Genomic DNA, 45361 nt, shown 5'->3' with positions numbered 1-45361 from the left:
CACCGGCAGTCCCTTTAGAGTGCCCAACTGAATGATGGCAACTAAAGGCAAGGGTTGCGCTCGTTGCGGGACTTAACCCAACATCTCACGACACGAGCTGACGACAGCCATGCAGCACCTGTCTCCGAGTTCCCCGAAAGGCACCCCTCTGTTTCCAGAGGGTTCTCGGGATGTCAAGCCCAGGTAAGGTTCTTCGCGTTGCATCGAATTAAACCACATGCTCCACCGCTTGTGCGGGCCCCCGTCAATTCCTTTGAGTTTTAAACTTGCGTCCGTACTCCCCAGGCGGTTCACTTAATGCGTTAGCTTCGGCACTGAGGGGGTCAATACCCCCAACACCTAGTGAACATCGTTTACAGCGTGGACTACCAGGGTATCTAATCCTGTTTGCTCCCCACGCTTTCGCGTCTCAGCGTCAGTATTGGGCCAGAAAGCCGCCTTCGCCACCGGTGTTCCTCCTGATATCTACGAATTTCACCTCTACACCAGGAATTCCGCTTTCCTCTCCCGTACTCAAGCAAGGCAGTTTCAAGTGCACTTCCTGGGTTGAGCCCAGGGCTTTCACACCTGACTTACCAAGCCGCCTACACGCGCTTTACGCCCAATGATTCCGAACAACGCTTGCACCCCCCGTATTACCGCGGCTGCTGGCACGGAGTTAGCCGGTGCTTCCTCTGATGGTACCGTCAAGGATGAAGGCTATTAACCCGCACCCATTTCTTTCCATCCGACAGAGCTTTACGACCCGAAGGCCTTCCTCACTCACGCGGCGTTGCTGCGTCAGGGTTGCCCCCATTGCGCAAGATTCCTCACTGCTGCCTCCCGTAGGAGTCTGGACCGTGTCTCAGTTCCAGTGTGGCTGATCATCCTCTCAGACCAGCTACCCATCGTCGCCTTGGTAGGCCATTACCCTACCAACCAGCTAATGGGACGCGGGCTCATCCTTCAGCGAAAGCTTGCAAGCAGAGGCTATCTTTGACGACCGGACCACAGCCCGGCCGTATTATTCGGTATTAGCCCACCTTTCGATGAGTTATTCCCAACTGAAGGGTAGATTACCCACGCGTTACTCACCCGTGCGCCACTCTACTCAGGTCCCGAAGGACCCTTTCTCGTTCGACTTGCATGTGTTAGGCACGCCGCCAGCGTTAGTTCTGAGCCAGGATCAAACTCTCCAGTTTGAATCCTTATAGGGAGATTGCTCTCCCCTGTTGTTTCTCAAAGCAGAGAACCCGCAAATCAATTACCCCACTATTCAATTGTGAAAGAACGAACTGGAAACGAGCCACGCTATTTACTTCAGAGACCGTTTCCTGTCAAGAACTTTTTAAAAATTTTTTCAGCCACTGAAACAGCCGAAATCGCAGAGTACATCTGGAATTTGAAGAACGGGTCCAACGATCGCTTCTTGAGTCCGAATGTCAGTGGACGCTTGAAAAAACCCGGAAGTCCTTCAACAACCTTTCCCGCGAACAGGAACGGGATAATACGCCCTCCCTCCTGCAGAGTCAAGAGAAAAGTTGTCTAGGCAGAAAGAATTCGTATGATCGCGTAACTCTTCTTCCCTCTTCTCAGCCTGATTTCGCCTCGTTCGTTGGCATCGCCGAGCCCGATCTTTTCGTCGGGGGAGCGAACAGGCCGGTCGTTTACATATCCGCCTCCCTGGGACAGGATGCGCTTGGCCTCACCCTTGGAGGCGCATAGTCCTGCGTCGTGAAAGAGGTCGAAGGCGCTGATACCGGCTTCCAGAGCTGTATGGTCCATTACGATCGTCGGAATGGCCGCCAGATCCTCCGCCGGCGCCGTCCGTGGGATCCCGCTGGACGGGAAGAGTACCGCGTCCACCGGCTTGAGCCGGAATGCCGCGGCGGAAGAGCTCCAGGCCGCAACCGCCTCTTCCGAACCATGTGTGATCTTCGTGGCCTCAAAAGCCAGCACAGCCTTTGCCATATTGAGTTGTGCGTCTGTCAGAGTCTCGGCTTGCCGAACCTCCTCCATGGGCAGGAACGTAAAGAGCGCGAGAAAGCGCGCTACATCGGCATCGTCCGCGTTCATCCAGTACTGAAAATACTCGTAGGGAGACGTCAGGGCACCATCCAGCCACACGGTTCCCTTCTCCGTCTTTCCCATCTTGTGCCCATGCGCCGTCGTCAGCAGCGGAAACGTGAGGCTTTGGGCCTGACGGCTATCCACGCGACGGATCAAATCCACGCCGGCCAGCATGTTTCCCCACTGGTCGTTGCCCCCGAATTGCATTTCGCAGCCGTAATGCTGGAAAAGATACAGGAAATCGTAGGCCTGGAGGAGCATATAGTTAAATTCTATAAAGTTCAGCCCCTTCTCCAGACGGAGCCGGTAGCTTTCCGCGGCCAGCATCTTGTTGACGCTGAAATGACGGCCGATGTCACGGAGGAACTCGATATAGTTCAGCTCCGTCAGCCAGTCCGCATTGTTGACCAGGAGGGCCTTCCCTTCTCCAAAATCGAGGTAACGGGACAGTTGAGCCCGCAGGCAGCCGGCGTTGAAATCGATCTCCTTCCGCGTGAGGACCTTGCGCATCTCCGTCTTGCCGCTGGGATCCCCGATCAGGCCCGTTCCTCCACCTACCAGGGCAATGGGCCGGTGACCGTGTCGCTGCAGATGCACCAGGGCCATAATGGGCACGAGGCTTCCCACGTGAAGGCTCGTCGCCGTAGGATCAAATCCGATATAGCCCGTGACGGGACCGCTCCCCAGGAGTTCCCGCACCTGTCCTTCGTCCGTCACCTGCTCCAGGAAGCCCCGCTCCAGGAAAACGTCATACACGTTCTTCATAATCTCTGACTCCCGACCGTCTCAGCCATCCAGGGGAAGGCTGATCCTCTCTATCTTCAGGGCCCGACCGCTCGACTCGTCGGCCTCTATGAGCACCCCCTGCAGCCGGACATCCCCCCTGGCCACGTCGAACCGGTTCGGAAGCTGCCGGAGAAATCGCTCCAGGATGGCCTCCTTCCGGGTGCCGATGACGGAATCGAAAGGCCCGGTCATTCCGGCATCGGTAAGGTAGGCAGCACCGCCTGGCCGGATTGTCTCGTCCGCCGTCTGTACGTGAGTATGCGTTCCGATCACCGCCGTGACCCTGCCGTCGAGGAACCAGCTCAGGGCCTGTTTCTCCGACGTGGCCTCGGCATGGAAATCCACAATGACGATCGGCGTTTTGTGCTTAATTTTCTCGATCTCCCGTTCCGCCGTACGGAATGGACAATCAACGGCAGGCATGAAAACCCTGCCCACGAGGTTCAGGACGCCGACGTATATCCCTCCGGAGACGGGCATGACAACGGATCCGCGACCGGGAACCCCTTCGGGATAATTGGCCGGACGAAGGAGGGTCTCATAATCATCGATGAACTCTTCCACTTCCCGCTTGTCCCAGACATGGTTCCCGGAGGTGAGGACATCGATCCGGCAGCCGTACAGTTCTTCCACGACCTCCCGCGTAACACCGAAACCGGCGGCAGCGTTTTCGCAGTTGGCGATAACGAAATCCACCGACCGTTCGGCCAGGAGCGCCGGGAGAAGATCCCGGACTGCCCGGCGACCCGGCTTGCCGACGATATCCCCGATAAACAGGATTTTCATGGCCCTCTTTTACCTTGCGTAATCCGAGACCCGGGTCTCCCGGATGACCGTCACCTTGATCTGCCCCGGATAGGTCAGATCCTTCTCGATTTTCTTGATGATGTCCCGGCAAAGCATCACAGCGTCATTATCGGAGATCTTGTCGTTCTCAACCAGGATGCGGATCTCACGGCCCGCCTGGATGGCAAAGCACCGGTCCACGCCGCTGAAGGAATTGGCAATGCCCTCCAACTCCTCCAGGCGCTTGACGTAGGTCTCCAGCATCTCCCGCCGGGCGCCGGGCCGGGCCGCCGACAGGGAGTCCGCCACCTGCACCAGGGCTCCCAGAAGGGTTGTCGTCCGGCTGTCGTCGTGATGCGTGGCAATGGCCTGGACAATGCTCGCCGATTCGCCGAACCTCCGGGCGTAATCGGCTCCGATGGCGGCATGGGTACCCTCAATCTTGTGGTCGATGGCTTTCCCTATGTCATGAAGGAGCCCCGCCCGTTTGGCCTCCTTGACATTCATTTTCAGCTCCGAGGCCATGATGCCCGTCAGGTAAGCCACTTCGACGGAGTGCTGCAGGACGTTCTGCGAGAAACTGGTGCGGTACTTCAGGCTCCCCAGGAGGGTGATGATCTCGGGATGCAGGTCGTGAACTCCCACATCGAAGGAAACGCGCTCTCCCGTTTCCTGTACGACCTTGTCTACCTCCTGTGTCGCTTTCTTTACAATCTCTTCGATCCGCCCCGGATGGATCCGGCCGTCAGTGATCAGACGTTCCAGGGAGATACGGGCCACTTCGCGACGGATCGGGTCGAAACTCGAAAGAACGACCGCCTCCGGGGTGTCGTCGACAATCAAGTCGATCCCGGTGGCGGCCTCGATGGCCCGGATATTCCGCCCCTCCCGGCCGATGATGCGACCCTTCATTTCATCATTGGGGAGATTGACTACCGAAACCGTGCTCTCAGCAACGAAATCGCTTGCATAGCGCTGCATGGCGTACGTCATGATCTCCCGGGAGGCTTTCTCGGCATTCCGCCGCGCTTCTTCCTCCACTTTCCGGATCAGGAGCGCCGCATCACGCTTGGCCTCCGATTCCATGGCCTGGACAAGTTGTTCCTTCGCCTCATCCGACGAAATCCCGGCGATCCGCTCGAGTTTCTGCCGCTCTTCCTCGATCATCCGGTCCAGTTTGTCCACTCTCTCCTGGATCTGGTTCTCTTTCGTCACCAGTGATTTTTCTCGATTTTCTATTTGGCCCTCTTTCTGGGCCAGCGCATCGGAACGCTTGTCGACGTGATCCTCCTTGGCGCGGATCTTCCGCTCGATGGCGTCCAGTTCCTGCCTGCGCTCCTTTCCCTCCCGTTCGGACTCGGCCTTTGACTTGACAAGGGTTTCCCGGGCTTGCAGGATCCCTTCCTTCTTTATGGTATCCGCCTCTTTCTTTGCCTCTTCCACGATTCGCGTGGCAAGACTCTCGGACGCTCTCAACCGCTTCCTGGAGAGGGCAGAGGTCACCGCAAAGCCGACTACTCCTCCCAGAACAATCGATGCAATGATGATGAATATGGTCATGCCGTTCACGACAACTTCACCTCCTGTATATGGATACTCCGGCGATGAAGACGAGGGTCCTCCCCGCCGGGGGCAACGCAGAAAACAAAAATGGAATGGGAATCTGGAGAAAATTCCGGGCTTGGGGAAGGCGCCATCCCCGGGGACAGCCGGGATGAACGCCATCCCTCCCCGAAAAAGAGGCAGGAACCAAAGGGTGCATGCCCGGGGTCAGGAAACCCGGGAATGAAAGACGGACCGGCTCGCCGTCCGCTGTCTCAGCACGAAAAAGGGGATATCCGTTTCTTGCTTCTAAGCAACCTCGTCGATCAGTGAAATCAGTTTTTCCGACCGCTCCTTCAGCCTTATCGATAAATCCTTACTGCTTTCTTCCAGTTTCACGTATTCGTCGGCAATATTCAGCGCGGCCAGGATGGCGATGTGGAGGGCCGGCATTTTGGGCGACCGGTTGCCGATTTGGCCGATCCGGTCGTTTACCAATGCGACCACATGCGTGACATGATCCTCCCCATCATCGCTGGTAACTGAAAATTCTTGACCCAGTATCTTGATTTGAAATCGGTTTTTCAAATCCTGCCCCTTGAGTGACTACTGGCGGGCCGGAATGTCCCGGAGCAGTTCAAGAAGCGAATCCACCTTCGTGCGTATGAAATCCCTCTCTTCCGTGAGCCCCCTGATATGGTTCTGTGCTTCCTCCAAGTCCAGCGACTTTTTTTTGAGCAGTTCCTCCAGTTCCCCGTATTGCTTTTTTAACAGCGCATAATCGCTGATAACAATCCGGATCTTCTTGTCCAGTTCCTCGAAACTGGTCAGTTCCACCGGTCCCCCCTATTCCTCATCATCCATCGGTTTTCACGAATGGATGACGTGGTCGATTTTGGCGGCGAGTATGTCAACAAACCCCTGAAATGTCAAGGCGGACTTTCCCTTTCCAGGCCGTAGAACGACCGGAGAAGCTCCAGTAGTTCGCGTTTTTCCGAGAGCCGGCCGGCGACGTTCCGGATCTGCGCTCCCCCCCGGTCCCCTTTGGTGTACCAGAGCGCATGCTTCCGGAAGGAACGGATCCCGGCCTGCTCCCCCATGGCCGAGATTTCGAGGTCCAGGTGGCGGATGATGACCCGCATCTTTTCCTCCGGCTCCGGAGGGTCGGGACACCGTCCTTCCGTCCGTAAAACGTTGATTCTATCGAATATCCAGGGATTTCCGAGGCAGGCCCGGCCGATCATGACGGCGTCGCACCCCGTCCGGCGCATCATGTTCAGGGCGTCGGCGGGATGCCGGACATCCCCATTGCCGATCACGGGAACCGCCACCGCTTCCCTGACCCTGGCAATCAGCGTCCAGTCGGCGGAACCGCCGTATCCCTGAACAGCCGTACGGGGATGGACCGTGATGCCATCGACGCCGCAACGCTCCGCTATTTCGGCGATTTCCACCGCATTAATGGACTGACTGTTCCAGCCGGCCCGGATCTTCACCGTCAGGGGCAGCGGCGTCGCTTTTCTCACCTCCCTGAGGATGGCCTCCGCTCGGGCCGGGTCCTTCATCAGGGCCGCTCCGGATCCGGTCTTGACGACCTTCTTCACGGGACAGCCCATGTTGACGTCCACCATGTCCGCACCGGCATCGGTAACAATCCGAGTCGCCCAGGCCATGACCTGCGGGTCCGAACCGAAGATCTGAACCCCCAGGGGCCGATCCTTCGGCGCCATGTCGAGATAATGCAGCGTCTTCCGGGTTGCCCGGATCAGGCCGTTGGCGCTCACCATCTCCGTGAAGGCCATCCCGCAGCCGCAGGACCGGGCGATCAGCCGGAAGGGCAGGTTTGTGACCCCGGCCATCGGGGCCATCCATTCCCGGCTGCCCACGGCCAGGGATCCGATCTTCAGGGGACCCGTCGCGTTCATGAGGTGCAGGGGCCGAGAAAACCGGACCGGACGAGCCGTTCCGCTTCCCCGAGGTCCTCCGGCGTATTGATGCCCATCACCTCCGGCGGAAAGGCCGCCACAAGCGATCGGACCTTGAGCCCCCGGTTACGGGCGATTTCCACGATATCCGTCAGATAATACTCCTTCTGGGCGTTTTCATTCCGGATTTCCCCGACCGCCTCCGCCAGGAAACCTCCCCCGGCGCAGTAAATCCCCGCATTGATTTCCCGGACCCGCTTTTCCTCTTCGCTGGCATCCCGGGCCTCCACGATGCGTAGGACCTCGCCGTCCTCCCCCTTGATCACCCGCCCGTAACTGCCGGGTTCATCCAGGACGGTCGTCAGGACTGTCACCGCGGCGCCGCTCTCCCGGTGATCCAGGAGAAGCGCCTCCAGGGTCCCCGCCGTCAGCAGGGGGACGTCGCCGCAGAGGATCAGGATCGGCCCTGTCCATTCACGGAAGTGTTCCCTGGCGATCCGGACGGCGTGGCCCGTCCCGAGCTGCTCCCTCTGCTCCACGAAAGACAGGTCCTCCCCCTGTACGCTCTCCCGGACGAGGTCCGCCTGGTGGCCGACGACGATCACCGTCCTCACCGCGCCAACCCGCCTCGCCGCGTCAACCACATAGGACAGGAGCGGCCGGCCGCAGAGGGCATGAAGCACCTTGGCCAGATCCGATTTCATTCGGGTTCCCTTCCCCGCCGCCAGGACGAGGCAAAGCAGCTCCTTTTCTTCTCTTGCGCGCTTGATCGCTTCTTCTCCGGTCATTACGGACCGCCTCCTTAATCGCTGGTTATCCGGTCCAACTCCGGTGCAAACTGGGCCGCGACTTCCCTCACGGCCCGTTCTCCGGCTTCTTCAACCGTGAACATCACGGGACCGATGGAGAACGTGTCCCTCTTTTTCGGAATCCGTCCCATCCGGGCAAGGAGAAATCCTCCCAGCGTTTCGTAATCGCCCTCCGGGAATTCGACCGGCAGGACGGTCCGGATCCGCTCAATGCTGATCCGGGCATTGAACAGATACCGACCCGGTCCCAGACGCTTGTACAGCTTCTCGCCCGCATCGTACTCATCGTGGATCTCTCCCACGACCTCCTCCAGAATGTCCTCCAGGGTGACGACGCCGACCGCACCACCATATTCATCCACCACGACGGCCATCCGCTCCCCCCGGGTTTTCATCTCCAGCAGCAGGTCTTTCGCATGCATGGCATCCGGCACATAAAACACATCCATTTTCAGGCAGGCGTCTATGGTTCCTGGAGGCTCCCCCTGGCGGCCCCGGTCCAACCGCACGCAGTCCAGCAGGTCGAATGTATCGAGAATCCCGATGATGTTCATGACTTGGTCGCGGTAAACGGGAATCCGGAGAAAACCCTGTTCCGTAACAAGCCGGGCAGCGTCCTCCACGGCCGCTGTCACCGGGAGGGCCGTCACGGCCGACAGGGGAACCATGATCTCGCCGGCGGTGGTCTCGGAAAAATCGAATACCCGCCGCACCATGTCCTTCTCGGAACGGAGAATGTCCGTTTCTACCTCGGGACCGCTGCTGATCAGGGAAACAAGGGCGTCCCGGGTGATGTACGGAGAAAAGGTCAGGTCCTTCTTCCCCGTCAGGGAAAGAACCATGCGCAGGGTTATCCGGGAGAGAAGGAAGACGAAAGGCGCCAGGATCCAGGAGGTCCCGCTGAAGAACCAGGAGAGGCGTTCCGCCGCCTTCTCGGGCCGCGCCTGGCAGACACTCTTGGGGATGATCTCGCCAAACACCAGAAGCAGCGGGATCATGATCACCACGGCCAGCCATTCCCCGTAAAAGCGGCCGAACAGTGAGATGAGAAGCAGGGTCGCTCCGGTCGTCGCCGTGACCTCGCAGAGGTTTGTCCCGATGGGGGCCGTCGAGAGGAACAGGTGCGGTTTTTCGCGAAGTTCCAATGCCTTCATGGCGGCCCGGGAACCCCTTCGCGCCCGCTGACGAAGCCGATGGACGTCCGACGACACCAGCGCGATCTCGCCGCCGGAGAACAATCCCTCCAGGAGCACACAGGCTGCGATGATCGCCAGAATGAGTGCCTGTTCAAACGACATGGTCTTCCGCTCCATCCTGAGTTTCCCGGGTAACCCAGATGCTGAGGATCCGGGCCGGCCCCACCTTCACGACGAGGAAACGGTAGCCGCCGAAGGAAACCGCCTCCCCGCGCTGGGGAAGCTTCCCGAAGAGATGCAGCACAAAACCGCCCGTCGTCTCGAATTCTTCGGGCGACAGGGACAGACCGAGCAGCTCGTTCAGGTCCTCCGTCTCCATCCGGCCCGAGACGACCCATACATTCTCCCCGACCTTTTCCCAGAGATTCTTCCGGATCCCGTGTTCGTCATAGATGTCCCGGAAGAGGTGCTCCAGGATGTCCTCCAGGGTGATGAGCCCGGATACGCCTCCGTATTCATCCACTACAACGGCGGTCTGCAGGCGCCGCTCCTGAAACTCCCTCAGCAGCCTTCCCGCCGTCTTGAACTCGGGCACGAAATAAACTTTCCGCAGATAGCTCTCGATGGAGAAGGCCTTCTCCACCCCCTCGGGAATTTTCAGGAGATCGGCTGCCAGGAGCAGCCCCCGGATGTCGTCCCGGTCCCGTCCGTAAATGGGGATCCGCGAGTGCCGCGCCCGGATTACCTCCCGTTTCATCTCCTCGATGTGCATGGAGGTGGGAAGACAGAAGACGTCCACCCGGGGTACCATCAGTTCCGAGACCGGCCGATCCTCCATCTCGAACACCCCGTGGATGAGAGCCCGTTGAGTCTCCTCCAGGGCTCCCTCCTGCCGGCCGGCATCGATCAGGTGCTTGAATTCGTCTTCCGTCAGAACGGAACGGCGGGTGGATTCGCGGCCGGCAAATCGAACGACGAATCCACGGGATACGGCCTCCAGCAGCCACGCAAAAGGACGCACGATGCCGGAAACAAGATACAGGAGAGGAGACAGCAGGGAAGAAAAGCGGATGGGATCCGTCATGCCCAGGGTTTTCGGCACGGCTTCGCAGAAGATCAGGAGGAGCGGCGTTGTCACGGCGATGGACAGCCACCCCTTCTCCACCCCCAGAAGGCTGACGAAAATGGAGGCGGCCAGGACGGAGACGGCGATGTTGACCGACTCGTTGCTGAAAATGATTGTCACGAGGAGCCGGCGGCGGTCCCCGAGAAGCCCCTGGACGGACCGGAGAAAGGGGGTGCGCTCCTGGGCCATCTTGTGGAGATGCAGCGGGGTCAGGGAAAAAAGGGCCGCCTCGGAACAGGAGAAGATTCCCGAGAGAAGGAACAGGAATGCGATGAGGCCCAGTTTGAAGACGATCAGATTTTCCAAGTGTTCTCTATCCATGCCGGGAAACCGGCCGTAATCGTGAGAGGAAATGTAGCAGATTCGAACCGGAAAGCACAAACGTATTTCCCTCCGGCCCGATGGAGGGATTTGTTTGACGGACCACGGTTTTTTCGATATGGGTGCAATTCTATCCTGCGGACTTGGTCCTCGCGGGGATCCGTCGTCCGTTCGGTGTCATCCGTAGCGTCCCAAGGGAGGAAAGACATGTCCAGCGTTCTGTTGATCGGAAATGGCGCGCGGGAGCACGCCATGGCTGAGACCCTCGTCCGGTCAGCCAACAACCCCCGGCTCTATGCCTGCATGAAAGCCAACAACCCCGGTATCGCCTCCCTCTCGCAGGACGTCCTCCTCGGAAGCTACAGCGATCTGAAATCCATCACTACCTTTGCCCGGGCGCACAAGGTCGATTTCGCCCTCGTCGGGCCGGAGGATCCACTCAACGAAGGGGTCGTGGACGCCCTGCGGGAGGCGGGCATTGCGGCCGTGGGACCGACGAAAGACCTGGCAAGGCTGGAGACCTCCAAGTCCTTTACCCGGGATCTGGTGGAAAAGCACGGCATTCCCGGAAATCCCCGGTACCGGGTCTTCACGTCCCCGGATGGTCTGGAGCCTTTCCTGTCCGAACTGGACGGCATCGTCATCAAGCCCGACGGTCTCACGGGAGGCAAGGGCGTCCTGGTGCAGGGAGACCACTTTCAGACCCGGGAAGAGGCTCTCGGCTACTGCCGCCAGATCCTCGAGGAACACACCTCGGTGATCGTCGAGGAAAAGCTGGAGGGGGAGGAATTTTCCCTGCAGTGCTTCTGCGACGGGAAGACCGTTGTCGCAACACCGGCCGTGCAGGACCACAAGCGGCGCTTTGTCGACGACCGGGGGCCCAACACAGGCGGCATGGGGTCTTACTCCTGCGAAGATCACCTGCTGCCGTTCCTGACGGAACGGGACGTGGCGGATGGCCTGGCGATCACCCGGCGAGTCGCGGAGGCGATCTTCCAGGAGACGGGATCCCTGTACAAGGGCATCATGTACGGCGGCTTCATCGTCACGAAAAACGGCGTGAAGCTTCTCGAGTACAACGCGCGGCTGGGGGACCCGGAGGCCATGAACATCCTCCCCCTCATGAAATCGGACTTCGTGGATCTGTGCCGGGCCATCATCGACGGAACCCTGGACCGGTTCCCCGTCTGCTTCGAGCAGAAGGCAACGGTGTGCAAGTACATCGTACCGAAAGGCTACGGCCTCCCGAAGGACCACCCCGACGCCTCCTCCACTGGTGCCAGGATCACCATCGTCAACCCGGGAGCAGCCCGTCTTTACTACTCATCCGTGGACCAGCGGCCCGACGGCCTTTACATGAGCACCTCCCGAGCCATCGGAGTCGTCGGCATCGCCGCGACGCTGGCCGGAGCGGAGGCGGTGGCGGAGTGCGCCGCGAATGCCGTCAAGGGCCCCGTGGATCACAGGCCCGACATCGGCACGGCGGCCCTCATCAGCCGCCGCGTCGCTCACATGAAACAGATCCGGGGGCGGTAGTCCCCTTCATCCCTGCAGAAAAGCAATTCAGGAGAATCCGCATGACAGCCAACGTGATCAGAAGAGCCCTTATCAGTGTGACCGACAAGGGCGGCATCGTGGAATTCGCACAGGGCCTCGCCGCCTCGGGCGTGGAAATTCTGTCCACCGGCGGCACCGCCGCCCAGCTCCGCAAAAGCGGAGTGGCCGTCGTGGACGTCTCCGACTACACCGGCTTCCCGGAAATGATGGACGGGCGGCTCAAGACCCTTCATCCCAAAATCCACGGCGGCCTCCTGGCCCTCCGGGACAACCCCGAACACATGGCGGCAACCCGGGAGCATGGGATCGAGCTGATCGACATGGTCGTCATCAACCTGTACCGCTTCGAGGACACCGTAGCCAAGCCCGGCTGCACCCTCGAGGAGGCCGTCGAGAACATCGACATCGGCGGTCCGACGATGCTCCGGGCGGCGGCCAAGAACTGGCGATTCGTTACCGTTGTCACGGACCCTGCGGATTATGCCCTGATCCTCAGGGAAATGAAGGAATCCGGCGGGAAGGTATGCGAGGCGACGAACTACCGGCTGGCCACGAAGACCTTCCAGCTCACGGCCCGGTACGACGCCGCGATCTCGAACTATCTCGGCCGGGTCCTGCCGGAAGGCGAGCCGAAAGAGTTCCCCGACACCTACACGGTCCAGTTCCAGCTGGCCCAGGGGCTCCGGTACGGCGAGAACCCCCACCAGAAGGCGGCCTTCTACCGGGAGCCGGCCGCAGCGTTTCCCGCCGTGGCTACTTCCCGTCAGATCCAGGGAAAGGAGCTTTCCTACAACAACATCATGGACGCCGACGCGGCCTGGCAGATGGTCTCCGATTTCGACCGGCCGGCGGCCATCGTCATCAAGCACGCCAATCCCTGCGGCGCCGCCACGTCCGGGGGGGACCTCGTGGAGGCCTACCTCAAAGCCCTGAAAACGGATCCCGCCTCGGCCTACGGGGGCATCGTGGCCCTGAACCGCCCGGTGGACCCGAAGACTGCAGAGGAGCTGGCGAAGATCTTCCTGGAAGTGATCATCGCCCCGGGGTTCGACCCCAAGGCCCTGGAGATCCTCCAGCCCAAGAAGAATGTCCGTCTTCTGGAGATCCCCGCCTCCGCCGGGGCAGGCTCTCCCGGCTTCGATTTCCGGCGGGTCGTTGGGGGACTGCTCCTGCAGGAGAGGGACACCGACGCCTTCGACCTCCGGCAGGCAAAGGTCGTCACGAAGCGCGCCCCCACGGAGGAGGAGTACCAGGCCCTGGACTTTGCCTGGCGCGTGGTGAAGCACGTCAAGTCCAACGCCATCGTTCTTGCGACGAAGGACCAGCTTGTAGGAGTCGGCGCCGGCCAGATGAGCCGGGTGGACTCCGTCAAGATCGCCCGGATGAAGGCCAACCTGCCGACCCAGGGAACGGTCCTCGGCTCGGACGCCTTCTTCCCGTTCCGCGACGGCGTGGACCTGGCGGAGGAGGCGGGCGTCACCGCCATCGTCCAGCCGGGAGGCTCCATACGGGACGAGGAGGCCATCCAGGCGGCGGACGAGCACGGCATGGCCATGATCTTCACCGGCCGGCGGCATTTCAAGCACTGAAAACCGGTGAGCATTTCAAACCCCCGTTGATTCGGCCGGATCTGCGGAGGTCCCCGACAGAACCTTCCATACCACGGCCTGGGAGCGGCGGATAAACGGTCCGCCGCTCCCAGGCAGCCTCCTCTTCCCGGGCGATCCGCCCCCCTCGGAGGTGAACCATGATCCGGACAACCAGCCCCAGCTACAGCATTCTCCTCCGCCTGGAGATCCCGAACCGTCCCGGCATGCTGGCCCGCGTCCTTTCGGCCATCGGCAGGGCCGGAGGGAACATCGGCTCGGTGGACATCGCCGGATTCCGCGACGACGCGATGATCCGGGACATTGTCGTGAACGCCGCGGACAGTGATATGCTGGACCGGGTTACGACGGCTGTCCGGAAAGTCCGCGAGATCCGCCTTCTGCATGTGACGGACCGGACGTTCATGCTCCACGCGGGGGGAAAAATCGAAATCAAGGGCAGACTGCCCCTGAAAACGAGAGCCGATCTGAGCATGGCCTACACGCCCGGGGTAGCCCGCGTGTCGATGGCCATCCACGAGGAGCCCGACCGGGTCTTTGACCTGACGATGAAGAAAAACATGGTGGCCATCGTGACCGATGGGACCGCGGTGCTCGGCCTCGGCGATATCGGTCCCCGGGCAGCCCTGCCGGTAATGGAGGGGAAGGCTTTGCTCTTCAAGGAGTTCGGGGGGGTGAATGCTTTCCCGATCTGCCTGGACACGAAGGATCCGGAGGAAATCGTCCAGGCTGTGAAATGGATCGCCCCGGGATTCGGAGGTGTGAACCTGGAGGACATCTCGGCACCCCGCTGCTTCGAGATCGAGGATCGCCTGAAGGCGGAACTGGACATCCCCGTCTTTCACGACGACCAGCACGGCACGGCGGTGGTCATCCTGGCGGGCCTCACCAACGCCCTGAAGATCGTCGGGAAGCGCCTGGCGAACATCCGGATCGTCGTCAACGGCCTCGGCGCCGCAGGCATCGCCACCACAAGGCTGCTCCTGGCGGCCGGGGCAAAGAATATCGTCGGCTGCGACCGCGCCGGCGCCCTGTACCGGGGCCGGAAGGAAAACATGAACCCGGTGAAGGAGGAGATCGCCTCCCTCACCAACCCGGAGCAGCGGAAAGGAAGCCTGAGGCACGTGCTGGAAGGGGCCGACGTATTCATCGGCGTTTCCCAGGGAAACATTCTCCCGCCGTCGGCGATGAAGAGGATGGGACCCGACCCGGTCGTCTTCGTTCTGGCCAATCCGGTTCCGGAGATCGCGCCGGAGGCGATCCACAAATTTGCCCGGATCATCGCCACCGGCCGGTCGGACTATCCGAACCAAGTCAACAACGTCCTCTGCTTCCCCGGGCTCTTCCGGGGAGTCCTCGACTCCCGGGCCCGTTCCATCAGCCGGGAGATGCTCCTGGCGGCAGCGGATGCCATTGCCGGTTCCGTCGCCCCGCGGGAGCTGAGTGAAGATCACATCATTCCCGGCGTTTTCAACCGCAAGGTCCAGGAGGAGGTTGCGAAAGCGGTCACCGCAGCAGCCGTCCGAACCGGTTCGGCCCGCCCGACTGAGTTCTTTCTGGCCCTGTAATTCAGAAGAGATGCTCGAAGAGTTCCCGGAGGTGGCCGACGGGGTGGACTTCCAGGTCCCCCCGGGGACGCTTTCGGGTCTCCCGGGTCTTCGGCAGGATGCACCGCTTGAACCCCATCCGGGCGGCCTCCCGGATCCGTACGTCCGCCTGGGCGATTCCCCGGACTTCCCCGGTGAGGCCGACTTCGCCGAAAACGACAGTCCCGGCCTCCACCGGACGGTCCAGGAAGCTGGAGGCCAGTGCGGAAACGATCCCCAGGTCCACTGCCGGCTCCACCACCCGCAGCCCGCCCGTTACGTTGACAAAGATATCCGAGTTTCCCAGATGGATCCCCCCGATCTTGTCGAGGACGGCCACGAGGAGGGACACCCGGTTCTGATCCACGCCGATGGCCGTCCGCCGGGGCATGCCGAAGGACGTGGGGCTGACGAGGGCCTGGATCTCCACCAGGATGGGCCTCGTCCCCTCGACGCTGGGCACAACGGCCGATCCCGCGGCTCCCAGGGGGCGCTCCGCCAGGAAAACCTCCGAAGGGTTGGCCACCTCCGCGAGGCCGTTGTCCCGCATCTCGAAGACGCCGATCTCGTTCGTCGGCCCGAACCGGTTCTTGATGCTGCGGATGATCCGGTAGGCGTAATTGGAATCCCCCTCGAAGTAGAGCACCGTATCGACCATATGTTCCAGGACCCGGGGGCCCGCGATGGAGCCATCCTTCGTCACGTGTCCGATCAGGAACAGCGGGATACCCGTCTTCTTCGACAGGAGGATGAGCCGCTCCGAGGCCTCCCGGACCTGGCCGACGCTCCCCGGCGCCGAAGACAGGACCGGCGAGTAGACCGTCTGGATGGAATCGACGACGACCGCCGCCGGCCGTACCTCCTGAATGTGCCGGAGGATATTGTCCAGGCCGATTTCCACCAGGACCAGCAGGTTCGCCGAGACGGCCCCCACCCGCTTTCCCCGCAGGCGGATCTGGCGGGCCGATTCCTCGCCGGTGACATAGAGGACCCGGCTCCCCCGGGCGGCGATCTTCTCCAGGACCTGGAGCAGAAGCGTGGACTTTCCGATCCCCGGATCCCCGCCGACGAGGACCGCCGACCCGGCCACCAGGCCGCCTCCGAGGACCCGGTCCATCTCCGCAATCCCCGTCAACAGGCGCTCACTGTCCTCCGCTTCGATGGCGTCGAGTGGCTGGGGGGTGCTGTCATAGGCCGCTTCCCGGCCCGTTGCCGGCTGCATATCCCGGATCTCCTCTTCCACAAAGGTGTTCCAGCCGTTGCAGGAAGGGCACTTCCCGAGCCATTTGGGCGAGGAATGACCACAGTTCTGGCAGAAGAACGCACTCCGGATTTTCTTCACGTAACCTCCCGGATCTCCAGGATCCTGTCCACGTTGAACGTCCGTTTCTCCTCCCGCATCAGGCAGTGGGCCTGAAGGCCCAGGAAAGGATGCCCGCTGAACGTCATCTCTCCCACGAAGAGGGGGAGGATCGTCCGCCGGGACTTCTCGTCCTTTGCCTTCAGGTAGACGATCTCCAGCTTCCTCCGTTCCCGAACGGCTTCTTCCAGGATCGCGATCCGCTCCTCCCGGGAGCTCCTCTGCGCCGCCTGGCCGTACTGGAACCGGGTGAGAAAGTTGACGACCTGCCAGTCCATGAGGATGTGGCTCTTCCGGACGGGCTTCCGGAGAACGAGGCCGTCGAGGTCGGTGCACCGCGAGAGGGCAACGTACATCTGGCCGTGGGCGAACGTCCCACGTCCCACGTCGATGACGGCGTTCCGGAAGGTTTTCCCCTGGCTCTTGTGGATCGTCACGGCGAAGGCAAGACGCACCGGGTACTGCATGAAGGAGCCTACCGCCTCGGAGGCGATCTCCCCGTCCTGAAGGAAGAACTGGAAAATCTCCCAAGTATAAGGCGCAATCTCGACTTTCTTCCCGTTGTCCAGGCGGGCCAGGAGGAGCGGCGGTCCCTCCTCCTGCGGCTTCACCCCCTTCAACTTCCCGATGGTGCCGTTGATCCAGCGCCCCTGCGAGTCGTTGTTGAGGAGCATGATCTGGGCGCCTTTCTTCAGTTTCAGGACCGGCGACGTCGGGAGGTACTGGTCCTCGAAGTCACCGTCCACGGCGGCGACGGCCGTCCAGGGGTCCCCCGGGAGCCGGGCCAGTTGCTCCCCGTTGATGCGGTCCGCCAGGTCGTTCGTGCTGGTCAGATGGATGTAGAAGCTCCGGGGGGGCGCCTCGAACGCCGGATCGACGCGGCGGTTGAGGATCGCCAGGTCCTCGTCCGAGATGGAGCGGTTGCGGATGGCGTTCAGGAGCCGGATGAATTCCGGATCCTTCTGCCGATAGACTGTCTCCAGTTCCACAAAGGCCAGTTCGAAGTCCTCGAAGGCCCGGGCGCTGAAGAAGAACGGCGTCGCATAATGGGACCGGAATATCTCCCGCTCCCGGCTCGTCACCACCGGCGGCAGCTGGTAGAGATCGCCGATGAAGATCATCTGGACCCCGCCGAAAGGCCGGTCCGCCGCCGGTCCGTTGAGGCGCAGGAACCGGTCCACGCAGTCCAGGAGGTCCGCCCGGACCATGGAGACTTCATCGATGATGATGATTTTCAGCCGGCGGTAGAGGTCCGCCTTTTCCCCCTTCACGCGGCGGCGGATGGCCGAAGGTGTGATGTCCGGTTTGAAGCCGAAAAAGGAGTGGATCGTCTGGCCGCCGGCGGTCACGGCGGCGACGCCCGTGGGGGCCAGGACGACGACGGGCTTGACGGAGTGATCCCGGAAATAGCGGAGAAGGGTCGATTTCCCCGTACCGGCGCGGCCCGTGATGAACACGTTCCGGTCCGTCCGCTCCATCAGTTCCAGCGCCAGCATGAACTGCGGGTTCAGGTCCACCTCGCCGCCCGCATCCGCGGCGCCGCCTTCGGAGTGCTTCCGCTTCATCGCCTGCCGATCACCAGGAATGTCTGAGAACATCGCCGTTCTTATAGATTCCCGCGGGTTTTCTTTCAAGCCCGAAGTGCTTTTCCACGGCCAGCCGCCTTCCCATCCTCCCTTTCCCGATCCCCGTCCCGACGGCGCCTTCGGCCCGGCAATCTGAAAATCCGTAAGCAAATCAAGCATCTTCTTCGATAAAAGGGCTTGCACAATCCATTCAATCTTGTTATAGAATTCCGCTCGTCAGAAAAACAGAGAGGTATCTGCCATGCACAATCCCAATTTCAGTTCCGGCCCCTGCAGCAAGCGGCCCTCATGGAGCCTGGATGTCCTGAAGGACGCGTCGGTCGGCCGCTCCCACCGCTCAGCCTTGGGAAAGGAAAAGCTGGCGAAAGCCATCAAGGAAACAAAGAGCATTCTGGGCATCCCGGAGGAGTACCTCGTGGGAATCATGCCCGGTTCCGATACGGGCGCCTTCGAGGCGGCCATGTGGAGCCTCCTGGGCTCCCGACCTGTCACCGTCCTCGTCTGGGAGAGTTTCTCCGAGGGCTGGGCGACGGACATCCAGAAGCAGCTCAAGCTCAATCCGACGATCCTGAAGGCCGACTACGGCGAGATTCCGGATCTCAAGGCCATCGACTGGCAAAGCGACGTGATCTTCGTCGCCAACGGGACCACGAGCGGGGTCAAGATTCCAAACTGGGACTGGATCCCGTCGGACCGCCAGGGCCTGACCCTCTGCGATGCCACCAGCGCCGCCTTCGCCATGCCCATCGACTGGTCGAAGACGGACGTCCTCACCTTCTCCTGGCAGAAGTGTCTCGGCGGCGAGGCGGCCCACGGCATGCTGGTCCTGAGCCCCCGGGCGGTTGCGCGGATCGAGTCATACGACCCGCCCTGGCCCCTCCCGAAGATCTTCCGCATGAAGAAGAGTGGAAAGGTCAACGTGTCCATCTTCGAGGGCGACACGATCAACACGCCGTCCCTCCTCTGCGTGGAAGACTATCTGGACGCCCTGAATTGGGCCGGCTCCGTCGGCCTTCAGGGCCTGGTCGCCCGGAGCGAGGCAAACATGAAGGTCGTGGAGGACTGGGTGGCGAAGAACGACTGGGTCGATTTCCTGGCCGCCCGGAAGGACCTGCGTTCGAACACTTCCGTCTGCCTGTCCGTCGTCCACGAAAAGGTGAAGTCCCTGCCCAAGGACGCTCGGGCGAAGTTCCTCAAGGACGTCGCGAGCGACCTTGGGAAGAAGAAAATCGCCTACGACATCAACTCCTACAAGGACGCCCCTCCGGGGTTCCGTTTCTGGTGCGGCCCCACCGTCGAGGCAGGGGATCTCGGAACGGCCCTGGCGGAACTGGAGAAGGCCTTTCTCCAGAAAGTGGCCTCCCTGTAAGATACAGCATTAAAAAAAACGAGGAGAACCATCCCATGAAAAAGGTACTGATCAGCGATACGCTGTCGAAACAGGGCATCGAGATCCTGAAGAATACACCCGGGCTGGAAGTGGCCGTCATGACCAACCTGACGCCGGACGAGCTGAAGGGAGTCATCAAGGAGTACGACGGCCTGGTCATCCGGAGCGCCACGAAAGTGACGAAGGAGATCATCGCGGCGGCGGACAACCTGAAGGTCGTCGGCCGCGCCGGCATCGGCCTGGACAACGTGGACATCCCCGAGGCCAGCAAGCGGGGCATCGTTGTCATGAACACCCCCGGGGGAAACACGATCACCACGGGTGAGCACGCTATTTCGCTGATGCTCTCCCTGGCGCGGGATATCCCCCAGGCCACGGCCTCCATGAAGGGGGGCAAGTGGGAAAAGAACAAGTTCATGGGTGCCGAGGTGTACAACAAGACCCTCGGCATCGTCGGCATCGGCCGGGTCGGGAGCATCGTCGCCGACCGGGCCCAGGGTCTGCGGATGCGGGTCATCGCCTACGATCCGTTCATCTCACCCGAGGCGGCGGAGAAGCTGGGCATAACCCTCGTCTCTTTCGACGAGTTGCTGAAAAGCTCGGACTTCATCTCCGTCCATACCCCCATGACGAAGGAGACCCGGGGCATCATCAACGCCGCGGCCTTCGCCAAGATGAAAAAGGGCGTGTTCATCATCAACTGCGCCCGGGGCGGCATCATCAGTGAAAAAGACCTCCTGGATGCCCTGAACTCGGGACAAGTGGCGGGAGCGGCCCTGGATGTCTTCGAGGAGGAGCCGACGAAAAACAAGGAACTGGTGGGCCACGCCAACGTCATCTGCACGCCCCACCTGGGGGCATCCACCGACGAGGCGCAGATCAACGTGGCTATCGCCGTTGCCGAGCAGGTGGCTGACTACCTTACCAAGGGCGAGATTCGCAATGCCGTCAATTTCCCGTCGGTGAGCGGCGAACTGCTCAACATCATCCAGCCTTACCTGGAACTGGCGGAAAAGCTGGGGCAGTTCCAGGCCCAGCTCGTCTCCGGCGGCATCAAGGAGGTGCTGGTGGAGTACAGCGGCGAAATCCTCAACTACAACGTGGCGCCCCTGATCAATTCGCTCATGAAGGGGCTCCTCACGCCCATCCTCAAGGAGAACGTGAACTACATCAATGCCCCCGTGGTGGCCAAGGAACGGGGCATCAAGGTGGTGGAATCGAAGAGCAGCGAGGTTCAGGCCTATACAAGCATGATTTCCGTGACGGTCAAGACCCAGAACGAAACGAGTTATACCGCGGGCGCACTTTTCGGCCGGCAGGACCCCCGGATCGTCCGGATCAACAAGTTTGCCATGGATGCCATCCCCGAAGGACACATGCTGGTGGTCTACAACAACGACCGTCCCGGTGTGATCGGGAACATCGGCACGACCATGGGGAAGAACAGCGTCAACATCGCCCGGCTTCACCTGAGCCTGAACCGCGAGCAGGCGGAGACCGGCCAGGCCCTGGTCGTTCTCACAACGGATACGATGGTAACGGCGGATATCCTGAAGAAGCTTCGGGAACTGCCTCATGTCATCTCGGTAACCCAGGTGGAGATGTAAGGCGCCGAGGCGGAAAGGAAAGCGGATCATGGCAAATGTCGTTGTCGTGGGAACCCAGTGGGGCGATGAAGGCAAGGGAAAGGTCGTGGACATCTACGCCGAGGACGCCGACGTCATCGCCCGTTTTCAGGGCGGAAACAACGCCGGCCACACCCTCGTGGTGAAAGGCGAGCAGACCATCCTTCATCTGATCCCGTCGGGAATTCTCCATGACCAGAAGACCTGCATCATCGGAAACGGAGTCGTGGTGAACCCGGAGGTTCTCCTGAGCGAGATCAAGGCCCTCCAAAGCCGGGGGATTTTCCCGCCCAATACCAACCTCTACGTGAGCGAAAAGGCCCACGTCATCATGCCGTATCATTGCCGTCTCGACATAGCCAGGGAGGCCAGTAAGGCCGGCAAGAAAATCGGCACGACCGGCCGGGGCATCGGTCCAGCCTATGAGGACAAGGTAGCCCGGACGGGAATCCGCATGGGCGACCTGCTGGATGAAGAGGTGTTCCGGGAGAAGCTGGCGGCCAATGTGGCGGAGAAGAATTTCCTCCTGACGAAGCTCTTCGGGGAGGAGCCCGTCTCGGAGCAGGCAATCTACGACGAGTACCGGGCGTATGCCGAGGCTTTGATGCCCTATGTCACCGACACATCCACGCTGCTGGACCGGGAAATCCGCAAGGGCAAGAAGATCCTGTTCGAGGGAGCTCAGGGAGCCCATCTGGACGTGGATCACGGCACGTATCCCTTCGTCACCTCCTCAAACACCGTGTCGGCCAACGCCTGCTCGGGAACCGGCGTCGGACCCGGCGCCGTGGACGCCGTCGTTGGGATCTGCAAGGCCTACACGACCCGCGTCGGTGGCGGCCCCTTTCTCACGGAGCTCACCTGCGAAATCGGAGAGCGCATCCAGCGGGAGGGGCATGAATACGGGGCCACCACGGGGCGCAAGCGCCGCTGCGGCTGGCTCGACATGGTCCTGGTCCGCCAGTCCGTGCGGGTCTCCGGGATCACGGGTCTGGCCGTAACGAAACTGGATGTCCTGACGGGCATCGAGAAATTGAAGATCTGCGTCGGCTACCGGACGGGAGAAGGGGTTTTCAGCGACGCGGTCCCGGCGAATCCGCGGGTTCTCGCTCGCTGCGAGGCCGTTTACGAGGAGATGGACGGATGGACCGAAGACATCCGGAACGCCCGGGAGATCCAGGATCTCCCGAAGAATGCCCGGAAATACCTGGAGCAGATCGAGGCGCTCTCGGACACAAAGCTCGTCCTCGTTTCCGTCGGGGCGGCCCGGAACGAGACCATCATCCTGAAAAATCCGTTTTTCAATGCCTGAGAATTCTTGACAGGGGGCTTCTCCCCTGTTAAGAGGGCACGCCTCGCTGCAATCGACAGCAAGGGACGTTAGCTCAGTCGGTAGAGCAGCGGACTTTTAATCCGTTGGTCGTCGGTTCGATCCCGATACGTCCCACCAGATAAATCAAGGGGTTACAGATTACGGTCTGTGACCCCTTGTTGTTTTTGCTACCCTATAGCTATCCCAAGACTGCCTTCTGAGTGATCATCTGTGATGGGCAACACCGCATCAGCAGAAGCGCTCCATGCCGAGCCACTCCTCCTAATATGCTAATAAAAATTAAGCTTTACATCGCGTTACATTTTGGCTATCCAGGGCAGGCAACCGCGGCGCATGAATTGACAAGGAGGGAGCATGAGAAGGGCGTCAATCCTTCTGATCCTACTTTTTGTCTTCTGTCTTCCATCCCCCATCACTGCCGCAGACCTCACACTCAACAACACCCCTGTTCGATCTTGCTATTTCTCACAAACTAGCCGTGTCCTTCAATAGGGAAGAGTGAGCAATGATTGATAAAAACTACAATTGCAGAAAGACTAATAATTATAATGAGGAAAGCAAATGTCTGACATGACAAAATCTATTTCCGGCCCCAGCGATAAAGAGGATTTATTTCTCAGATACCTCGATAGTGAAATAACGTATTTGGATAATACCCTGAAGCGTCCGGGTTGGACAAAATGGGCCATCATGGGGAGTATCGCGACTCTCATATGGATAATCATCAACCGGATGGCACACGGTAACTACCTCATAAGTAACATTTTTGCCATAGTCATCTTTTTCTCTCTCTTATTTGACACATTCATGATCATAAAAGTATTTTTGCCAACTAATAGAAAATCTGCTGATGATAAAAGGGTTATTCTGTCTATTCACGCGTTAGGCAGCAATAGATCATATTTAACGTTACTATTTGTGCGCGCAGTGCTTGTGATTTACACAACATACTTCTTAAATAACTCACTTTCTTTAGCAACCAAATTATGTATCTATGCACCTAATATTGCAATTGGTTTAGCGTTCCTTTTGATTATTCTAATCAGTTATTTCAAAATTCCTTTACCCCAATACAATACAAGGAAGAAGAAAGTAAATGTAGAACAAATTATAAGCTTTTTGATATTATTATGCTTGACAATAGGCATCTGGGGACTGCTAGATTCAATCATCGAAAAACGAGCTACTTTCTTAATTACAGACATTGAAATTGCAATGCTGATTACTGCGATATACGGGCTACTGACACTATGGTCATTCAATAGTCAAGAGTATCCTTTGTTAAATAACTTGATTAATATAAGAAGATCGCTAATGTTCGGTAAAACATCGTTTGAAGATGCACAAAGACAAGCTGACATAGCAATTAGTGGACTAAAGGTGTCAGAGTATTTTCAAGAGATAATTAATGACTTATTATTAGATTATCAAGAATTAGATTTGTGCATTGAAAAAATGAACAGAAAGCGTGATGTCACTAACACAGAGATAAGTGGACAACATAGTGAAAATAGAAGAGGAGAAGATGTTGCTGGTAGTAAAGATGAGCCGGAAGCTATTCAACCACTTAAAGATCTTAGTATGTTGATGGAGACAATTCTGAAGAAAACCAAAAAGATTCGATTTTATTCTGGCATGGTGATTGGTTCTGACAATGATTTGGAAAGGAACATTTCTGTCATAATGGACCAAGTTTTAATAGCAACGGATAATTCTAGAGCCAAGTTAAAAGAAGCAATGCAGAGGTGAAACACCGGGGATCCGGGGAATAAACGGACAATGTGCATCTAGAGGAGTAAAGGCTTATCAATTTTTCGGGGGAAAATTCATGGTCAGGTCCCTATCCGCGCTTTCGAAAAAAAGTGCCGAGATAGATCGAGGGGGGCCTGCCTGTCTATCTGATCACACCCCGACGGCTCTCCTTCTGTTGCATTAGCCTTTCATGATAGTGCGGATCCCCGTCTTCATTCGCGTCGCTTGCCGACAGCTTGTCCCGCTCAAGCAGCCTGCTGTACGAGTTGATCAGCTTTGACAACGCGTCCAGCTTCTCCGCCCCCGAGCTTCCCTTCTTCTGCTTGATGTCGTCGCATACCCGGTTGATTGCCGCCTCGATCTTCTGGATGACTTCCTTCGATGCCATGACCCTGCCTCCTCACTCCCTGACCGTCACGTCCAGCTTGTTCTTGCTGATCCAGTTGTACAGATTGACGATGGACGTGCCGTATTTCTTTGCTACCCTCGTCTTCGGGTAGCCGTCCCTGATCATTGCCACGATCTCTTCCCTGTGAGCGTCCAGCTTGCTCTTCCCCGGCCCCTTCGGCCTTCCGAGCTTGATCCCGCTTTCCTTCCTGACCCGCAACGCTTCCTTCGTGCGTGCGCTTATAAGATCCCGCTCGATCTCGCTGGCCATGGAGAACACCATCAGCAGGATCTTGCTTTCGATGGAACCGTTTAGCGTCCACCCGTTCTTGATCGCGTGAATGTTGATCTCCTTCCGCTTCGCCTCGCTGATGATCTCCATGATCTCCAGCATTGATCTCCCGAAGCGGCTCAGCTCCGCGACGATGATCCAATCATCCTTCTCCAGACTTTCAATGACCTCCCTGATCTTCCGCTTGTGCCAGTGAACCTTCCCCGAGACGACCTCCTCCACGAAATCGACGTTCCCGAGCCGTTGACTGTTCGCATACGTCAAAATATCCGCTTTGTTCTTCTCAAGATCCTGCTTCCCCGTGCTGACCCGGAGATACCCTATGACCTTCGGGACGCGCTCTGCCTGAGTCTCCTCCTTCGTTCGTAGCTTCAGCCTTGGTTTCATCGCTCTCTCTCCTTTCTGATGACCCTTAAACGAAAAGGTCATGAACTGACTAATTCTTAAACATGAGTATAAAGCGATTGTCAAGGCTATTTGTATATCATTAATGACCTATGATAAACGAACGTATTCGCATCATGACACAGACAGATGCGTGGTTGCCAAAGCTATCAGCAAAAGAAACGTTCCTGAAGTCGTCTAGAAGAAAATAATATGGCAGAGAGCAACGTCCGCAGTCAGAAGGGGGGTTTCGTTGTCGAATCTGATTCTTTTAATATTCTTAGAGTGAACTAATCGACGGAGGCCGAATCATCCCCCGGTTCAACTGAAGCCTTCTGCTTCTCTTCCGTGAGGGAGACTATCTTGGAGGGGGTGACTTTCAGGGCTTTGGCAAGCTGGAAGATGGTGACAAGGCTGGGCTGTTTCTTTCCGCATTCAAGATGGGAAATAAAGCTCCGGTCGAGGTTGCTCAACTCTGCAAGCGTCTCCTGCGACATCTTCCGCGCTTTTCTCAGTGTCCTGATCGTCTGACCGAACGCATCCTCGATGGTTACGTGCATTCCCATGAAGAGGAGCAATACCAGAGATGCGGGGATTATTCTGTTGACTATAGACCACAGGAATGCTAGCCATCCATCGAACAGAGAAAAAATCGATATGTCCCATGACGTCCACTTGGTAAATTAGCCACAGATTCTAAAGTCTCCTAGAAAATGAATGCAGAACCCCAAAAGAGCCCTTGCTTTTTCCAAGCTGTTATGTAGACTGACCATCAGCAATATATCAGCAGATGGCCCGTTTAAACTTCAACTCTAGAAGGAGGGCAGCATGCAGATAGATGCACTTGTTCTTACAAAACATTCCCTTTCTCCGAAGATCACAACGATTTTCCTCCTGATCCTTCTCCTGTTAACCCCAAACCTATACGCAGCAGACCTAACATCCATAAACGATGTTGATGTCCTGTCCGTCTCAGCACGTAAAACTAACAATTCAACCTTGTACGTTTCCTTTTTCTACAAGAACAGCAGAACGGATAAACTAGTCTTCTGGCGCGGCATGACATCTCAAATGAGTTGTGATGCCTATGAACTCATTGGAAATGTCAGTGATAGGCGGAAAGGGAAATATCTCGGCTCCCTCAAGAATCATCCTGTTGGCAGTTTCTCCCAAGGCGTCTACATTGAAATTGTCACATCAAAAGAAAAGTGGGGACTTGTTGATTGTGCTTGGACCTACGGCGGGAAATACTTTTACGGAGAAGATACTTTCTTACAATATTAATGCATCAACTATGCAAGAGGAGATCTGATCGTGAAAATAAAATGTCCCCGATGTGGCTACAAGGGGGAACTCATAAATAGCAAGTGCCAGATATGTGACCTCCACATAGAACCTAGTTCTCCAACAAAATCAAAAAAATATTATATAATATCAGTATTTGTTTTTGCACTTCTAGCTATTGTGATAACATATCTCAAGTTGAATAATTATGTTTTGATCAAGAAAGATATTGTATTATCTAAAGAGTCCAAACACATAACTTCAAATATACAGAAGAATGATAATCCTGATGTTGTAGCCAAAACAGATCAGGCCAAGGGATTAGCTAAGGATATTGAAAAGAAATCACTATGTGTAAGCTTATTGCGCGAGAAGATTTCCATGGCCGATGAGAAGAAAAGACTACTTGAGATTATTTTCAAATTAAGAGAGGAAGAAATTATAAACATGCAAGATATCGTCCGTAAAAATTGGCCAGAAAGTCAAATACAAAAAGCTTTGCGAGACAACAGAGATATTTTTGAAGAAAGAAGGAGAAAATATGAGTTGGAGGAAAAAATACTTAACGAAAAACGTTACAGAAATGCAGATGAACTAAAATTAAACAATTGTGAACAAACAAGAAATTAGAATTATTGAGTTACTAACCAATCCACCCCGGAAATTTTTCTCTGTTTGAGAGACATTGAAAAAGGACCCCGACACCTCCCTCGACACAATCACCACACCCTGAAGATCCCTGCCCGGTAGAAGCTCTGCCGCTTCTTCCAGTGAAATAAGCGTCTCAAACAAGAAAATGCGGTACAGATCAACGTCCGCGCTTCAATGGGGGGGGTCTTTTTCGGGATGAAGTTCGTGAGTTAACAACCATTATTGTATCGGTTCAGTCCGCGTTTTTTGATATCATGTTTGAATACTTATAAAGGTACCAGCATGCTACACTGCGATACGGTTTCCAGCGCTCGGCAATGTGTACTATTTGAGAAGTATCACCCTGATCAATCCCGTAAACATCCGAAATAATTTTCCTTAGTGCAAGATCGTGGATGGGAAGAACGTCAAGTCTTGCCAATCCGAACAGTAGAAACATGTCAACTGTCCAGTCCCCAATACCTTTTATGCTTTTCAAGACCGCTCGAATCAAATCATCATTTTTTTCTTCAATATTTTGCAATTGTAGCATTTTACTTTCATGTTTTTTTGCAAGATTCAATAGACACTCATATTTCCGTCCAGAAAGTCCCGACTCCATGACTTCTTTCGTTTTCAACGAGAGAAATGCACTCGGAGTTATAGAACCCGAAGAAAATAGATTCCGGAAACGCCTAGTAATTGCATCTGCTGAGTTCTTTGACAACTGCTGGCTTATTATGGCATCTGCTAAAAATTCAAATCCAGAATTTCTAGGAGTGAGTGTGCATGGACCAATCGAATCAATGATGGCTTGTATTTTTTTATCTTTTGTACGGAGTTGGCTGCTTATCTCTTCTAAACTTATTGATTGCGACAACTTTCTAATCTGCTGATCGGTATTACTCGGTATTTTCGAATATTTCTTCTGCCATGCCGAAACAATTTCGTGGACTTCACTATTGCTCTGTTCTGCAACAAACATGCTGAAATCGCTTATCAGTACATGATGACCTTTTGATGATTTGTTTACATTGGTTTGTTCGTCTTCCAGACTTTCAAATAATGTTTGTTGAACTTTACTGCTTTTTGAAGAGTATGGGCTTTTCTTGACATAATCTCCCATCGGGGAAAGACCTTTTTCAAACCGAGCCAGTATTGTCTTTAATGCTTCGTGACTATTATCTACTCCTATCCAGAATCGTCCCATATCGTTGGCGACAGTCAGAGTCGTTCCGGATCCAGCAAAACAGTCCAATACCAAGTCTCCAGGATTTGATGACGCACCAACTATTCGGCGAATAAGATCAGGGTTCTTTTCGGTTGGATATCCGGTTATTAATATGTTTTGATTATGAGCATCTCGAAATTCCATCCAAATATCTTGCACACCAACGCCGGTGTGATCGTCAAGATAGATCTTTCTTCTTGGATTGTTGTTTTTTGACCAGTATATTTCTCCCCTAGCGTCCATTGCATCGAGCGTTTCCGGTGGATATTGCCAATGTTTGCCGGGAGGAGGTAACATTCCACGCCACAGACCGCCCGTTGCTCCATTTCTAACTCCTGGAGCATGTAATGGAACTTTCATGTATCTTCGGCCGTTATCTGCTTCCGTGTATTGATATTCTTTTACACTTTCATCAGACAGCACCTCAACAGGACGGTTCCAAACATATTTGTTAGTCTTACTGTAGAAAAGAATAAAATCCGCAATATTGCCATAAGCCTTACGCGTATAATTTTTGGGGTTGCATTTTTTCCTGACAATCAAGTTTCGGTAATTTGAAGCACCGAATATCTCATCCATAACGATCTTCATCTCAAAAACCATTTTGTCATCAAGATGAAGGTAGATAGAGCCATAATCTGACAAAAGCTTATGAAGCAAGATTAGACGTTCTCTAAGGAATTCAATATATTGCCCGCCTACCAGAGTATCTTCGTAAGCTTTCTGTTGTGTACGAGATAGAAACGCACCTTTAGTAGAAAAAGGGGGGTCTATATATATGAGTGAAACCTTTCCGCAGACAGATGAATCATTAATGAGTGTGAGGAGGACATCAATATTATCTCCATGATACAACCTATTAGGCGATTCATGATGGAAGATTTCTTGGAATCTCTTAGCAAATGAACTCGTAATTTCTTCGACCGAGCGCTTGCCTTCATATTCAAGTCTCGCAGGATGATAATTGTGTTTGTTGTTCTTTCCTGGTACTCCCGTTGCCATTACTTCATCTCCTTAGATAAAAGCCAATCAATTGATATTCGATCTGCAAACATCCTCAAAGTAACAACTTTCACCAAGCCGGGCCACGAGTCTTCAATATAAGCATAATCACGCCACATAGAACCTAACAATAATCCAGGCCCATCATTTAAAAAAATCACTTTAAGATTTAACCCTTTTTCTTTTGAATATTGGACAACTTCATTGGCACAATCTCGATACTGACCTGTGCGGTCATCTTCTTGTGCTCCGCCCCTGTCAGAATCATACCTGGCCAGACCTACAGCAACAGGTTTATCCTCATGAAAAAGAACAAAATCAACTGGCCGATCAGGTTTCGGATAGTGTTCAAAAAGTTCTCCCATGATAACATCTTTGCCTGCTCGTTCGGGGCCTATTATTCTCATATCAGAAAACTGTTCTCTGATAATCGTAAATAAACGTTCAGTAAGATCATAACCTTTCTGGCCTCTATCCTTGTATTCCCAAAGCACTGCACATAGAGCTTCATCGGGCATAGGTCTTGCGCTGAAATGTGACTGAACTTCAGTCACAGCCCGAAAACCCTTTCCAAACCGATCACATATTTCCTTGGCTGCTGACTTCTTCTTTAACATTTCGACGGGCGTCTCAGGACTTACATATTTTCGAAACACCCTGCAAAGTTGGATTCTCATCCATTGAGGACTAGTATTTGCTATCGTCATAAAGAAATCTGTTGAGGAGTGTGCGCTCTTCAGAAGTTGTCCGAATGTTACAAGAACCGGTTTATATAGTTCACAAGCAAGGGGAAGTACATCGGGGTAATATTCACCAGTTGAAAGAGTTATCCATAAATGTCCTTCATCTCGATAATCCATAAAGGTTCTTTCTTCTCTTCTTATCATTTTTTTCCTTTCTGGTTATCATGAGTAACTAATTATGTCTGTAAATTATGCTCATCTTGCCCTAGCATTACCCATTCTGTCAAGAAGAGTTCTCAAAGCCCAAATCCAGAAAAACGTATAGCTGGATTGTGCGGCGAAGACTGCCGAAGCATAAGAGATTGTTCCCTCAAAAACTTAATTAATCATGCGTCTCAATATTACATTGATTCCATCTATTAAAGGTATTCATGTTATCTACGACAATATATCCACCCAAAACCTTCACATTGACCACATTTACAGTCCTCTTCACTACCTGAAGCTTTACAAACAGGACACTCTTCCCAATCTCCTTCACTAATCGCACTACGCCAGACCCCTTTACATCGTTTTCTATTATAAACGTTCCCACAACGTTCATTAATCACACTCGGGTTTCTATTATAAGCACGACAGACTGTACAAACAGCAACCGGCGGGGACAGTTTGGTACCCATTGCTTATTACTCCTTTGCAATATATTCTTTATTCAAACTTTATTCAGCTCATAATACCAGAATCTAACTACAACATCCAAGATGGGCAGGAATTCAGACTTGCTACCATCTGTCCTAGTAAAAGACACAAATGATCTGAAATTCGTTTCGGTAGTATACTCATGGGAAATTGCAGTAATGTCCAACCCACGTTCGTTAATTTCAATAGATTCTATTGCTGCCGGTGACGACACAGTAGTGTATCGTGCTTTTTTCGGGTCAGTGTCAGTATACAAGTGCTTGTATGCATTAGCTATGCTTTGAATATCACGAAATGCACCATTGGTTTGTAGACACACATACTCAACATAATCACCTTTCGATTTATACTGTGAAACAAGTTCCGGCTTATTGAGTCTGTAGTATTCTTGATAATGATCAGCTAAATGAAAAGCGGCTACGGAAGCATTGAATGCCCGCCTTACGCAGCCCGGATTCATGCGACAGTCATCGGCATTTCCCACAACAAATGCTTCAAAAAACTGTGTCGGCGTCATTCCCATGACTGTTTATCCCCCTTCCGTTTCCCTTTTCAAAACTCAATTAATCAAACGTCTCAATGTTTTGTCAATTCGTCTTTTCATGAGCCGATCCACAGCCTGTAGCAACAACCTTCTGCTGTTCAAAAACAGTGAAAGCCTGTTCCGAATCACAAAACGAAAAAGCCGCAGCCCGAGACTCTCTCCAAAAGATCATCAGCAAGATACACCCACGAAAATCGCTTGCCCGTTGAAGAATGCCGGTCTCGCTGTCGTTTGACACAGCAAGTTAATTAATCGCGCTACTCGGCTCCGGGCTCTACCCGAGAAAGCACGGAAGCCTCCTCCCATGAGACTTTGAAAGATCTGACCGCTAAGAATCGCGGATACCGAATTATCTGAGCATGAAGCTGTCTTCTATCGTCTCGGCTGAGAAAACGACGGAGAAGGCTGTTCCCGCTCGGGAGAAGGGGATTCTTGTCGAGAGATCTGCTGTCACTGATCGCAGCTAATTCGCCTGATAGCCGGATTAGCTGCTTGCCGCTGCCATCACTGCTGCTCATTCACGGTCCCCTGCTCCCTGTTTCCGATTCTACTGTTTCCATTGCCGATGCCTGCTCCTTTTGCTGCATGCTGCTGCTGTTTCTTGTTGTCTGTTCTTGCCGGTGCTGTCTCCTGTTGCCTGCTGTCTCCGGTGCTGCTTCCTGATCCCTTTCCCGCTGTTACTGTTTCCTCGGCTGTTGCCTGTCTCTGTTACTGCTACAGACACCTGATGACTTCTGGTGAAGAACTGTGAAGTCCTGTGCCGATGGAAATAGTCATGTAATCAACAGAGAAGATGCTGTATGTGTGGAGGTGTGGGCTTTATTAAGAAATTCTATCCCTGAACCGATCAAAATTTCTTAACGCCATAATCCTCATATCCAAGTCGGTCTTGAAGCCAACATTTCCCGAAACCCTGTTCTTTTCCCTCTTAAAATAATGAACCAGATCCGAGAATGTCTCAATATTGTTGTCCTGCAGAAATCTCTCTGCCCTGTGTCCGGTTCCTATTAGCATCCTTTTTGTCATCGTCCGACGGCCATCGATTCCTGCAAGCCAGAGCCCAAGTCTGCATACGTCGATCCTTTCTTTCACAAGATACTTATCATCCATGCTGTCGAAAAACGCCTTGAAGTCAAATCCAACGAGATCACGGATCCTACTTATCCTTGAATGCTTGAATATGCTGTCTGCTCCCCTTAACCGCCATTCCGTATGAATACACGGCCGCCTGTTGATCTTCGAATCCCTCACATAGACAACAAGTTTCAACCGTGCTGATACTGTGAAGACAGAATAGAATGTGAACTCTCCACACAGCCCATTTTCGAGATCTCTCTGATGTTGCTTATTCGTTTTTCGTTCGGCACCGCGAAACGTCGTCGCGTACGAGTACTTTTTTCGTAACGTACGACACATCCACTTTGCCCGTTCGTTTGCTTCTTCACTCGATTCCATGAATGTGTCATGAGCAATTTCAAGATAGTTGATCCGAGAACCGCTACCGATAATCGCTTCGCTTTCCTGCAGCATCGTCAAACAGAGTGCGGACGGAGCCGTCAGTTCAATACGGGAAGCAAAACCCCATGCATTGCTTCTAACAACCCTGCAAGAGAGGCTTTCTTTTTTCAAGCGATCAATAAGAAGCTCTTGATTAATTAAGTTCTTATTCTGAGTGCTCAAGATCTGAATCCGGTCAAAATAGTATCCCTCCTTGTCGGATACATTCATTGCCTGCCTCCTATTCTTAGCATCTCCCGCCAATTCGGGAGATGCCGTCAATTGATTTGATGCATGTTAACCTCGTTAAGCAGGGAGAAAGAGGTTAATACTCTTTGAATTCCTTGATCACCTGTTCAATCGTGTCACCCGTGTAAGCTTTGCGCCATTTGTCGGTTGGTCTGCCGTCTTCCGTGAAGAGCCCATCCTTGATGGCCTTCTTCTTGATCTGTGAAACGTTCACTTCCGTGCACTCAAGAACTTCGGCAATGTCCCGTTGCTTCATGCCCAACCCGATCAAGGCAATGATGTAGGGTGGTCGTTTTCTGTCAGCGTAATGGGACGTCTGCCAGGGCAATCCGCTATCCGGGTCATGTGCAATTCTTATGGTGAACGGTCTCAGGGCATTGTCACGCTTTCCCCTCTTCTTAACGAATTCGACTTGAAAGTACGCCCCGCTGGATCTTGTGGCGTCTGCAAGGTCTTTCAGTTTGATCGTCCAATCAACGTTATCGTACCTGCCAGACGTACCTCTTGGGTTTCCCTTCAAACTTGCATGATGAATCACAATCACGGCAATTCCCATGCGTCTCAGTGTAAGAAGCCATTGATTGATGTCATCCCAATCTTTCTTCGAATTCTCGTTGATTCCCGGAGTCAGACTGGAAACATTGTCGAGGATAACGAGCCCAATGGAGAGGTCCTTGCGGACCACTTCACTGATCTGGTCCCGCCACTTCCGTTCCGTGATATTGATGATCTGCATATCCGTCTGAGCTGCGATCTCTGACGAAAGAATGTTCAAACATGCTTTGTCAGCAGGGAGATCTTTCGCAAACTGCAACAGTCGCTCTTGAATGTCGTCCAGCTGCATTTCTCCATCGGTGTAAAGACAGCCAGCAGGGTTATCTACTGTCCATTCCCCGATTGTAAGTTGCTTCACGACAGCAATAGCAACAGACCATGCGAAGAATGACTTCCCAACGCCCGCTTTGGCGTAGACCAAGGTAAGCGAACCGGCCTTGAGCCATGGTCTCATGATATGAGGTCTTTCCGGGAGTTTTCTTGTCATTAAGTCGCTGGCAGAGACCATCATGTCGGAGATTGAATCGTTCAGTTTTGTCTCTGAGACATTGCCGGGAAGTGGCGTCTCAGTATTATTGTTTCTCCACGGGAGAGGTCTGTTCAGCCGGTCTGATTTCCTGTGCAGCATGATCTTTGTATTCTCGTTCATCGTAAACCTCCTCTTCAGTTGACAGTGAGAGAGTCGATGGTAATGACCGGGTTTATCTTGATCCAGGTCTCCACGTCTTCAACGAAGTAGAGAACCCGCCGCTTCTTACCGGTCCTGCTGTTGAGCACGTAATACTTCGGACCCCGTTTCTGGCAGCGCATGTTTGCCAGAGTCCCGACGGGGATCCCATAGATGGCCTCGACCTGCTGCGGGGTCAGCGTCCGCTTCTTCTCTTGCTTGCTCTTCATTGGTAGTGCCTCCTTTCTTGAATTTTGGGGGCACTCTAACGGCATAATACGGCGCCGTCGCGGCTTGAGAGGTCAGCCGTACTTATGTCTCACTGTGGTATAAGGGCCTGGGGGTTACTTCTCAGGGGGTAATAAGAAACCGGCTCTTATTCATCTGGCGAGTCCGGAACGAGAATCGGCTCTTCGGGAAAGATGCCTAGCTCGACGTTTCTTATTATATTTCGGGCTTTTTGCAGGTCACTACGGAATGATCTTTGAATATCAGGGTGCTCACCGGTACGCTTGGGGTCAAGCATCGCCGCAATTTCTTTTATCTTTAGACCTTGCTGCTGTAAATCGTAAACTTTAAGATAACGTTTCAGTTCTTCATAGCGAACACGGCTGATGGGCATAGCGAATCTTTTGAAGATGTAATCCGCGACTCTATATACTAAGTCTTTTTTCCATTTCAAACGAATGTCTGCTATCTGTTTTGAGATATCTTCTATGGTAATATTGCCAACCATCGGTACGGCAACAAAAACATAGCTGCATTCTGCTTTTGTTAGAAGCCTTATTGAATCTTCCGGTGTTTTAATTATTTTCTTGCTATCCATATGTCGTCTGAATTGATTGACATACTCCGGCAACATTGTACAAATATCTTGATCGTTGAGATCTAACACACGCAAATCTTTACGCTTTTTCCTGTTTTTCCACCAATCGTTGAATGAAGAATTGAATATATCACCAAAAAACTCATAATTACGCTGCAAGCTCCATATGTACATAGTGCGCTCATTTTCGGGTGTGCCCAACTCATAATCGACAATTCTACCATCCTCTATGATAGAATATGACCGATCCTCATTTTTAATAATTTGCACTGGGTAAGGTTGTGACTCGCAATATATTTTGTAGTTATCGCTTCTTTTAAGATACTCCCACCATAGCTCATATATTTCTCTTTCGGAGGGCTTTTTATCTCTTTCCGGCATGGCTCTCTCCTTTTTTCTTTTTTAAAAACTTCTCAAGGTTCAGGACGGCTTGTTTCTTGTGCTCCGGCATCAGGTGAGCATACCGGGAAGTCATGGCAAGGGTTTTATGCCCGAGAAGGTCGCGTATCGTCAAGATCGGCTCTCCATTGAGCGCGAGCCACGATGCGAAGGTGTGACGGAGGCTGTGGAAAGTGATCTTCTGCCGAGGGTCTGTGATGCCGTCGTTGAGGCCGAGCTTCTTTATGGCGCGTCCGAAGGTCGCAGAAACGTAATTGACACGCCCTCCGTGCCGACGATCTCTAAAGAGCAGTTCATCCGGACTATCGGGCTTCCGCATAGCAAGCATTTTTTTCACTGTGTTGGACATGAAAGCTTTCCGGCTTTGCTTGTTCTTCGGATCGGCTATGTGAATCATGCCGTTTTCGAAGTCCAAGTCTTGTCCGCGGATATTACAAATCTCTCCGAATCTCAAACCGCAGTGTAAGCTCAACAGGGCCATGTCGTGTAACAACTGTCCGGAGGCGCTTTTTAACTCTATCAGCAATTTGTCGGCTTCTTCGGGTGTCAGAAACCGCTCCCGCTGATTTTGAAGAACCGGCATCTTCACGCCTTTGATCGGGTTTTCCCCTTTATACAACCCCCACAAGACAGCCTTGTTGAACATCTGACGGAAGAGGACAAGGGTATGCTTCACACTGGCAGGGGATAGGCCGTCTCTGGCGATTTGGTTCTTGAGGCGTTCGAGGTCTAGCGGGAAGATCTCATCGAGACGCTTATCATCGAAGGTAGGAGAAAGATATCGGCCATAACGAGATGCATCATCGCAACCACCCCTAGACTTATTCTCTGCTGCCCATTCGAGGTACTTAGAAGCTATGTCTTTGAAATATGGGGCCTTCACTTTATCTTGCGGTAATTCATCCCCATGTCTCACGTTACGGAGACGATTTGCCCGCAAGTCGGACGCGACCTTCGCCGAATAGCCCTCGCTGAGCCAACCTACCTTCTCCCAGATTTTCTTACCGAACCGTTTGTACGTTATGTCGAAGCAGACGTCCGGTCTGCCGTTGTGAACTCTCTTCTCGGCTTTCCGCTCATAAACGCCAGTGTATCGGGTCGGTGTCCGTTTCATGATACCCTATAGCTACCCTTTTCGTTCATTCTGGCTGATTTTGGGTGATTTGTCAAGGAAAGGAAAAACCGACCAACTATTTGATTATTATTGATTATAAATTACCTGTGATCACGGGTGAAGGGTGTGTCAATTTGTACTTTTAATCCGTTGGTCGTCGGTTCGATCCCGATACGTCCCACCAATAACAAAAGGGGGCAGGCAAACAGCCTGCCCCCTTCCTTTTTTTATCCGGCTTGCTCATAGCTGGCGGCTGTCGAAAAGTATCCCTACCAAAAGAATTCCGCCAGCCTCCCTGCAGAGGGGTGCGAATGAAGCGAAAAAGGGGGCTCGACCTTCCGGCCGGCCCCCTGTGTAGACAGATGCCGGAGCTATTGTTTCTTGTCTTCGATCTTGCCTGCTTCTCCGGTTTCGTTCATGGAACTCCTGAAGCCCTTTATGGTTTTGCCCACGGAACTTCCCAGCTTCGACAGCTTGCCCGGCCCGAAAATCAAGAGCACAATGCCCAGGATGATCAGAAGATGCATGGGTTGAAAAAGTCCTCGAAACATGGTGACCACCTCTGCAATTTTTCCGTCAGATATAACGCTGAATCCGGCCTGTCAAATCAAATGCGTCCCCCCGTTCCGTCAACCGGCATTGGAAATGGATCACCGGGGCATCCAAAGGTCCAGATTATATCAAGCCAATGCACACTCCGGCCGACCGTTCTGCCCGGCACTCACAATATGCCAATGAAGATATAGCTTTACATCGCTTCTCTCTTTGGTTATCCAGTGTGTGCAATTGAAGCGCGTGCAGTGATGAGGGAGGTTACGAAAAGGTCCCGGTCTTCCGGACCTTCCTGCCGTCTTCCCTGCCCCGGGGATATGCCCGATGGATGTTCAAGGTGACGGAACAATTGATTTGGAGGAGGAAAGGATGAAAAGACCCTATTTCTGTTTTGTCGTTGCGGTTGTGGTTATGAGCTTTGTGCATTTGTCCGGCAGCATCCTCCTGGCAAAAGAGAAAGGGCCGTCGGACCAGGCTATCAAAAATGTTTATCGACAGATTCTCGCCAGTGCGGACAAGAACGGCGACGGCAAACTCAGCATGGCCGAGTGCACATCCATCTCAAAAAACAAAAACAAGATAGAAAAAGACTGTAAATATTGGGATGCCAACGGTGATGGATACATTACGGAAGAGGAATACGTCAAACAGGCAAGAAACATCATGCGCTAGAAAAGGGCATCCCGCAGCGACCCGATTCAAACCGGTCCTCTGAAGACCTCCCATTTATTCCTGAGAAGCAGGGAAAGGGGTATCATCCTTTATCGGGATACAATTCCAAATCCGGGTACCATGTAGAGAAAGGACACGGGTTACGGCCGAGGAGACCGGATCCTCCCTTTCCGGCGATCGGGGAAACGTTCCGGGGTTATTGCACCTTGTCAATACGCCAGAAGTCGGATGGCACAACCAATGAATTCATGCTCCACATCCTGAAAGGAGGAAGGGAATCATGAGACGAGAGAGAATCCTGGTAATAGCAGCGGCTGCCGCCCTTGTATTCCTGGTGATTGCAGCGCAGGCGATTGGAGCAATGAACATCCTCCTTGAAGACGGCCGCGTCATCTCGGTCCAGGTCAACAAGAACGAAATCATGGGGATTGTCTTCGACAAGAGCCCCGACGAACTCTCGGGAAGGTTCCCGACGCCTGCGCCGCAGCCGGCCCTGTCGTCCGGGGTCCCGGTGACTCTTTACTGGCACATGGCGGACGACGCCGACGTTTACCTGAACGGGGTCCCGCTCAGGAAGTACGAACCTTCCTTCCGGACGCGCGGCGACGAAGCCCCGCACCCGGCCTTCTCGGTCTCGGCCACCATCAGGAACGGAGACGTCTTTACGGTTGGTGGCCGCCGCGGCGGGAGTTATGGTTTCATGCTGATCGCCGTTGACGGATCCGGCCGGATCGTTTTCAGGACGAACCAGCAGTCCTGGAGAACCTACAGGCCGGGCGAGCGGTCCGACTGGTATCTCCCCGCTGTGGCTGCCGCCTCGCCCCAGGGGCCCGTCACCGTCCAGTCAGACCCCTGGTACCCGCAGAAGGAGCTGAATCGCAAGTTTGGCAACCAGGCTCTCTCCGTCTGGGCTTCGCCGAATGATCGCTTCGCTTTTCTTACCGCGACGGTGGTTTTACAGTAGGAGACGGCCTCCCTTTTTTCGTCCCTGCATGGCCCGGGGATCGGCCTCGCGAGAAAGCAGTCGCACATGTTCCCGGCAGGCATCCTGATCTATGGCTCCTCTCCGGCTGCTCCGGAGAGGAGTCGAAGATCGGGCCGCCGGCATTGGAAAGTAAACAAACGCCGGTTATCTGAAGACGGCGGAGAGGAAAGCGGGTCTGACGACCATACGAAGCCCAGCTGTTCTTCGCCGTCTATATAGGAATAGGCTTTGGACTGGAAAACCTGAAACGTCTTGGTGTTGTCACGGCATACGCGGTGGGAGGTTCGGTGGCGCGGGTCGGCTTCACCCTGCTTCTTGGTTTTGGCCTCACGTTCTTCAAAAAATCGAGCATTCTGAGCGGCTTTCTGAGCACGGCACCGGGCGGCATGGCCGAGATGGGCGTACTGGCCATTTCCCTTCATGCCGATATTATCACCGTCGTGGCCTTTCAGCTCTTCCGGCTCTTCTCTATCCTGCTCCTGTTGCTCCCTTTTCTGAAAAAGTGCTTCCAGTAACCAACGCCCGACAGGACGATTCATCTTTCTTCCATCATTTTTTTCAGCGTTTTGATCAACTCCGTCGGACTCGGTTTCGCAAGCTGGGCATCGGCATGGACGGACTCGCCTTTATGTCGCAACTTTTCGGTAATCAGTGACGAGAATAAAACAACCGGCAGGATTTTCAGCATCGGGTCGCTTTTTACCTTCTGGCATAAATGATAGCCGTCCATCTGGGGCATTTCGACATCCGAAAGAATGATGTCGATGAAATCGGTGATGGGCTTCTTCTCCTCCGTGGCCTTGCTCCTGAGGTCAACCAGATGCTCCCAGGCCGCGCTTCCATCCACCGTCGAAGTGACGATGAAGTCACCATTCTCTTCAAGGGACTGTTTCATGGCCCGGCGGATCATACCGGAGTCGTCGGCATGAAGAACGCGGAACGGGCCGTTCTTTCCTCTCCATGTCGATTCCGATTCAAGCTCCTTTTTTTCGGCCGGCTGAAGCTGCGGGACCGCAAGACGGGGATCGATCTCACTGATAGCCCTTTCCAGATCAAGCATGAGAACGGTTCGGTCTTCCAGGTCGATGAAACCCGTAATGGCGCTGCTGTAATTTTGCATGAAATTGTCCAGGGGTTTTATGTTTGTCCAATTCGTGCGGTGAATCCTCGTGATACCGGACACCAGAAAAGCGGATGTCACCTTGTTGAACTCCGTTATGATCGCGATCGCCCTCCCGTTTTCGCGGCGCTTTCTGCCCAGCCAGAGGGCCATGTCGACAAGGGTGATGACCTTGCCGCGGTGGTCGAATACGCCGGCGACAAACGGCGAGGCTTTTGGCGGTTTGATGATTTTCGGTACGCTGATGATCTCGAGAACCTTTGCCACGTTGATGCCGAAATAGCCCTTGTATCCCCCCTCTTCATCTATATAAATCTCAATGATCTCAAGCTCGTTCGTACCCGCCTCCAGAAGAATCCCCTTATTGTCCGATGCGGCCATACCCCCTCCTCTCCCAGTGGTCATTAAAAACGATAAAGCAATAAGCGTACCATTTATCATTGAAGGTGCCGACCATTATTCCTGCGGCCGCGGCCTGCCAGGGGACGGTACGGGAAGCCGTCCTCCCCGTCCACGGGTCCAATGGCAGGAGGGATACGTTCCGGAAGGCTGTTTCTTCAGGCGGGTTTATGATCGGGATGGTGTTGAGGTCGGATTGGCGGTCTGCTTCTTTTCCCGGATGAAGCAGCGGGGATCCTCGGCCAGGTAATCGCCGCTGTATGCCAGGGCGCGCCCCCGGCATCCCCCGCAGACGGAGACGTATTCACATTCGCCGCACAGCCCCTTCAGCGTCTGCTCCCGGTTCCGCAGATTCGTGAAGACCGGCGACGTTTCATAGATTGTGCGGAAAGACTGTTCCCGGACGTTTCCCCCGCTCACTTCCACGAAAGGGCAGGGCCAGACGTCGCCGTTGGCCTTGATGTAAACGAACCCCCGGCCGGCGGCACAGCCGTGAAAGACCTTTTCAGCCAGCTTCAGTTTCCATCCCCGGTTGATCCCTTTCTTCCCGAGGAGATAAGGCCAGTATTGAGGTCCGGCGACGGGCTCGATGATGGTCTGCACGTTTTTCTGCTTCCCGGCGATCAGCTCGCTGAGCTTCTGGTTGGCGCTTTTCTTCAGCGTGGCGTTCTTGATCTTCTCCCCCCGGCCCACCGCCACGAGTTGATACATCAGCATGATGCTTGCCTTCTGGGCGTCAACAAAATCAATGAGCGGTTCCAGATGGGGGATGTTGTATTCCATGGCCGTTGTATTGACCTGGAGGAGAATGCCCGCCTTTTTGGTCGCCTCCATCGCCCGCATGGTCAGATCGAACGCCTCGGGGTTGTTCCGGATGAAATTATGAACGTCGGGATCGGCCGCATCCAGGCTGATGGCATTGCAGGCGACGCCGTGATCCTTCAGCTTCCAGGCCGTTTCTTCATCGATGAGGGTGCCGTTCGTCGCGATGATATTGACGAATCCCGCGCGCTGGGAGTGCCGGAGAAGCTCGAAGATGTCCCCCCTGACCAGCGGCTCCCCCCCGGTAAAGATAAGGGTGCGGAACTCCTGCATCTCCGCGAGCTGGTCAATGAAGCGCTTCCCTTCATCCGTCTTGAGTTCCCGGGGATCCGGTTTGCCGCTCGTGGCGTGGCAGTGGATGCAGCGCAGGTTGCACGCTGACGTCACCTCCCAGACGGGATGCCCCGGATAGCCGATGCACCCCATGCCCAAGGCGCCGTTGGAGACAGGAATGGATTTCAGGCTGTGCCGGGCAATCCAATGGGGGAGTTTCCGCCAGTCGTTCAGATAGGCCATGAGCAGGGCGCTGCCAAGCTGTCTGGGCAACAGCGAAGGCGGCCAGTAGCATGGTTTGAAGGCTCTCATCATTTCCAGAATGCCAGCATGTAAGATGCGGTCGTTCCGAGATTCACGGCAATCGTGAGGCCGCACATCGTTTCCAGGAGCTTGCGGTTCCGGTCCGCATTGGCAACGAGCATCCCCATCACGATCAGAGATGTCAGAACGACGGGCATATAGAGGTAGAGAGCGATGTGCGGGACACCCGCCCGAAGCGACAGAAACATGCCGCCCCAGGAGAGGACGGCAAAAGCGATGTAAATGCCTTTCCCCCATGTTTTCCCAAGCCGCACAAGCAGGTTGCGTTTACCCACCCGTTGATCGGCCTCGTAATCGGGAAATTCGTTCAGGAGGATTACGTTGAAAATCGACAGGGCGATGGGAAGGGCCAGCCAGTGGATAAAGGGATGGACATAGCCGGTCTGTATGTAGAAAGCCGTGGCGACCGGGAGCCAGCCATAGCAGATGCCGATAAAGAATTCACCCAATCCCGTTTCCACGAGCCGTACCGGCCGGGTGGAATAAAAGAAGCCCGACAGGGCGCCGAAACAGCCCATCAGTAGTGTATAAGGCCCCGTCCGGTAATGGAATTGCAGGAGCAGACCGATCGCACCGGCGATGATGAAGGCAATGATGCTCGTCCAGAGCGGGACCTTTTCCGATACCCTGCCGGCGGGCATGACACCGGACCCTCCGGCAAAGCGGCTGGGGAAGATGGCCTTGGAGATCCGGTCTTCCTCAATATCGAAATATTCCCCCGCCTGATACGTCGAGAGCATGATCATGATCACGGCGAGCGTTCCGAGAGCAAAAATGCCGAAGTGAAAGAGGTGATCCATCCGCCAGGCGAGGAGGGTTCCCAGAAAGAAGGGCAGGACGCCTACGGTATGAAAGGGCGGTCTCGACAGGGAGAACCACTCTCCCCATGCTATTCCAACTGTTTGTTTATCCGACATAATTACCCATAATACACCCTTCGGAACAAAGGATGTTCGACCTAACACAGGAGAATCTGCTTGTCAACAAGGGGGGACAGGCGAACGGCCACTCCTCTGTGTCTTTGTCTTGCCTGCCGGGGCCGACGAGTTTCGAACATCTTCCCGGGAAGGGGGCGGAGAAAGTATATATACGCGGCGGTCCGGATGTATCTTTTTGCGCGGGAATCACCTTCTTGCGAACACTCCGCCCCGTTCCGCAACGAGTCCCTTTTGCATGAGCCATCGAAGATGCTTCTCCGCATGGAGGCGCTCGCCGAATTCGTAGAATTCGGCAGGCTGCATCGGTTTCCCATAAAAAATCCAGGCGTCTGCGATCTCGGGAAGCGTTCTCGGCCGTTCCAGGAATTCCAGATATCTCCTTTCCCGGTCATAAATCGCAGACTCATAGTTTTCCCAACGTCCATCCGGGATTCTTTCAAAGACGCCCTTCCCATGGCAGGCAAGCCACTGTTTCGCCGGAATGGCTTTCAGGCGGCGGAGCGATTCCAGGGTGTCCTCGATCGTTGCATAGACCTCTCCATACCAGGGACCGATCGGCGTCAGATCGTAGTCGCCCAGGAACAGAATTTCCGGTTCCCTGAAGTAGAAGGCCAGGTGTCCCGGACTGTGGCCTGGAGTCCGGAGAACCTCGACCGTGACGACCCCCAGATCGATCACTTCCCGATCCCTGAGAAATCGGGCCGGTCGCCGGGGTCGGAAGTGAAACTGCTTCAGCAGGATCTCGCGCCAGTAATCCCGCGCCGACGGGCTTTCGACCCGATACCAGTCCATGTAGATCTCCGGATCCGCCAGCGGCGGCGCATCCTCCTCAGACATCCACAGGGGGAGGTGGTCAAACAGATCCAGGTGCATCAGGTGATCTTCGTGCCAGTGCGACAGCCAGACCGTTTGCACGGCCCCCTCATCCCGCAGGCGCTTCAGCTGCGTGCGGTCGGAGGAAGGATCGATGAGGACGCCTGCCTCGCGAATGAACAGGGAATGACAATAAGGGTGGCGGCCGTCATTCTCTCCGCGGATAAGGGTGATCGGACCGTACTGTTCCATCTCCGTCATGTCGGCAATCTCCGGCTTGGATAGGATCGATGAGCGCTCTCGACGCGGCACAGCGACGTTTAGAGTGTTCCGGGGAAAAGATCAACCTCCGAATTTCACCGCCTGCGGTCCGATCCATCCCTGAAAACCCATCGGGCTCCCCTGGAGAGAGTCATTAATTTCTCTTATTCCAGATCGAAATCGAACGCAGGGTCGGACGGATCGTCATTTTCATGACGAGCAATGTCAATTATTCAAGATGATGCTGACCATAACCTTTTCGATCCTTCCGTCTTGCCGCCCCGGCCCGTCGGTTTTTGTCCTGCCCATGAGAAGCAAGAGATCCATATGCCGCGTAGCGGTGTTTCCCGGTCGGCACCATTCAGCCAAGGTTGCAGGCAGACTGCACACCGATACAGGGGTGCACGACTTGTGTCCGCTGATTGCCCCGAAAAGGCAGGAGAAAAGATGGCCCTAATATTGCTTCTGGCATCGCGGACACATAATTCCCGCAACGAACCCGCAAGGGTCGAAAATACCGAGAGAGGGGGAATGTACATGAAGAAAAGATCTTTGAATTTCAAATTGATGACCGGTGGCATCCTGATCGTTTTAATTCCGTTGGTCGTAGTCGGCGCCTTTAGCGCCTGGAAATCGTCCGACGCATTGACCGATATCGCTGTGAGCCAGTCGGAGATGATCGCGAAGAGCGTGAGCGGGCTCGTCAACATGGCGCTCCTGGAGGAAGTCAAACTCGTCTCCGGCATCGCGGCCGACGCGAACGTCATCGAGGCTACGTCCGGAAAAACCGACGGGGCAATGCAGCGCCTGACGGCAACCATGAAAAAGATCGGTCATGACTACGAAACGATCTTTGTCACCGACTCGACCGGCGCGATCCGTGCGGACGGCATCGGCGGCTCCTACGTCGGTATCAACATCGGCGAACGGGACTACTTCGCCACCGCCAAGGCCGGAAAAGCAAACGTCGGGTCCGTCATCAAATCCAAGAAGACGGGGAGCCCCGTCGCAGTCGTGGCCGCCCCGATCCTGGGAAAGAACGGCGAATTTCAGGGTATTGTGGCCGCAGCCCTCAAGATCGACTTCCTTGTCGAGCAGGTCGTCTCAACCAAGGTCGGCAAGACCGGGTATGCCTTCATGACCGACAACGCCGGGACCACCGTTGCGCATCCGAAGAAGGAATTCATCCTGGAGCTGAACGTGAACAAGCTCCAGGGAATGGAACAGATCGCCCGCCAGATGATGGCTCGCGAAAGCGGCTCGACGAACTATACCTTCAATGGTGTCCCCAAGATCGCCGGCTTTGCCCCGGTTCAGCTCACCGGCTGGTCCGTCTGCTTCACCCAGGACCAGAAGGAATTTCTCGCTCCTGCCCACATGATCCGGAACTTCATCCTGATCATCGCCGTGGCATTCCTGGCCCTGACCGTGGTCGGCGTTCTCTTTTTCGCCCGCGGCATCAGCCGTCCCATCACCAGGTCCG

The 45361-nt window shown here is 54.9% G+C and carries 40 protein-coding genes, 1 tRNA gene and 1 rRNA gene; 14 read left to right on the top strand and 28 right to left on the bottom strand.

Annotated features, from left to right (window positions below):
- From HPY65_18290 to HPY65_18245, 10 genes are all read right to left on the bottom strand, one after another.
- A 16S ribosomal RNA gene (locus tag HPY65_18290) occupies positions 1-1181 on the bottom strand; the annotation flags it as partial.
- Between the two features lie 343 nt (positions 1182-1524).
- Positions 1525-2814, bottom strand: coding sequence for a tyrosine--tRNA ligase (locus HPY65_18285; GenBank protein NPU86430.1), 1290 nt, complete (start codon positions 2812-2814; stop codon positions 1525-1527).
- A gap of 21 nt (positions 2815-2835) precedes the next feature.
- Positions 2836-3621: a TIGR00282 family metallophosphoesterase gene (locus HPY65_18280; GenBank protein ID NPU86429.1), complete on the bottom strand. Its 786-nt coding sequence runs from the start codon at positions 3619-3621 to the stop codon at positions 2836-2838.
- A gap of 9 nt (positions 3622-3630) precedes the next feature.
- The gene (gene rny / locus HPY65_18275) at positions 3631-5181 is read right to left on the bottom strand and encodes a ribonuclease Y (protein NPU86428.1); all 1551 of its coding nucleotides are present in this window, start codon (positions 5179-5181) and stop codon (positions 3631-3633) included.
- 291 nt (positions 5182-5472) lie between these two features.
- Positions 5473-5751 carry a cell division protein ZapA gene (locus HPY65_18270; GenBank protein ID NPU86427.1) on the bottom strand — a complete coding sequence of 93 codons (279 nt, stop codon included), beginning with the start codon at positions 5749-5751 and terminating at the stop codon, positions 5473-5475.
- An 18-nt stretch (positions 5752-5769) separates the two neighbouring features.
- The gene (locus HPY65_18265; protein ID NPU86426.1) at positions 5770-6000 is read right to left on the bottom strand and encodes a hypothetical protein; all 231 of its coding nucleotides are present in this window, start codon (positions 5998-6000) and stop codon (positions 5770-5772) included.
- A 92-nt stretch (positions 6001-6092) separates the two neighbouring features.
- Positions 6093-7088, bottom strand: a complete 996-nt coding sequence (dusB, locus tag HPY65_18260; protein NPU86425.1) for a tRNA dihydrouridine synthase DusB — start codon at positions 7086-7088, stop codon at positions 6093-6095.
- Positions 7085-7876: an NTP transferase domain-containing protein gene (locus HPY65_18255; protein ID NPU86424.1), complete on the bottom strand. Its 792-nt coding sequence runs from the start codon at positions 7874-7876 to the stop codon at positions 7085-7087. The genes dusB and HPY65_18255 overlap by 4 nt, the downstream gene beginning before the upstream one ends.
- 14 nt (positions 7877-7890) lie before the next feature.
- Positions 7891-9210 (bottom strand): HlyC/CorC family transporter, encoded by a 1320-nt coding sequence (locus tag HPY65_18250; GenBank protein NPU86423.1) that lies wholly within the window; start codon positions 9208-9210, stop codon positions 7891-7893.
- Positions 9185-10465, bottom strand: coding sequence for an HlyC/CorC family transporter (locus HPY65_18245; protein NPU86422.1), 1281 nt, complete (start codon positions 10463-10465; stop codon positions 9185-9187). The genes HPY65_18250 and HPY65_18245 overlap by 26 nt, the downstream gene beginning before the upstream one ends.
- A gap of 222 nt (positions 10466-10687) precedes the next feature.
- Here HPY65_18245 and purD point away from each other — a divergent pair, with 222 nt between their 5' ends.
- The 3 genes from purD (at position 10688) to HPY65_18230 (ending at position 15212) form a co-directional block, all read left to right on the top strand.
- The gene (gene purD, locus HPY65_18240; GenBank protein ID NPU86421.1) at positions 10688-12016 is read left to right on the top strand and encodes a phosphoribosylamine--glycine ligase; all 1329 of its coding nucleotides are present in this window, start codon (positions 10688-10690) and stop codon (positions 12014-12016) included.
- A 53-nt stretch (positions 12017-12069) separates the two neighbouring features.
- Complete coding sequence (gene purH / locus HPY65_18235; GenBank protein NPU86420.1) at positions 12070-13626, top strand: bifunctional phosphoribosylaminoimidazolecarboxamide formyltransferase/IMP cyclohydrolase; 1557 nt, start codon at positions 12070-12072, stop codon at positions 13624-13626.
- A 158-nt stretch (positions 13627-13784) separates the two neighbouring features.
- Positions 13785-15212, top strand: coding sequence for an NAD-dependent malic enzyme (locus HPY65_18230; protein NPU86419.1), 1428 nt, complete (start codon positions 13785-13787; stop codon positions 15210-15212).
- A 1-nt stretch (position 15213) separates the two neighbouring features.
- Here the strand turns inward: HPY65_18230 and radA are convergent, their stop codons facing one another.
- Both radA and HPY65_18220 read right to left on the bottom strand, forming a co-directional pair.
- On the bottom strand, positions 15214-16572 hold the full coding sequence (radA, locus tag HPY65_18225; GenBank protein ID NPU86418.1) for a DNA repair protein RadA: 1359 nt from the start codon (positions 16570-16572) through the stop codon (positions 15214-15216).
- Positions 16569-18155, bottom strand: a complete 1587-nt coding sequence (locus HPY65_18220; protein NPU86417.1) for an AAA family ATPase — start codon at positions 18153-18155, stop codon at positions 16569-16571. Before HPY65_18220 ends, radA begins: the two co-directional genes overlap by 4 nt.
- A gap of 262 nt (positions 18156-18417) precedes the next feature.
- Between HPY65_18220 and HPY65_18215 the strand changes: the two genes are divergently transcribed.
- From HPY65_18215 to HPY65_18195, 5 genes are all read left to right on the top strand, one after another.
- Entirely contained in the window at positions 18418-19545 is a 1128-nt protein-coding gene (locus HPY65_18215) for a phosphoserine transaminase (GenBank protein NPU86416.1), read from the top strand.
- Positions 19546-19580: 35 nt separating this feature from the next.
- Entirely contained in the window at positions 19581-21173 is a 1593-nt protein-coding gene (locus tag HPY65_18210) for a phosphoglycerate dehydrogenase (protein NPU86415.1), read from the top strand.
- A gap of 28 nt (positions 21174-21201) precedes the next feature.
- On the top strand, positions 21202-22503 hold the full coding sequence (locus tag HPY65_18205; protein ID NPU86414.1) for an adenylosuccinate synthase: 1302 nt from the start codon (positions 21202-21204) through the stop codon (positions 22501-22503).
- Between the two features lie 62 nt (positions 22504-22565).
- Positions 22566-22641, top strand: a tRNA-Lys gene (locus HPY65_18200).
- A gap of 444 nt (positions 22642-23085) precedes the next feature.
- Positions 23086-24273 carry a hypothetical protein gene (locus HPY65_18195; protein ID NPU86413.1) on the top strand — a complete coding sequence of 396 codons (1188 nt, stop codon included), beginning with the start codon at positions 23086-23088 and terminating at the stop codon, positions 24271-24273.
- Positions 24274-24418: 145 nt separating this feature from the next.
- On the opposite strand, the gene HPY65_18190 is transcribed toward HPY65_18195, so the two are convergent.
- The 3 genes from HPY65_18190 to HPY65_18180 form a co-directional block, all read right to left on the bottom strand.
- Entirely contained in the window at positions 24419-24664 is a 246-nt protein-coding gene (locus tag HPY65_18190) for a hypothetical protein (protein NPU86412.1), read from the bottom strand.
- A gap of 12 nt (positions 24665-24676) precedes the next feature.
- Positions 24677-25342 carry a recombinase family protein gene (locus HPY65_18185; protein NPU86411.1) on the bottom strand — a complete coding sequence of 222 codons (666 nt, stop codon included), beginning with the start codon at positions 25340-25342 and terminating at the stop codon, positions 24677-24679.
- Between the two features lie 287 nt (positions 25343-25629).
- Positions 25630-25899: a helix-turn-helix transcriptional regulator gene (locus HPY65_18180; GenBank protein ID NPU86410.1), complete on the bottom strand. Its 270-nt coding sequence runs from the start codon at positions 25897-25899 to the stop codon at positions 25630-25632.
- A 268-nt stretch (positions 25900-26167) separates the two neighbouring features.
- Between HPY65_18180 and HPY65_18175 the strand changes: the two genes are divergently transcribed.
- A complete protein-coding gene (locus tag HPY65_18175; GenBank protein NPU86409.1) occupies positions 26168-26623 on the top strand; it encodes a hypothetical protein in 456 nt (151 codons plus the stop codon).
- Positions 26624-26653: 30 nt separating this feature from the next.
- On the top strand, positions 26654-27253 hold the full coding sequence (locus HPY65_18170; protein NPU86408.1) for a hypothetical protein: 600 nt from the start codon (positions 26654-26656) through the stop codon (positions 27251-27253).
- Positions 27254-27506: 253 nt separating this feature from the next.
- On the opposite strand, the gene HPY65_18165 is transcribed toward HPY65_18170, so the two are convergent.
- From HPY65_18165 to tatA, 9 genes are all read right to left on the bottom strand, one after another.
- Positions 27507-29486, bottom strand: coding sequence for a hypothetical protein (locus tag HPY65_18165; protein ID NPU86407.1), 1980 nt, complete (start codon positions 29484-29486; stop codon positions 27507-27509).
- Positions 29486-30373 (bottom strand): hypothetical protein, encoded by an 888-nt coding sequence (locus HPY65_18160; protein NPU86406.1) that lies wholly within the window; start codon positions 30371-30373, stop codon positions 29486-29488. Before HPY65_18160 ends, HPY65_18165 begins: the two co-directional genes overlap by 1 nt.
- A 508-nt stretch (positions 30374-30881) precedes the next feature.
- The gene (locus HPY65_18155; protein NPU86405.1) at positions 30882-31391 is read right to left on the bottom strand and encodes a hypothetical protein; all 510 of its coding nucleotides are present in this window, start codon (positions 31389-31391) and stop codon (positions 30882-30884) included.
- 843 nt (positions 31392-32234) lie between these two features.
- Entirely contained in the window at positions 32235-33140 is a 906-nt protein-coding gene (locus HPY65_18150; protein ID NPU86404.1) for a hypothetical protein, read from the bottom strand.
- A 94-nt stretch (positions 33141-33234) separates the two neighbouring features.
- Positions 33235-34362, bottom strand: a complete 1128-nt coding sequence (locus HPY65_18145; protein NPU86403.1) for an AAA family ATPase — start codon at positions 34360-34362, stop codon at positions 33235-33237.
- A 14-nt stretch (positions 34363-34376) separates the two neighbouring features.
- Entirely contained in the window at positions 34377-34610 is a 234-nt protein-coding gene (locus HPY65_18140) for a DNA-binding protein (protein NPU86402.1), read from the bottom strand.
- 146 nt (positions 34611-34756) lie between these two features.
- Complete coding sequence (locus HPY65_18135) at positions 34757-35587, bottom strand: hypothetical protein (GenBank protein ID NPU86401.1); 831 nt, start codon at positions 35585-35587, stop codon at positions 34757-34759.
- Positions 35571-36719: a site-specific integrase gene (locus HPY65_18130; protein ID NPU86400.1), complete on the bottom strand. Its 1149-nt coding sequence runs from the start codon at positions 36717-36719 to the stop codon at positions 35571-35573. The genes HPY65_18135 and HPY65_18130 overlap by 17 nt, the downstream gene beginning before the upstream one ends.
- 371 nt (positions 36720-37090) lie before the next feature.
- Entirely contained in the window at positions 37091-37270 is a 180-nt protein-coding gene (tatA, locus tag HPY65_18125; GenBank protein ID NPU86399.1) for a twin-arginine translocase TatA/TatE family subunit, read from the bottom strand.
- A 370-nt stretch (positions 37271-37640) separates the two neighbouring features.
- On the opposite strand from tatA, the gene HPY65_18120 reads away from it, so the two are divergent.
- From HPY65_18120 to HPY65_18110, 3 genes are all read left to right on the top strand, one after another.
- Positions 37641-37943 (top strand): EF-hand domain-containing protein, encoded by a 303-nt coding sequence (locus tag HPY65_18120; protein ID NPU86398.1) that lies wholly within the window; start codon positions 37641-37643, stop codon positions 37941-37943.
- A gap of 280 nt (positions 37944-38223) precedes the next feature.
- On the top strand, positions 38224-38907 hold the full coding sequence (locus HPY65_18115; protein NPU86397.1) for a hypothetical protein: 684 nt from the start codon (positions 38224-38226) through the stop codon (positions 38905-38907).
- 218 nt (positions 38908-39125) lie between these two features.
- Positions 39126-39443, top strand: coding sequence for a hypothetical protein (locus tag HPY65_18110; GenBank protein ID NPU86396.1), 318 nt, complete (start codon positions 39126-39128; stop codon positions 39441-39443).
- A 20-nt stretch (positions 39444-39463) separates the two neighbouring features.
- Here the strand turns inward: HPY65_18110 and HPY65_18105 are convergent, their stop codons facing one another.
- The 4 genes from HPY65_18105 to HPY65_18090 form a co-directional block, all read right to left on the bottom strand.
- Positions 39464-40429 (bottom strand): chemotaxis protein CheV, encoded by a 966-nt coding sequence (locus tag HPY65_18105; protein NPU86395.1) that lies wholly within the window; start codon positions 40427-40429, stop codon positions 39464-39466.
- 186 nt (positions 40430-40615) lie between these two features.
- Positions 40616-41857 carry a radical SAM protein gene (locus HPY65_18100; GenBank protein NPU86394.1) on the bottom strand — a complete coding sequence of 414 codons (1242 nt, stop codon included), beginning with the start codon at positions 41855-41857 and terminating at the stop codon, positions 40616-40618.
- The gene (locus HPY65_18095; protein NPU86393.1) at positions 41854-42783 is read right to left on the bottom strand and encodes a prenyltransferase; all 930 of its coding nucleotides are present in this window, start codon (positions 42781-42783) and stop codon (positions 41854-41856) included. The genes HPY65_18100 and HPY65_18095 overlap by 4 nt, the downstream gene beginning before the upstream one ends.
- Positions 42784-42990: 207 nt before the next feature.
- Complete coding sequence (locus HPY65_18090) at positions 42991-43878, bottom strand: MBL fold metallo-hydrolase (protein ID NPU86392.1); 888 nt, start codon at positions 43876-43878, stop codon at positions 42991-42993.
- A 537-nt stretch (positions 43879-44415) separates the two neighbouring features.
- On the opposite strand from HPY65_18090, the gene HPY65_18085 reads away from it, so the two are divergent.
- A partial coding sequence (locus HPY65_18085) for a methyl-accepting chemotaxis protein (GenBank protein NPU86391.1) occupies positions 44416-45361 on the top strand: 946 nt, incomplete at its 3' end.

Source organism: Syntrophaceae bacterium (assembly GCA_013177825.1).
Taxonomy (GTDB): Bacteria; Desulfobacterota; Syntrophia; order Syntrophales; family PHBD01; genus PHBD01.
This window is presented reverse-complemented; position numbering and strand designations above follow the sequence as displayed.

Excerpts from the sequence above, each read along its gene's own strand:
- HPY65_18285 (NPU86430.1), bottom strand. The coding sequence starts at position 2,814 with ATGAAGAACGTGTATGACGTTTTCCTGGAGCGGGGCTTCCTGGAGCAG.
- HPY65_18280 (NPU86429.1), bottom strand. The coding sequence starts at position 3,621 with ATGAAAATCCTGTTTATCGGGGATATCGTCGGCAAGCCGGGTCGCCGG.
- rny (NPU86428.1), bottom strand. The coding sequence starts at position 5,181 with ATGACCATATTCATCATCATTGCATCGATTGTTCTGGGAGGAGTAGTC.
- dusB (NPU86425.1), bottom strand. The coding sequence starts at position 7,088 with ATGAACGCGACGGGTCCCCTGAAGATCGGATCCCTGGCCGTGGGCAGC.
- HPY65_18255 (NPU86424.1), bottom strand. The coding sequence starts at position 7,876 with ATGACCGGAGAAGAAGCGATCAAGCGCGCAAGAGAAGAAAAGGAGCTG.
- HPY65_18250 (NPU86423.1), bottom strand. The coding sequence starts at position 9,210 with ATGGAGCGGAAGACCATGTCGTTTGAACAGGCACTCATTCTGGCGATC.
- purD (NPU86421.1), top strand. The coding sequence starts at position 10,688 with ATGTCCAGCGTTCTGTTGATCGGAAATGGCGCGCGGGAGCACGCCATG.
- HPY65_18230 (NPU86419.1), top strand. The coding sequence starts at position 13,785 with ATGATCCGGACAACCAGCCCCAGCTACAGCATTCTCCTCCGCCTGGAG.
- HPY65_18220 (NPU86417.1), bottom strand. The coding sequence starts at position 18,155 with ATGAAGCGGAAGCACTCCGAAGGCGGCGCCGCGGATGCGGGCGGCGAG.
- HPY65_18215 (NPU86416.1), top strand. The coding sequence starts at position 18,418 with ATGCACAATCCCAATTTCAGTTCCGGCCCCTGCAGCAAGCGGCCCTCA.
- HPY65_18210 (NPU86415.1), top strand. The coding sequence starts at position 19,581 with ATGAAAAAGGTACTGATCAGCGATACGCTGTCGAAACAGGGCATCGAG.
- HPY65_18205 (NPU86414.1), top strand. The coding sequence starts at position 21,202 with ATGGCAAATGTCGTTGTCGTGGGAACCCAGTGGGGCGATGAAGGCAAG.
- HPY65_18195 (NPU86413.1), top strand. The coding sequence starts at position 23,086 with ATGTCTGACATGACAAAATCTATTTCCGGCCCCAGCGATAAAGAGGAT.
- HPY65_18190 (NPU86412.1), bottom strand. The coding sequence starts at position 24,664 with ATGGCATCGAAGGAAGTCATCCAGAAGATCGAGGCGGCAATCAACCGG.
- HPY65_18185 (NPU86411.1), bottom strand. The coding sequence starts at position 25,342 with ATGAAACCAAGGCTGAAGCTACGAACGAAGGAGGAGACTCAGGCAGAG.
- HPY65_18180 (NPU86410.1), bottom strand. The coding sequence starts at position 25,899 with ATGCACGTAACCATCGAGGATGCGTTCGGTCAGACGATCAGGACACTG.
- HPY65_18175 (NPU86409.1), top strand. The coding sequence starts at position 26,168 with ATGCAGATAGATGCACTTGTTCTTACAAAACATTCCCTTTCTCCGAAG.
- HPY65_18165 (NPU86407.1), bottom strand. The coding sequence starts at position 29,486 with ATGGCAACGGGAGTACCAGGAAAGAACAACAAACACAATTATCATCCT.
- HPY65_18160 (NPU86406.1), bottom strand. The coding sequence starts at position 30,373 with ATGATAAGAAGAGAAGAAAGAACCTTTATGGATTATCGAGATGAAGGA.
- HPY65_18155 (NPU86405.1), bottom strand. The coding sequence starts at position 31,391 with ATGGGAATGACGCCGACACAGTTTTTTGAAGCATTTGTTGTGGGAAAT.
- HPY65_18150 (NPU86404.1), bottom strand. The coding sequence starts at position 33,140 with ATGAATGTATCCGACAAGGAGGGATACTATTTTGACCGGATTCAGATC.
- HPY65_18145 (NPU86403.1), bottom strand. The coding sequence starts at position 34,362 with ATGAACGAGAATACAAAGATCATGCTGCACAGGAAATCAGACCGGCTG.
- HPY65_18140 (NPU86402.1), bottom strand. The coding sequence starts at position 34,610 with ATGAAGAGCAAGCAAGAGAAGAAGCGGACGCTGACCCCGCAGCAGGTC.
- HPY65_18135 (NPU86401.1), bottom strand. The coding sequence starts at position 35,587 with ATGCCGGAAAGAGATAAAAAGCCCTCCGAAAGAGAAATATATGAGCTA.
- HPY65_18130 (NPU86400.1), bottom strand. The coding sequence starts at position 36,719 with ATGAAACGGACACCGACCCGATACACTGGCGTTTATGAGCGGAAAGCC.
- tatA (NPU86399.1), bottom strand. The coding sequence starts at position 37,270 with ATGTTTCGAGGACTTTTTCAACCCATGCATCTTCTGATCATCCTGGGC.
- HPY65_18120 (NPU86398.1), top strand. The coding sequence starts at position 37,641 with ATGAAAAGACCCTATTTCTGTTTTGTCGTTGCGGTTGTGGTTATGAGC.
- HPY65_18115 (NPU86397.1), top strand. The coding sequence starts at position 38,224 with ATGAGACGAGAGAGAATCCTGGTAATAGCAGCGGCTGCCGCCCTTGTA.
- HPY65_18105 (NPU86395.1), bottom strand. The coding sequence starts at position 40,429 with ATGGCCGCATCGGACAATAAGGGGATTCTTCTGGAGGCGGGTACGAAC.
- HPY65_18100 (NPU86394.1), bottom strand. The coding sequence starts at position 41,857 with ATGATGAGAGCCTTCAAACCATGCTACTGGCCGCCTTCGCTGTTGCCC.
- HPY65_18095 (NPU86393.1), bottom strand. The coding sequence starts at position 42,783 with ATGTCGGATAAACAAACAGTTGGAATAGCATGGGGAGAGTGGTTCTCC.
- HPY65_18090 (NPU86392.1), bottom strand. The coding sequence starts at position 43,878 with ATGACGGAGATGGAACAGTACGGTCCGATCACCCTTATCCGCGGAGAG.